Source organism: Cupriavidus sp. 05L310, from assembly GCF_056398185.1.
The window spans coordinates 1-57,215 of the sequence record NZ_JBFTOX010000024.1; the positions used below are offsets into that span (position 1 = coordinate 1).

The following is a 57,215-nucleotide window of genomic DNA, read 5'->3' on the forward strand; positions in this document are numbered from 1 at the left end:
GGGCACCAACAAGAACTACGAGTTCGGCGGCCGCTGGGGACTGGTGCGGATGCTGGAGCAGGCGCACATCGAGCCGGTCGATAGCGCGAACTACCAGTTGACGTGGCAGGCGAGGCCAGATGCGCCAGAAGAGCCAGGCGCCAAGAACCAGGCCGACGGGCATGGCCAGACCCTCGCCGAAGATCCCGACAGTCTGACCGCGCGCAGCGCCAAGGTGCCTGTTATGGCGGACTTGACCTATCCGGTGCGCTACCTGATGCGTACCGAGGTCGGCCCGGGACCACTGGAGATGCTGGCCCTGCGGGGCTTCGTGCTGCCATCGCGCATCTTCGTGGGCCGGGAGCCGCGGGTCGCGGCACGTGGCACTCCGGGCCCACGTCAGTAGGCAAGCGGTCAGGGTCTTTCACGAAGTTGTCGTAGTCTTCCCGGCTAACTTCCATCGTTGCCCCTTGATGTCCAGGGTTCCCGGCGCTCCGGCGCTCAGGCCCGCAGATACCCCTCCGCCAGCGCGACCCAACACGCCGCGCCAAGCGGAATCAACTGGTCGTTGAAGTCGTAGCCGTCGTTGTGGATCGAGCAGCCGACCCACTCGCCGGTGCCATTGCCCAGCGCGAAGTAGCAGCCCGGCATCTTCTCCAGCATCCATGCGAAATCCTCGCTGCCCATCTGCATCGATGGCGGCACCTGGATGACCTTGTCGCTGCCAAGCACGCTGGCCACGGCCTGCCGCGCGATGGCGGTGGCTTCCACGGTATTGCAGATCGCGGGCGCGAGGCGCTCGTAGGCGATGTCCACCGCCACGCCACAGGAGGCGGCCTGGTGCGTCACCACCTCGCGGATGCGGTTTTCCAGCAGGTCGCGTACCTCAGGCACGGTGGCCCGCACGCTCAGCTTCAGCGTAGCGGTCTCCGGGATGATGTTGTAGGTGCTGCCGGCTTCCATCTGGCCCACGCTGATCACGCCGGCATCGACCGGCGCCACGTTGCGCGCCACGATGCCCTGCAGCGCTACCACGGTAGCCGCCAGCGCCAGCGTGGGATCGGCGGCGCGGTGGGGCATGGCGCCATGGCCGCCTTTGCCGCGGAAGGTGATCGTGGCGCGGTCCGACGAGCCGCCCATCGGGCCGCTCTGTACCACCGCCATGCCCACCGGCAGGCCCGGCGCATTGTGGAAGGCGTAGATCGCATCGCAGGGGAAACGCTCGAACAGGCCGTCGTTCATCATGGCGAGCGCGCCGGTCATGCCTTCCTCGTCCGGCTGGAAGATCAGGTTGAGCGTGCCGTCGAAGTTGCGCGTGGCGGCCAGGTATTCGGCGGCCGCCAGCAGCGTGGCGGTATGGCCGTCGTGGCCGCAGGCGTGCATGCGGCCGGGCACCTGGCTGGCATAGGGCAGGCCGGTGCGCTCCTGCAGCGGCAGCGCGTCCATGTCGGCACGGATGCCGATGCTGCGCGTGCCGTTGCCCACCTTCAATTGCGCCACCAGCCCATGGCCGCCGACGGTGTGCACGTCGTAGCCCCACTCGCGCAGCAGGGCGGCGGCCATCCCGGCGGTGCGCGGCACGTCGGCGCCAAGCTCGGGATGCGCGTGGATGCGGTGCCGCAGTTCGGCGAAGCGCGCGGTGGATTCGTTCAGGGCGGACGGGACATTGCCTGGAGTCTGGGTCATGACAGTACGATCCTGGATGTGCTGTGGAATCGGGAAAGAGGGAAAGAGGGGAAGACGATCCTGGCGCGCGTCAGTCGCGGCCCGGGTGGCTGGGGAACAGCGCCAGCGCGCTCAGGCTGATGCAGGCGGAGGCAAACAGGTACCAGGCCGGCGCCATGTTGCTGCCGCTGGCGGCGATCAGCCAGGTGACGATCAGCGGGGCGAAGCCGCCGAACACGGTCACGCCAAGGCTGTACATTACCGACATACCGGTGGCGCGATGGTGGCGCGGCAGCGCCTCCATCATCAGTGCGGCGCCGGCGCCGCTGCTGACCGACATCAGCGCCACGGCGCCGCCGATCAGCGCCATGGTGAGCGGCAGCTCCGGCCCCGACGAGAGCAGCATGAAGTTGGGGTACACCAGCGCCAGCGATGCCAGCCCGCCGGCAAACAGCAGCGGCTTGCGGTGGGGCAGCCGGTCGGCCAGCAGGCCGGACAAGGGCGCCACCACCAGCATGGCGAGGCCGGCCATGCACGCCGCCAGGAACGCGGTGACGGGCGGCATGTGCAGCGTGTTCACCAGGTAGGTGGGCATGTAGAACACCATGATGTACATCGACGAAGTCGAGCCGGTCATCAGCAGCATGCCCAGCAGCAGCGTGCGGCCATGCTCGCGGAACACCGCGCCGATGCCGCCGTGCTGCCCGCCTTCATGCGTTTCCTGCAGATGGCGGCGGATATACATGCCCACGGGCGCGATCAGCAGGCCTAGCAGGAACGGCAGGCGCCAGCCCCAGTCATGCATGGCTTCCGGGCTGAGCAGGGCCGATACCGCAGCACCTGTCAGCGCGCCCAGCAGCGCGGCGCCGCCTTGGGTGGCGGCCTGCCAGCTAACCAGGAAGCAGCGGTTGCGCTTGCTTGCCGACTCCAGCAGCAACGCGGATGCCGCGCCGACCTCGCCGCCCGCCGACAAGCCTTGCAGCAAGCGGCCGAGCACAACCAGCACGGTCGCCGTCACGCCGATGCTGGCGTGGGTAGGCGTGAACGCGATCAGCGCCGTGCCTGCGGTCATCAGTGCAATGGTGAGCGTGAGCGCGGTCTTGCGGCCGCGCCGGTCGGCAAGGCCACCGATCAGCACCGCGCCGAGCGGACGCATCACGAAACCGGCGCCAAACGTGGCAAAGGACAGCAACAGCGAAGCCAGCGGGCTGCTCGACGGAAAGAACAACTTTCCGATGGTGGCGGCGAAGAAGCTGTAGACGGTGAAGTCGTAGATCTCCAGCCCGTTTCCGATCGCGGCGGCGACGATGGCGCGGCGCGAATGCGGGCGGGCCGCGGTAGGGGCGGCGGTGGATGCCGTGCCGGCGGGGCTGGATAGCGCGGTAGGCGCGTGGGTCATGCTTTCCTCCTCGGGTGGGATTGGCTCGGGACGGCTGCGGCGCGGCGCCGTCTCTACTGGTGTGCTGGCATGGTAAGAGCGAGGCGCCGGATAAGCACTTCGCTTTTTTTCATGGGTATGAGGATCGGGAATAGGCGGGAATAGGCGGGAACAAGCGGGCATGGGCGCCAGCCATCGGGAATGGCGGGCGATGCTCAAAGGGGGGGGCCGCGCAAGTCGGCGGGGGGCAGCTTACGCGCGTCTATGCAAAGGCGCAGGCGCAGGCCAGTTCAGGGGGCGGCCGCGCCGCCCGGGGCCGGGGAGTTGCCGGAAAGCGCTTCCAGCATGGCATCGTGCAGGCGAGCCGCGGCCCAGGTCAGCACATGCCGGTCGCGCGTGACCAGGGAGATGGCGCGCTCGGGCACCGGTTCTTCCACCTCGATGAAGTCCATATTGTCCGTGACGAACTTGCTGCCGCGCGATTCGCTGGAAAGCAGGATCAGGGCATCCGCCTTCCAGCACAGTTCCAGCGCCAGTCCCATGGAAGTGCACTCGATCACGCGCGCGGGGGGCGCCAGGCCATTGCCCGCGAACAATTGGTGAAAGGGCGAACTGGTGTCAGAGAGCGGGTCCAGCACCAGCCAGTCTGCCTGCTGCAGCAAGCGCACCGAGCGGGCCGCGCGCAGCGGGTGCCCGCGCCGCCCGGCAATGATGGTCGGCAGACGGCAGGCCTGGGTGCAATCCAGCCCGCGGTCTGCCGGCAGCAACTGGGAGGTCACGGCAAAGTCCATGGTGCCCTCGCGCAGGTGCTCCAGCAACTGCGTCGGCCGCATCTCCTGCACGCGCAGGCGCGCGTTGGGAAACTCGCGCCGGAAGGTGCTCAGGCAGGCCGCCATCGGCCGCATCACCGCCGTGACCGGCGTCACGCCAACCGTGATCTCGCTGACCACGCTGCCCATCATGTCTTCCAGGTCCTCGCGCGCGCGCCGCACGCTCTCGCTGATCAGCCGGGCATGCGTGACCAGCCGCTGGCCATGGGGGGTAAGGCGCACGCCCTTGCTCGAACGCACGAACAAGGTGGCGCCTACGCTGCTCTCCAGTTCCTTGATGGCCTTGCTCAGCGCGGGCTGCGTCAGGTGAAGGATGCGGGAGGCTTCCTGGATGCTGCCGGTGTCGGCGATGGCGGCCAGGGCGCGCAGCTGGTTAAGCTTCATGGGGAGCCTGCGGAGTCGTGGACGCACATGTTAAAGGCAAAGCGCCCGGCGCAGGTGCCCGGGCGCGGTAACGAGCGCCGCAGTTCGCGCTCAGTGTGCCGTTACGCCGGCCGGGCTTGCCGCTGCGGCAAGCGCGCGTGGGCCCTTGTGCGCCGGCAGCTCGCCGCTGAAGGCAAAGTCCACTTCCGGCACATAACCGCTGATGATGTCGGCAATGGCGCGGCCCGAGCCGCAGCCGTGCGTCCAGCCCAGCGTGCCGTGGCCGGTGTTGAGGTAGAGGCCGTCGATCCCGCTGGCACCGATATACGGCACGTTGCCCGGCGTGGCCGGGCGCAGGCCCGTCCAGAAGCGCGCCAGTTCAGGACGGCTCATGCCCGGGAACACGTCCAGCGTGCGTTTGACGATGGCGTCGCAGCGCACCGGGTTCAGGTCCATCGCATAGCCATTGAGCTCGGCGGTGCCCGCTACGCGCAGGCGGTCGCCAAAGCGCGAGAACACCAGCTTGTACTCGTCGTCGGTCAGGCTCACGCTGGGCGCGCGCGCGGGGTCGAGTACCGGCAGCGTCACCGAGTAGCCCTTGGCCGGATAGATATCCAGCTTCACCCCCAGCGGGCGCGCCAGCATCGGGCTGAAGCTGCCCAGCGCAAGCACATAGGCATCGGCGCTTTCGATCTGGTAGCCGCCGGTTTCATCGGCGATCTCCACGCCGCGCATCCTGCCGCCATCGGCATGCAGGCGCTGCACCCGCACGCCGTAGCGGAAGCGCACGCCAAGCGCCTCGCACTTGGCCGCCAGCTCGGTGGTGAAGCGGTGCACGTCGCCGGATTCGTCCTCGCTGGTATAGGTGGCGCCAGCCAGGCGCGGCGCGATATTGGACAGCGCCGGTTCCAGGCGTACGACTTCGTCGGGCCCGATCACGCGGCGCTCGCAGCCCAGTTCGCGCATGATGCGCGCCGGCTCGATGGCCGCGTCGAATTCCTTCTGGCTGGTGTAGAAATGCAGGATGCCGCGCGTCAGGTGGTCATACTCGATGCCGGTTTCCTCGCGCAGGGCCTGCAGGCTGGCGCGGCTGTATGTGCCCAGGTTGAGCAACTGGATCATATTGTGGGTGGAGCGCTTAGCCGTGCACTCGCGCAGGAACTTCACGCCCCACGACCATTGCGCCGGGTCGGCGCGCAGGCGGAACAGCAGGGGCGCATCCTCCCGGCCCAGCCAGCGCAGCATCTTCAGCGGCGCGGCCGGGTTGGCCCACGGCTCGGCATGGCTGACCGAGATCTGGCCGCCGTTGCCAAAACTGGTTTCCCGGGCGGCGCCCGCGTTGCGCTCCAGCACCACCACCTCATGCCCGGCCTTGGCCAGGTACCACGCAGAAGCGACGCCGATCACGCCGGCTCCCATCACGATGACTTTCATTCTTCAGGCTCCGGACAGCAAAAAGGGGCAGACAGGCCATCTGGCCTGTCTGCCCCCACTGTCCTTTTGCCTGAGAGATTCGCCGCACCCACCACGGGTGCCGGCTTGCCCCTTCGGCGGCCGCATGCCGCGCCACGCTTGGTGGTCCGGTCCGGCGCTCTCCAGTTTTATCGGTTTCCAGTCTTCTGCACCTGAGCGTTTCAGGGGTACGCCTTCGGTAGAGGGGGTAATCCGGTGGTAGCCAGACCGCCTCATTCTCCTGGAAGCCGCACCATAGCACGCGTGGCAGGGAGACTGCAAGGGCAGTATAGGGGCCCGGCAGCGGCGGCGCCAGCCCGCCGCGGGGCCGCGCGCTGTAGCAGCGTTCTGTAGCAGTCCGGCCGGCCCAATTTGGGAGCCGGCGCAGCGGTGACGGGCGTCCGGCGCTCGTCACCGCGCGTTGCCACACCCGGGCCAGCGAGGGTTTGGTGATGCGGTTCGTCGCAACGGCGGGGGCGCTCTCGAGTCAGTGTGCCGTCATGGCCAGCATGGGGTCCCGCCGGGTGCACCGCGACGAGGCGAGCGTGGGCTCGTCGCGCCGTCTGGCGGAGCGGCCTACCGGCACGGGTCGCGGCGTTCGTTCACGGTGCGTACACGGTCGATACGTGCCAGCGCTGCCGCCCATCTGTGTGCGCGGAAACACACTGCGCTTCCGGTTACACATTGTAACCTTTGGTAACACGTGATGTAATGTGTATTGTAAAACGCCATACACATTCCGTTATGAGTTCAGAGAAATCTGTCGGCATCAGCTTCCGCGTGACGCCTCACTTCAAAGCCCTCCTTGAGGCAGCCGCACAGCGGGAGAAGCGCAGCCTCACCAATATGCTCGAGGTGGTACTGGCCGACTACTGTCAGCGCCATGGCATCGGCGGGGAGTCTTCAACTCGCCAAGAAACGACGGCAGTGGGGAGGGGCGATGAGTGGACTGCAGACGTTTCTGGCGGGCATCAGCCCCACCTTGGGCCAGTTGGGCGGCTTACCCCTCGGCGTCTTTGTGCTGGTTGTCCTGCTGACCGGAGCGTTTCTGGTCGGCTACGGGATACGTGGCATACCCTTGTGGTGGCGCCTGCGCGCATCCGTCCGCCGCATCGAACTGTTGCGCAAGGCTGGCAGCAGCGTCCGTCCTGATGACCTTGCCGATATTTTTCGCTGGGCGCCTGTCAAGCATTTGTGGGCGGAGTACAGCCACACGCTTCATGAGTTGAAGAAGGCGTCGAACGGGGAGTTGAGCGTGGTGGAGGTGCGAGCCACGGTGCCGGCAGAAGCGTTCTTCACCCGGGAAGTGCTTGTGGACAGTCGCCTGTTCGACGATTTCACGCGCCATCTGCCGGGTGTTCTTACTGGGCTCGGCATCATCGGCACCTTTGCGGGCCTATTGGATGGGCTGGGGAAATTTGACCCCTCTTCCACTGCCGCCGCCGTGTCGGGGCTGAAGCCGTTGATGGCGGGGGTGCAGCACGCCTTTGTGGCGTCCGCTGCTGCAATCGGTTGCGCGATGGGCGTGACCTTCGCCAGCAGGCTTGTCCTGGCCTGCCTCTACCAGTTGGTCGAGCGTCTGAACCAGGCTATCGATGCGTTGTATGAGACGGGGGCGGGGGAAGAATATCTGTCTCGGCTGGTGCAATCGTCCGAGCGCAATGAGGCACATACCGCGCAGCTTAAGGATGCGTTGGTCGAAGACATGACCAAGTTGATGAACAACCTGGTCGACCGTCAAATTCAGGCTCAGCAGGAAGCTTCCCGACTGCTGGGCGACCGTATCGGAGAGACCATCTCCGGGTCTCTGGCTGCGCCGATTCAACGGATGACGGACGCGATGGAGCAGACCCACCGCGGCAACGGCGAAGCGGTCACGGGGATGTTGGAGACCATGCTGTCCGGGTTTATGGCGAAGCTGGAGGATACATTCGGCGGCCAGATGCGCGGCATCAATGAGCAAATGCAGCGGTCCATGGACGCAATGACTGCCGTCCAGTCATCGCTTCAAAGCCTTTTGTCGGATATTAAGACCACCAATGAACACGCCGCCAGCCAGATGAGTGGCACGCTGGAAGAGGCGATGAAGAAGGCGGCTGATAATCAGCAGGTTCTCACGGACCAGATGCGGCAGTTTGTCCAGGAGTTCCGGAGCCTGGTCAGCGATGAGCAGGAAAAGTCGAAGCGCGCGATGGATGACGCGGTCATGAAGGTGCTGGGGGAGGTTGCCGCCGGCATGGAGCGCATGGAGGGCTTCCGCAAGGCGGCCGCAGCCGAGGAGACGAGTCGCAATCAACAGCTGAGTGACCAGACCAACCAGCTCGTCGGGGGGCTCACAACGCAGGTGGATGGTCTGCTCAAGTCCGTCGCCGACCAGGTCACCAAGACGCAACACAATATTGATGCCCTGGGCAACGTATCCTTGCGCGCTATCGACGGCATGAATCAGGGCGCCTTGACCCTGAGTGCCGCAGCCCAGCGTTTTGAGTCTGCAGGAAGTGCGGTAAGTGGCGTGTTTGACCGGTCGACACGGGTGTCGGAGCAGCTGACGTCGGCAGCAAACACGCTGCAGGTGGCGGCAGTGGCGGTCCAGCGTGGATTTGACCAGTACGACTCCACGCGCAGGACCGTCGACGCGCAGGTGGCATCGCTGACCGGCCTAATCGAAGCGGCGAAGAAGGAGGCGGGCGTCTCTAAGGACCTGGTCGAGAGCATTAAGGCCAGCGTGGAAGCGTTGCGGCGAGCCGAGTCCGATAGCCGTACGCATCTGGATAGCGTCAATGATGCCCTTCTGAAGGCGTTCCATGAGTTTGGCATTCAGCTGGTCGGTTCCGTCAAGCAGACCATCGCAGAGACTGACCGTCACCTCTCGCAGGGGACGGGGCACTTGAATGGCGTCGTGCAGGAACTGGCGACCGCAGTTCATCGTATGAGGAAGACGTGAGATGCTCGGCCGGGTAATTCTCAAGCGTGGCGCCAAGGCGGAGGGCGAAAGTCCGTTCTGGATTTCGTTCTCCGACCTGATGACGGCACTCATGACGCTGTTTCTGGTGGTGATGGCGGTGACCCTTGTCGCCGTCACCAAGAACCTGACGGCTGAAGAGGAAGCGAAGATTCAGCGCGAGAAGGATATTCGCGGCGTGATGGCGCAAATCAAGCGAGACTCTGCCCAGAAGAATGTCAACGTCGACGAGTCGACCTACCGTATTGACTTGGGCGACGTCGTACGGTTCGAGAGTGGCGACTACTCCATCAAGCCGGACGCTGCACGCTTCTTGCGTGACTATATTCCAGTGCTATTGAACGCCAAGTCGACCCCGGAAGGGCAGCGATGGATGCGTCGGGTGGTCGTGGAAGGGTTCACGGACCAGGATGGCACGTACCTCTATAACCTTGGCCTGAGTCTCAATCGTAGCCGAAGCGTGGTATGTATGCTGTTTGCTCGCCCCGCGACGGGCGAACGCATTTTGACGGCGTCTCAGCTCCGGCAAGTCCAGGACCTCTTTCTGGTCGGCGGTTATTCCTTCAATTCCATTCGCCAGGACAAGGCGGCCAGCCGCCGCGTGGAGCTAAAGATTGAGTTCTGGGGGGTAGACGAAAAGGGGCCGCCGGCGAACGCGCTCACCAACACCAAGGAGTTCGGACAGTGCTAGCCACGGTGGCGCTAGAGCGCCTGAGGTTCGGGTTGGCCGATGCGCTGGCCTCGATGGACATCTCGGGAGGCAAATTCGGCTTCCCCGAGTATGTCAAACAACAAGCCGCCGAGTCGGAGAAGTTGTTTCAGGGATACAGCCAAGGGGAACGGAACCGAGAGGATGCCTATGCGGCCGCCCGAGCCCTCGTTCGCGGTCAAACGCTCAATGCGTGGCAGCGCGACCTCGCGGCGTCGGCCCTGGCGGAGCCGATTCGTGAGTTGTCGGGCGTCGTGGCGCTTGGCTGTAAGCACTTCCCTGCGCTCCTGGCCTCCTATGAGGTCGAGGCGCAAAACGGCGAGCTGTGGCGGCTTACCTGGCATGGCCTGCTGAGCTCATATTTTTCCTTTGACCCCAGCGCTAGCGTGTCGGATGCGGCGAAGGCCGGCTGGCAACAACTTCGCCTTTTCCTCGAACGGAGCTGGCCCGTCATTGACAGGGGGACGGGCAGCTCGCAGGTTCCCGATTGGGTGGCCGTGCTCCGGAGCGAGTCACAGGTATTGACCGACAAGCCGGCAGACAAATACGCACGTAGCTACCTGATGGGCGACACCGGGCCGGTCGAGAGAATTGCTGCCGACCTCGGCATCCCCCCTTCAAGCTGGTTTTGGCACGCCTTGGTATTGGGGGTCGTTCGCCAAGCCACCGCAACCACGGATGCGGAGTTCAGGCAGCGGATTCCGAGATTGCTGCAGCTGATTCACGATAAGCCGGTGTTTCGGGATGAAGCGGTCGAGTTGATTCTTGTTCGTTACCATGCGTGCAAGGGCGCTTCCCAAGACGAGCGTCTGCGCGACTTTGTGGTGCAACCCTCGGTCTGGAAGAATCCCAAACTGAAATCGGCAGGGATTGCCACGGCCTGGAATCGCGTGCCTGAGCCCGTCTGGCGGATGGTCTTGGGCTGGGTCAACGAGCGCAATCTCAAGGATTTCTTTGACATTCTGGCTGCGCGTAACAAGGCCGATGAAGGACGACTAGCCTTCTGGTCCAAATACATGAAGCAGATTGACTGGACGCGACTAGTCTTCAGTGCAGACACCATGGCGCTCAAGTCAAGTAATGCTGGAGTTCGCGACCTGATTGCACGGGAAGAGGGCTCCTACGCCAGGTTCACGGGCAAGCAGGATGTTGATGCGTTCATGATGCAGATTGGCTCATTTCTTATTATCGAGTTCAGCAAGAAGCCAAACGCGTGTTACGTGTATGAGGCCACGTCACTCCCGTTCGAGCCCTATAGTCACCACTATGATGGCGGGACAGAAGACTTGGCGGCAGGGTATCGCGAGGGGTGTGCGGCGCGAATTGTGCATACCCCGGGCTGGCAGCCCCGTGCGGACGACAAATTGAGAACCATTGGCATCCGGCCCGATGCGCCAGCAAGCCAACCGCATGCCACCGCTGCATCGTCGAGTCGAAGCGCAGGCGCTTCCTCCTCGCGAGGGACACAGACCGCTAGCACCACGGCAGGGAGTGGTCGCGGCGGACCAGATATGTTGCTAGTGCGTGGTCTCGTCAGCCGATTCCCGGGGGCACGGATTGATGACAGACGGAGTACAAATGGTGGGCGGCTGTGGGTGAATGACGACCTGCAGAATGCCCAGCTCGCTGCCGGACTCAAGGCGTTTGGCTTCCGGTGGGCGAATAAGAGCCAAGCCTGGTATTTTCCGGAGAGTTGATGGGACTGTTCGATTTCTTCAAGCGCACCTCAGGCTCGACACCTGATAGGCCGGTACTCAATACAACGTGGACCCAGGATGGCGTCAATGTTGTGTTCGCGAAGCCGCTTGACGAGCCAACCTTGGAGGCGTTGCTGGCTGCGGTTGACCGAGCGGGCCCCGGCGAGTCAGTTCTCGCGGCCTATTTGGCTCAGTTGATAGCCGAGGAGCAGTGCAGCCTCGACATCAATGGCGTGCAGATTGGGTGGGAGGCCGCCTATGGGCTGCTGCGCTCCGCGGAGCATCAAGGCGCGATTCAACTGTTAGGGCTGCCGCCAATTGGTCCGCTGCGACCCATTCTGGGTTGTACCGGGACACTCTCGGAGCCGGAATTCGAGATTGTGGTGACCGGATGGGCCGATGGGAGTCGCGGCGTGAAGCCCAACCGCGTCGAAGGCGCCGTCGTAGAAATTGGCGATGTACCACAGCTACTGTCAGCGGACGCGTGGGCTACGGTCGCCGAGGTCGATGCCTTTCGACGGCGACCGGGCGACAAACGGAATCAGCACGACAATGAGCTCGCGTGGGGTCGTATCCGGGGATGCGCGGACAAGGCCGGCGCGCTTTACGCGACACCTTACCTCGAAACCACTTACGTGCTGACGCCACAGACACTACGGCTCCCATTGGCCAAATCGGAAACGCCGTTTGGCCGTGTGCTGACGGTAGCGCCGACGTTCGATGGCGCCCCCGACGGGTGGCTGAATGCCTTCGATGGGTTCAATGGGGTGCAACCCCATTATGACCTGACCCGAGGTGCCGGACGGGTGCGCGTGGTTGTCGCGGACCCGGTACGCCAGGTGCTGGAGGTCATCAAACGCGAGATGCCGGGAAGACGCGTGGCCGGCGCCAAAGCAGAGAAATTCATACATAACCCTTGGGCTTACCTTGGTGAAAGTGCCCATGAAGTCCTGAACGAGGACGACTTCGAACTCGACCGGGCAGGGGCCGGTGCGCTGGCCGCGGTATTTGGCATTGTGGGCCGCATCGAGGACGCGCGTTTGAATTCCGTGGACCTCTGCGTGACGGAGCATTTTGCCGGGGGCGCGGCCCGTACCGAGCGGCAGTCATTTGCCACGCCAGATGAGCTCGACGCGTTTAACGCAGCACTGCGTGCAGCCCTCGAGCACGACCGCGAGCGTTTCGCCTGGGAGGAGTATGACCTCACCGTCGATGCGGAATCGACGCTTCAGTTGGAGCAAGGTCAACAGTTGGCGCACCTGTGGCGCACGCAGCCGGCCGAGCAGATATCGTTCGACGACGTCTACGAACTGGACGGGTACAGCAGCCGCATCGAGGGGATTGGGGAAGCCAAGCCCATTTACGTGCCAGTCTTCCAGGCGCCGTCGAACAAGCGTGAGGGGGAGGACGGTTGGACGCCTTCGGACCTGACCCCCATGGTCCGTGTGACGTTGCAAGGCCACGAGGGGGATGTCGTCATCCCGCTGAGCAAGCAATGGGTCGAAGGGTTTGACGTGCAGGTAGGCGAAGCCGAAAAGGATGGGCAGGCTTCGGTGCGCAATCCCGACCTCCCGACCGCTGTCGCGACCGCGCAGGCCAGAACGTTGGTCGAGAGTTTCAAGAGCATGCTTGGGGCTCAGGAGAGAGTCAAAGGAGAGGCTGCCACCGGCGCCAAAGAGACGCGCGGTGCGCGGCAGACCCTGCTGGTTAAGACCAATTTTCATGGTGTTGACTACGTTGAGGTGCGCAAGGCCTCCCTGGCACTTCCGGCGGACGCCGAGGCGCAACTCCCGCGCTCAATGCGACCCACAGTTGGATTGAAGCAACATCAAAGGAAAGGCGTGGCCTGGTTCCAGCACCTTGTGTCGAAGGCGCCTCACGAGTGCCGCGGGGCCCTTCTGGCGGATGATATGGGCTTGGGAAAGACGCTGCAGCTCCTGTCCCTGCTTGGCTGGTATTACGAACAGCGACCTCAGTCTGCGCCGTCGGTCATCTTTGCCCCCAAGAGCCTCCTGGAAAATTGGGCGAATGAGGCGGCAAAGTTCTTCACGCCGTCATTCCCCGAGGTGCTGGTGCTGTATGGGGAGGCACTAAAGGCAAGGCGGCAACCGCTAGGTCTCATCGATGTTCAGCTCCAACAACAGGGCATTGTTGAGTTGCTGAAGCCAAACTGGGCGGGGTCCGCAAAGGTTATTGTCACCACGTATGAGGTGCTGACCTCGTATGAGTTTTCGTTCGCGAAACAGCCGTTTGCAATGGTCATTTGCGACGAGGCGCAACGTATCAAGACGCCGGGGACCCGGGTCACCTTGGCCGCGAAGAAGCTGAAGGCTGATTTCCGCATCGCGTGTACCGGCACGCCGGTGGAGAACTCCCTCGCGGATTTGTGGTGCCTATTCGACTTCGTTCAGCCCGGCCTCCTGGGGGCGCTGGAGGAGTTCGGCAAGACCTATCGCCGCCCGATTGAGTGCAAGACGGAGGATGAGGCACAGGCTCTCGGGTATCTCCAATCCACGATTGCGCCGCAGACGCTCCGACGAACCAAGGCCGATATTGCGGACGAACTCCCGCGTAAGTTCTTTGCGAAGAAGGCGGCGACAGGAACGGAAGTGGAGTTCAAATCGACTCTTGAAGAGCACGAGCGTCTTGATATAGGCATGTCTGAGCATCAACGCATCCTCTACAAGGGGGGGCTGAAGAAGCTGCAGGATGCGACCCAGGAATCGGATGGACGCAAGCGAGCAAGGCTCTCCTTCGGTGCACTTCATCTCATGAAAGCCGTTTGCGCCGAACCCTATTGTCTGCCTGGGACGAAGTTCCTGATGGATAAGAGCGGTCGTGATGCGCACCTGGGGAACTCGCCCAAGCTGCGTTGGTTGCTCGAGCGGTTGGAAGGCGTCCGGCGGGCCGGCGAGAAGGCAATCGTCTTTACCGAGCTACGCGAAGTTCAAGCGGCCCTGTTCTATTTCCTGCGTGAATCCTTTGGCATCAAGCCCATCACCATTAATGGTGATTCACAGGGGAGACAGGCCTTGCTCAACAAGTTTGCGCAGACCGGGGGGTTCGACGTCATCATTCTTTCGACTTTGGCGGCGGGGGCCGGCCTGAATGTCACTGCCGCTAACCATGTATTCCACTTCACCCGGGCGTGGAATCCAGCGAAGGAGTCGCAGGCGACCGACCGCGCTTTCCGTATCGGGCAAGAGCGTGATGTCTTCGTGTATTGCCCGACGGTCGTGGCGGATGACTTTGACACATTCGAAGTTCGCCTTGACCAACTGCTGAAGCGGAAAGCGGGACTCGCGGGTTCCACGCTAGACCAGGGGGAACTGGTGACCATGTTGAACGGCACCGGCGGAGATGCGACCTTTAGCGAGCTCGTAAGCAGTGCCGGGGAAGGCGCCGCTGTGCCAAAGCGCTACCTCACCATGGACGATGTCGACCGGATGGACGGTTTCAGCTTTGAGGTCTTATGTTGTTTGCTCTGGGGGAAATCTGGATATCAGTCAGTAGTCACACCGAAGCGGCGTGGTGACGGTGGTATCGACGTCGTAGCCTTGCGAGGGCGTGAAGGGGTGCTCCTTCAATGCAAGAGTTCTATCAACGACCAGGTCGGATGGGATGCCATCAAAGAGGTAACAGCGGGCGCCGCCAAATACCAAGCGCAATATGCGGGCACAAAATTCCGCAAGATAGCCGTTACCAATCAGGCATTTACCAGCGGTGCGGTCAGCCAAGCCGAAGCCAACCACGTTGAACTGGTTACCCGGCAACGGCTGGCAGAGCTACTCGGTGCCAATCCGGTGACGAACTTTGAGTTCGACGAGTGTCTGATGGCATGGTCGCCGATTGTGGCGGAGGCAGCTTAATGCCGAGAAGCAGTGAGGCATGGAGAAGAACTTGGTAGACTGGGCAGGGACTCTTTACCCGTATTGTTGCGAGTACCGTCGGCAGAGGCTAGGCTCTGGGGGGAGAATTGGGGGCGCAGAGACGCCGCCCCCAGCTTTTCACCTATTTCGATTGAGATGCACCACCGGAGGGCAAGCCGCAGGCCCCGATTGATGCCTGCGGAACATAGGGGCGAGCATTCGTACGTTGTGCAAAGCGTCTCCTAGGTGGTGATGGCTTGTAGATGCGCTTCGTAGCGCCCGAATGAATCGTCCTGTCTCAAGTGCGCGTACACCGCTAGCACGGTCTCGAGCTTGTCATGCAGCAATTGAGCAACGGTGGGGTAATCATGAGGGTGCTTGCACAGGTAATCCGTGGCGACAAGGTGACGCACGGCGTGGGGGCCGAAGCCGGGGCAATGCGGAATCAGTCGGCGAGTTAGCTTCAAGACTTGCTGGTTAAGTCCTTCCCATTTTTCTGAGGTCTGACTACTCGGGAATACCCACGCAGCGAGAGGCTGTTTGTGCAGCAACCGGGGTCGGAATTCGTCCAGGTAATCGACAATGCGGTTGGCCATTGCGCGCGGCAACGGAGCATCGTAGTTCTTGTGTGCTGCACCCTTTTCATTTTTGAAATCTGCAGCGATGAACCGCAACCGCCATTGACCATCCTGTCGGCGATATAGGTTGCCGGACTGGTCATCCCGGTACTGCATCAGCATAAAATTGCGTGCTCGCAGCGGGTTGGCGAGGAGCATCGAAAGCAGTAGTGCGTCGCGCTTAAATACGCTCTCCTGGCGGCTGCCAGATGGAGCCGCGTCAGCGGCTTGGTCTAGGGCTTCGATGGCGCGTAGAACTGGCGCCAATGGCTCTTGCAGCATCATTAGACCGCGCAGCGGGTCCTGGGGGTCGCGAGATACTTGTGTGGCCGATTTTTTCCAAACACCGCACAGCTTAAAAGTCTGTTCGCACATTGTTTCCCACTGACGCCCCGCCTGAGCGACAGTGACCTTGCAAGCGAATGCCGGTTGCTGTGCCAGATAGCCGGTGCGTGGATGGGTCAGACAAGCGACAAGTGCTGCGAATTGGCTTTGGCCCCAATGGATGAGCCCGTCGGACCGTGACGTCATAAACTCTAAATACGCATCGACGGCTTCTGGTACTGCCAACCAGGCAAGTGACTGTGCCTCGGCGGATGCCAGGCCCCACCCACCCGTGGAGGTGGGTAGCGCGAGAAATCCGAAGAATGCGCGTAGTCGCCCCAGCGTCATCGCGGCCGCAGGAGACCCTTGTCCATGGTGATAGGCCAGTTGAGGTAAGCTGGCACCAATCTTGGTTGCTGGAAGTAGGCGCCATACGCCCCTGCCCGAGCGCTCGATTTTTGGGAACTTAGTAACTTTGTAGTCAAAGAGCGCCGTCCATTCCGACACAAAGTCCGAAGTCATCGTATCGAAGCGCGAGAGATAAGGATTTTTTGTATTGCGCCGTTGACGTTCGCGAAAGGCAATGCTTGGGGTAGTTGCAGTTGATTGACCCGCATCAGCTGTGCGCAGTTCGGCGACGGCGCCGCAAAGACGGTCCGGCTCCAGTCCCAACGCTTGCTCGAGTCGTCGCACGGATGGCAACGCTCGGATGTTCGGAACGGCCCCCTTTAGCCAGCGGTGAATCGCCGATACGGATGTGCCGCAACGCTTGGCGATACTCGTAGGCGATTCGTGTATAGCCGCGACCGCTAGGCGGAGCGTTTGATGAAAGCCGGATGGAGGCGTTTCGGCTGCCGTGGCTGCCGTGGCAGTCGAGGCCATGGTGTGTTCAGCCTCCAGCATGTTGAAACTGTCCCGCCAAGCGCGCAAATGACTTCTGCGGTCGGCTTTCGTATGAGCGCTTAGTTGCAGCGAATCCCCATATGACGTCAGGTGCGCATCGAACTGTGTGCGCAATTCTCGACCGATACGACTATCGGCTGATTTCCCTAAGGACGTCAGAAACGAGTGCAGGGTGGAGAGGTGATTGCGATAGGTCTGGGTGGTGGCGTCGGGACCTTCCGTGTCTGAGGGGGTGCGGGGGTGCAGGCGGCGACGGTGAAAAGTGATTAAATCAGCATACGTATAGGTCATCGTGGTACCGTTTGAGGCGCACGAGTATCGTCGAATCTTTCCTATACATACGTTATGACGCAGATGCTTGCGATAACGTGATAATCCTAACGTATTGATTTCTATGTGAAATTTCATGATATCGCCTACCTTTTGCTTGGGAAGCAGGTGCTCGACGATTCGTTATGTCTCCTGAGTTGACGACACCCGTGGCAAGTTGGGGTGTCATATCTAGCGCAGCTGTTTACAAATCAGCTGCTCTACGATTCGTTATGTGTCCTGAGATGGTTGACGACACCCGTAGCAAGTTGGGATGCCATATGTAGTGCAGCCGTTTATATGTCTGGTGCGAAGCATCCAGTTGCCCGTGGAGCGCGGGCGGAATTTCGCGACCTCCTCCCGGACTGTGTCGCAAGCCAGCGCCGTTGGCCGCTAGCGCCTGCACCTGCTTCCCTGAACCGAAAGGCTTCGTTGCTAGAAAGCAACGTTGGCTGTCTATTGGGAGCGAATCCGAGTCGGTGGACAGACAGTACTAGTCGTGGGGCTTGCTCTGCGCAGCTGGTACGGGTGCGAGAACGTCTACGACGTCGACTCCAAGCGCCACGGCAAATGACACAAGGTTGTCGAGTGACACATTGACCAATAGGCGCTCGACTTGGCTCACGTACGTGCGATGCAATCCCGCACGGTCGCCCAGGTCTTCCTGCGACATGCTTTTCTCTTTCCTTAACCGTTTTAGATTCTCTGACAGTCGCTTGCGGGCTGTCTGCTGTGCTTGGGTCAGTTCGGGCATACGCACCGGAGCATGGCCTAATGAAGCACATGAATCTACAGTGTATGAATCTACAGAGTTTACATCTACAGAGTTTAAATCTACACTGCGGTCCTTTATGAGCGACTCCGTCCCCCCAAGGGGTACCGAATCTTCTTGGCGGAGTGGAGTTTCAGCATTCGCCCATCCTATGGATTGGGGCGACTGAAGCTAAGAAGTTCAAACAGAACAAACAGGACAGAAAGTGAGAAGTGCAAGTGTTACCTATGCCCCTGCGACAACGCGAGCAGTGCTCGCCCGCTTTGGCGTTTCACTCGAGGCGAGCGTTAGTAAGGAGCGTATCAAGTTGTCGCCGCACGAGCTTCCAGGGGAGGTCGAGTGGCGGGTGGATTTACTACATTGGTACGTACAGAAGCTCGTGTTCGACTTGATTTGGCTCCCAATGGAAGAACAGCCCGCATATCTAGGGCGGTTGCAGGATGTGCTGGTTACTGATTGCCAACTTCATCATCTGGAGGCCCAGTTGGTGGCGGAACTCGCCGATTCCAGTCTGAAAAGCTTGGAGGGCCGGCTAAGGCAAAATGCACAGGGTCAACGGCGTCTCCTCGAGCGCATGCACACCTCATGGGACGTTCTCCAGGACCGATACACGAGTCTCGTATTGTCCTCCGTACGCAGATGACCCCGAAGCGCAGAGTCCTATTTCTAGACTTTGATGGCGTTCTGCATCCGGTGTCTTCGCTCACCGGATTCGCCATGCGCATGTCGCTGCGTGATGCAATCAAGCATGGGCGGCTCTTTCGGTGGACGTGGGTGCTTGAAGAGATTCTCGAAGAGACGGACGTGAGCATCGTCGTTTCTAGCTCCTGGCGCTTTCTTCTTTCGAGGACTCAAATATTTGAGTATCTCGGTCCGCTAGCACGAAGGTATTGCGGGGTGACCAATATCGAGATGTCCCGGTGGCAGGGAATTCAGTATGCTGTAAATCAGATTGGACTGAACGATGACGATTGGCTTGTCCTAGACGACCATGCAAGTCAATTTCCTTACCCGCTGCCCCGGCAGCTCGTACTCTGCAATCCGGAGAGCGGTGTGTGGGAGCCACGCGTGCGTGAGCGTGTACGCGCGTGGTCTGTCGGCAAACAGCCAGGAGTTGAGCAGAGTGATGACGAGTGAAAGGCAATTGAGAAGTGATGCGCAAGCGGATGTCGATGACGTGGCGTCATGGTCTCTGGTCTGGGGCGAGCGACCTCCACGTCTTCACGTGCTCTCCGATGTTCATCTTGAAACGGGGCCGTATCAGATTCCGCATGGACTTGAATTCGACATCTTGGTGGCAGCCGGGGACATCGGGCCTGTCGAACTGGCGGTCCCGTGGCTCGCTGGACTAGGAGTGCCGATTGTCTACGTGCTCGGCAACCACGAAGCGTGGGACCGCGATATCGGCTCGATTGTGGAAGCAGCGCGTAATCTGGCGCGCGGCACGGATGTACACGTGTTGGAGCAAGAATCCGTAGTCATCGGCGGTGTGCGTTTTCTCGGTGCGACCCTGTGGACAGATTTTGGTGAATGGCATCCCGCGTTGGTGCAGTCAGCGGCAACGCATATGCAAGACTATCGCTACATAAGCGCGACGGAGTGGTATCAGCAAAGTGGGAATGCGGACGCTGTTCGTGGTCTGCTCACCTCGGCCGAATTGCCAGGCCTTGAACCCAAAGGGTCCACTGAAGGAACTATTGCATTCTCACCGGCAATCGCTTACTGCATTCACAAGAAGACAGTTGCATGGTTGGAGGATGAGCTATCAGAGTCATTTTCGGGGCCAACTATTGTTGTCACCCACCACGCGCCTAGCCGACGATGCTTATCTAGTTTCGGGGTTGACGAAGGTGTATTGAATCCGAGCAATTGGTCCGATATGCGGCATCATCCGGACTTCGTTCGGGTGGGTGCGTACGCAAGCGCTCTCGAGCCCTTACTTGCAGAGCATAGGACGAAGATTGCGGCATGGGTACACGGTCATCTTCACATGCATGCCGACCTTCTGGTGGAAGGCGTGCGCGTAACGTCGAACGCTCGCGGTTATGCTCTCGGCGTAATCACAGAAAGGGACATTACCGAGGCTCGCTGGCTGGGTCTCCGACTGACGCGCAAGGATGTTGAGCAGAGCGAGTTGCGATACAGAAATAACCCGTTTTTGGGGGATGGGAAAGACTTTGACCCAAGCTTTGTGCTCGACCTGTCAACAGGTTTTCACGCCCCGCTTACGTCTGCGCTTGAGGAAGTCGTCGCCGAAGTGGAAGCGATTATCTCTGATTGCAAGAAGCTGCTTCCATATATCAATATCGAGCTTGATGTACCCCGTTACGCAGTCCGCCGAGCTTTTGCGGACAATATTCATCGAGCCGAAATAGTGCTGGATAAGGTCGCATCCGGCCCGGCTCTGGCGCTAGACAAACATGCTGGAAAGACTCTAAGCATTATTGAGACGCCGCCGCACCTACCAGCGCTTGCTTCATTCAACAACGGACATGTTGAGCCATCAGCAGAGAAAATGTATGCCAGAGTGCTAGCAAACTTGGAGAGCTGGCGTCTGTGGCTTATGGATATTCCAAGCGCAGCTTCAGTTGCGCAGAAGCGTTGGTGTCAAGTCGCGCTGTCGGCCCTGACCTGGTGTCAAGGACGCGGAACTGTAGCTGACTTGCTGCGTCCGAAATGGAGAGGGGCATTTGAACTCGCAGAGTGTCAGCATATAACACTGGTAACTGATGAGCCGGACGAGTCCGATATGTATCTCGCCTTAGACAAATACTTGGTAGATAGTGGCTACAGAGGTTTCGTGCCCATGATTGAAGCCAGGGACGCACTAAACGCTGCAGATAGAAATCGCCTTCTCACCGGTTCCGACTTGCGGGCAATCTGCGGCGACATTTGATGGGCGTTCATGGGGACAGAGTCGGCGATGCGGAGCTTGCCTGGAACTTCTAGGCTCCGTACAACAAGAATTCCCAGCGTAGCAAGGAGAACGACATGCCCACGGATGTTACGCAACTCCCGGCCGAGCTTGCCGCCCAGCTTGGGGTGAGCGCAGAGCTTGCTCAAAGCATCACTTGCGCCATCGGGGCGTTCTGCTCGCAGGGTCCTGCTACGGTCGATGCTGTCGTGAATTGTCCGGATGCGGTACTTGGTGGCCTTATCAAGACCGGCGTAGCTACGGCCAGGATGGAACCATCGCTAGCGCAAATTCCCTGATGTTTGAGGCGCGGAGGAATAGCCGGTTGCTGGCGCTGAAGCGGGACTTCAACGAAGCATTTCCGCTTTTATTTCCGGAGCTGCGTACGCGGATTGCGTGAACCCGACGGGGACATCTGTCCGATTGCGGCGCTTCAGACTACGGCGCCAAACAACGTGCCAACACCTGACGACACACCCATTGCCAAAGCACTCCAGAACACTACGCGGATAACGCCTGGGCCGACTTTCGCGCCGCCCGTTTTTGCGGCCAGACCGCCCAAGAAGGCAAGTGATGCCAAGGCAGAGATGACTATGGCTGGAATCAAGGCCGATTCGGGAGCTAGTGCGGCAACTGCAGCCGGCAGGGCGGCGCCCACCGAAAAGCTGCAGGCAGAAGCCAACGCTGCTTGCAACGGCTTGGCGGAGGTCACTTTCGAGATGCCTAGCTCATCGCGTGCATGGGTGCCAAGCGCGTCGTGGGCCATCAGCCTTTCGGCAACCTGCTTAGCAAGCGGATAATCCAGGCCACGACGCATATAGATTGCAATCAATTCTTGTTGCTCGCGCGGAAAATCGGCATCGAGTTCGGCCTGCTCTTCAATCAAAGCTGCCTCTTCAGTATCTGCCTGCGAAGAGACAGATACGTATTCCCCTGTCGCCATCGACATGGCCCCAGCCACCAACCCCGCTACGGCCGTGAGCACGATATTTCCATGGGCGGTGTGTGCTGATGCCACGCCGATAACGAGGCCTGCCGTCGATATGATGCCGTCATTGGCTCCGAGCACGGCAGCGCGCAACCAGCCGATGGTTTCGAGACGATGTTGTTCCTTATGTAGCCTAGCCATATGCCCTCAACATTAGACGTGTTGACGCGCCATCCCATGTCGGTAGCCGCCCAGAGCCGCCTGTTAGCCCGGTGGCGCTGTCAGGATAGTGTATTTCATTCGTCTAGGGCGGCACCGTCCATCAGCCATCTGCGCACTCATGGTATCGAACGTGCGCCGGTAGTCCCCTTTCTGGGGTCCTATAAGAGCGAGGCGGCGGTTTGGCCGTCAGATGCGAAGCTTCGTCACCGCTATCGATTGATAGTCGCGATATTTAACGACCTCAGGTACGATGGCTCCAATATCAACCCAAGGAGACAGCATGGCTACCTACAAGCAATTGCTGGCAGAGAAGGAAAAGCTGGAGACCCAGCTCGCCGAAGTTCGTCAAAGCGAGGTCGCTGGCGTCATTGAGAAAATCCAGGCTTTGATGGCAGAGTACGAGTTGACGGCCGACGACATTGCACAGAAACGTCGCCGTGGACGCCCTGCGGCTGGTAGCACGCCTAAGGCTCCGGCTAAGGAGAAGGCCTCGCTGCCGCCAAAGTATGTGGACCCCAAGACTGGCGCCACCTGGACTGGACGTGGTCGGGCACCGGCTTGGCTCGGGAAGAATCGCGACAAGTTTCTGATTCCAGAGGCGTGAGCGGGAGCGCGGGCATCCGTAGGCTAAGTAGAGATTTCTTGGTCTACGCTGGCACCGCATTGTCCCGCGCATTCCATTTGCCTGACGCAAGTGTTAGCCTAGAAGCCGACACTTTTGGGTGTTACATCTATGTGTTTCCCTGCCGTATTCAGCTCGCAATATGACACGAGGAGATGCCGGAGATGATGAGAGGTGTGGAGATTCGAGCGGCAGGAGAGGCAGACCGGTCCGCTATCGTGGATGTTCTCGAGTGTTGTAGCTTGCCTAACGACGCCGTCGACCAGGGGTCGCGCTTCTTTCATATCGCCGTATTAAGCGAACGGGTGGTGGGTTGTGCTTGTGCTGAGCAATACGGAGAGACAGTTGTCGTGCGGTCCGTCGGCGTGCTCCATGAATACCGAGGTCATCAAATTGCAACCCATCTTGTCGGCAGCGTGCTGACGCGTGCTCGCTCAGATGGCTGTACTAAGGCAGTGCTCATCACTGCTGGGCGGCTCGGTCTCCGTAATCACTGCGATTTTTCGCTTGCCGAGCTTGAATCGATGCCTGAGGAAGTAAGGCTGTCCAAGACGTTCATGCGACGATTCGACGGGTGCAGGAAACTGAAAATCGCCACCGACTAGCGTTGCGCAGGTCGGTGCTAATGTCTAGCTGGAAAACTGCGCGCTAAATTGCACGACGTCGACGAGCTGGCACGCAAAGCCAAGCCGGCTTCGAAGCCGATGGCGGCATTGCCTCTGAATGCCATGACCAAAGTCAGGCACTAGATGGCCTCGCATTCTGCGTGCGCATTGAAACTGGAATGGCCAGCAGGTACAGCTCGTGGCGCCGGCTGGCGTCTTCGCTCACTCCCAGACAAGCGTGGCTTCCTTGAGTAGGTGGCCACCCAAGATGTAATCACCATGCTCGATGGCACGTGCCTCCAGCTCCGTCAGGAGCGCGTCGGTCATCAAGGTTAGGTCGAAGAGGCAATAGAGGTGCCGCTGCCTGAAGGTATTCTTCGGTGCTCGCAGTCCCTGAGCCAGGGCTTCTGGAGTGCGCACGGCGATATGTTCAAGGGTCCTGAACTGAACGGCGACGCCGTACTTTTGCCCAACCCTTCCAAGTTCGAGGGCATCTTCCCAACCGGCCTCATAGTCCAGGTCAACCGTTCCAGTCACCTGTGACAATATCTGTTCAAGCGCATTGGCTCGATTGTGCGCAACATGGACGGTCACGGCGAAATCTCGTCTATGGGTCACGTTGCCAAGGAATATAGCGGGAAAGCCAAGTCACGACAACCAGAAGTGCAGACGCGAAGCACTCGGACGCTATGGCCTCTCCCTGTGGCGCTATGCTGAACTTGACTGCCTTGAGGCACGACAATTAGCGCCAAGAACTGGGCGCGCAAGTTGTCGATACGGAAGCTCCGCTCAAGCGGAGCCTACTCAGGCCCAAACTGTATCGACCTCCCGCAGTAGATGCCCAGCCAGGATGTAGTCTCCCAGCTTCATTGCCTTTGTCTCCAAGGTCGCCAAGTCCTTGGCTGTCAGTTCGGTCAATGCGAACTGGCAGTAGAGATTTCGTTGTCTGAAGGAGACCTTCGGTCGAATGAGGCCCGCGATAAGTGCAGTGTGGGACCTCACAGCAATGTTCTCGTGCCCGCGATACTCCACGCAGATGCCAGCCTTCTGGCCTAAACGCCCGAGTTCAATTGCATCCTGCCAACCTAACTCGTAATCCAGTTCGACTCGTGCTATCCCTTCTGCCGCCAAGAGCCTAACGGCTTCTCCTTTGGTTCCAGCTCGGGCTGTCGTCATTCCTGTCTCCACTTACATCGTCCGACGTACGGGTCACCGGTCTATTTCTGCATGCTATTGAATTCAACTCAATGCCGTCTGTCCACTTTGTACAATGGCAGGACGCTCGTCACGCGTGCGGCCTTGCTGGAATTCGTTTGCAAGCGCGGAGAGCGGCCCATCTGCCTAAAGTGTTATTTAATTCTGACGTAAAAAAAATCAAAGTCAATATGTACTGGCGACAATGTCATTGTGACCACCCGCGTAACCAACCGGCACTTGACTTCTGCCAGACCATTGAGGGCGAGGCCGCAAGCTTCCAGCTAAGGAAGTATCCGACCCAATTTGGGTTGAGAGGCCGAACGGAGCGTAGGTTGGCATTGAGGGGTCCCCGTCGATGCCAAACGGGGCTCCAGGAAGCCCGCCGCGACTCTTCAATATTGCTTACCGTTGCAATGAATCCCATCGCGCAGCCGTTGGTTGTTGTCAAATGCTACTGTTGGCAACACCCAGAGTGACAAAGCTGTGCCGGCTTACAAATCTGACTTGAAAGTTATTTTGACGCGGTGACGGCAACTTGCGGACTTCAACTTATCGCATCCCGTCCGGTCGGTCGGCGATAAAATTCGGGCATTCTACGGACGTGGGGGGCTCGGGTGACGGGGGTGTAACCCGCGGTGGACTACATGGTCGGTGCTGCGAAGTAGCGCGACGCGCCACCAATACGAAAAACTGACGTGCGGGCGACCAGATTGGTTACGCGACTGGCGGCGAAGAGCCGTGACGGCAGGGGGAAAGCTTTGAGCATTTCCGCGTCGAGGTCGGAGTAAGGCCTCAGCTTTGGGTAGTCCGGGGGCGTGCCACTCGCGGCGAGGAGTGAGGCCTCCCCTGCTTAGGAAGGACGGTGTTGCACCCAAGCAGGGAAGCGCTCATCAGTTTCGTCGGCGGAGATATCTCCAAGGTGCGTGCAGGCATCGGCAGGCAGGGCAATGTGATACTCCTTGCGCCATAGCACTATGACGGTGAACCTGACGACGCGAATACGCACCTCTCTGGGGACGGGATACTCGGAAACGTGCGATGGAAGCACCTCCATGCCAACATGCCGCCGGACCTCACAGGTGAGCATCCCTTTCTCCTCGCGTCGAACCAACTCTTCGCGCGCGAAGTGCAGATGCAAGTATAGGGCGCGCATGACAAGCGCGAATACCAGCAGAACCATGACTGTCAGCACGATGATTCTCCCCAATGAGAACGGATTCCCTTATTTGGGTCAGGCAATTTGCGTGCCATTTCGTTAGCGTTCCACCAGGCCGGTCGTAGTCATGTACTTGCAGCAAACGTTCAGGTCAGGGTCAGTTTGTCTCAGTCACTCATTGTGATTGATAAGACCGGTCCGGGGCATTGGGCTTTGTACGGGTTTTGACGGCCGGAGAAGGGCCTTTACTGCGACGTGTTCGTAGATTATTTGCGGAGCCGCGATTGGCGTATTGGTTGCAGTTGGCTGCTGGCTCGTGTGGATGCGCCGGAGCGGCAGAGTGTTGCCAGAAATAAAAAGGCCCCTCGTCACGGCGAAGGGCCTTTCTTCCATCTCGACTGCCTAGGTGCAACGGCGACTACATCTTGCGAATCTGCGAGGCTTGCAAGCCCTTGGGACCTTGCTTCGGCTCAAATGCCACCTTGGCGCCCTCATCCAGGGACCGATATCCCGTACCCTGGATTTCCGTGTGGTGCGCAAACAAATCCGAGCCACCGCCGTCGGGCGTAATGAACCCAAAGCCCTTTTCGTTGTTGAACCACTTCACAATGCCAGTCGCCATTTCATCCTCGAAGCAACGCGCATGCATACCGCATGCAGAAATAAAAACCCAATCTAGACATAATACTGCACCATGGGAATCTCGCCCTCGATTGCAGGAAAGTCGTCCGAGTCACCAGCATATCCGAGGAAACGCCTTGCAGCCAAGCCGGTCTAGGGTTTACCACTGTAGCGCGCCTTGGGGGCGCTCAAGCTGAAAATGGAGCGACTGCTCGCTACCGCATATCCTAATTTGAGAAAGGAGAAAGCGAACTGAATCAATTCCAGTTGGTCAGCGCCAGCACGTCAGCACCCCTGTCGAGCATCGCGGCCTGCTGAAGCAAGTCAGTAGGGTTTCGGGGCATGGCAAGAGTGCCGGCTAGGGTCAACTTTGCCTGAGCCGCTGCCCGCAGCCTTGCCGCTTCGTGGCGCAGGGCCTCGATGCCAGACGAAACAGTCCAGCGAGTCCTTCTCCCGCTGCGAGCGCCGGGTAGCGACGCGTCGTTCGTGGTCATCGGAGAAACGAGAGCTTGATGCATATTGACCTTCAAATTTTGCTATGCCCGGTTTCGCTTGGCGGTGTCTCGCGAACGGGCGTTCTTTTTTGTTGTGGCAGGCATGCCAGAGTGTTGCTGGCCGGCAGCGGCGATGAACTCGCCGATGACGCTGCAGTAACCGCTCGCGCATTTAACTGAACCCAGATGACAACTCAGTGTCAGGCAAGTGCCGAATAAGACTGATATCACCGGGGTGCGGGTTAACCTTAGCGCTGCGTTATGGGGACTTGCGGGCCGCCTACCATGCCATCGGTGGTGAAGACCGCAATGGCCAAGAGATAAGCCGGAAAAGTCTGGTTAATTCTCAGATTAATAACTCTTAATTCTTCATAGACTGGCGATGTAGTCCTGCTACCACCCGCGTCACCAGCTTCCGGCGACGCGGGTCTTTTTTTGGGGGACGAACGCGCACCCTATGTAGCTCTAACGAAGGTAATGATGAGGGCCGTGAGTGTAAGAGGAAGGCCATCCGAGTGAGAATCCGGGAAATCCCTCCTCGGCCCTGTCCCCCGTTTCGTTGAAGGCTCGTGGTCTCGCGCGCCGCGCGTAGAGCGATGCTCTCCCTGATTCCAAATCGCGCAGGGTGGCATTGTCTGCACAGGGCAGTGTTTCCGATAAGTTTTCAGCCGTGGAGGGGGTGATATCGTGTCATCGAAGGAGTTTGATTTTCTGGCCACATCCGCCTTTGGAGCAATGCCATGGACCCCTGCGCAGTAGCGGTGCACTGTGATGAGGCGAGCTTTACCGTGGACCTTTCAGACGGCCGGAGCCTTCGCGTTCCGCTAGCGTGGCTTCCTCAACTTGCGAAAGTCACTCCGGAACAACGTCAAGCTGTTCGCATTTCGGCGACTGGTCTGCATTGGGACGCCATCGACGAGGACGTCAGCGTCGTGGGGCTGCTCAAGACTCTCGCAAGGTTACCGTGGCAACGTAGGTAGCCCGCCTTGGCCACATACCGGCAAGCAACCACCCAACAGAAAAAGATGCCCTCAGCCGGGTAGACCAAGGGCCAAACGTCCACGAAGAAGTCGGGCAACCCTCGCAGGTCACCCGTGTTCAGTATCTACCACCCCGCACCTGCCCGCAACCTGGGTGCAGAAAGGCAGTAGCACCGCCCATCAGTGCTCGTCTCCTCATGCAGCTCCCTTATTGCCTCTTCTTCTGCAGGCGCGCAGGCGCGCATTGGGTTGGATTTTCCCGCCTGCATGGGCGCAACGGTCTCAGGTCGGCCAAAGATTGCCGCGCAGCAGTTCACTCCGGACTGGGGCGTGGTTGCCGCACTGAAGGTCTCCTTCTTGCGGCGGCGGGCATACAGCTTGCTTGTGCCAATGCAAGTACGCGAGAAATGCCTATGCTTGAAGCGTCCTTTCTATAGTCTCAGCCAATGGGTAGGACAATATGAAGCTGATAGTTCACCATTTCCATGCGCAGCCACCTCATCACGGTGCAAGGTACTACTTGGGGCTAGCCGCTCTTCTTCTTATGCCAGCCGCTATCTATGCACTCGTGGCGCTCTGGTCAAAGCCCTGACGGGCCTCCACTCTGGAAACCTCTTCGTTGGCAATGTGAACGTTCCCGCCATCGCATCGTATAGACGCGCGCCGGGAAATTTGTGTTGGTGCAGGCACGGAGCGCGTTCCGAACCGTGCTGCAGTACAAATGCAATGATGCAGGCGCGTGGCTCAAGGAAATCAACGAAGCCTAGTGCTATCAGTTGATGATGCGCGTCGAAACCAGTCTCACCCCGCACTTTTCCTAGCGCCATGTTGTCGGAGTGATAGAAGACGGCGAGAACGGCATTGGGACGGGGTTCGCCGGGGACACCGTGTTCCCGACGACCTTACTTTTCGTATCTGGGGCAATTTCTCCTGTGCCCGATAGCTACCGCAAATGCACTGGCTACGGGAATGGCAGGGCGATTGCTTGCGCGAGTGTGGCTATTCCTTGGCGCTCAGTGCTCAACCACGGACTGCCTCCGCGCAGTTGCGACAAGGCGTATGCTGTGCGACAGGCTATTTCGTCTTGAAAACGAGTTGGGTACTGTGGGGCCGCTGGCTAACCCCATCATCTCTCATCAGGAGGGCGTATGCGCATACTGGTCGTTGGAGCCACAGGGCTCCTTGGGAAAGAAATTGTGGGCTTACTTTCGGAAGAGCATGAGCTGATAGGGGCCAGTCGTAACCGTTCGGCGGTCTCAGTGGACATCTCCGACAAGCAGTCGATTCTGGCGATGTACAAACAAGTGGGCACGGTTGACGCGGTGGTCTGCGTAGGCGGCACCGTGAAATTTGCTCCCTTGGCAGCCCTAACCGACGATGACTTCGCATTCAGCCTAGCCAATAAGCTGATGGGGCAAGTCAATCTTGTCCGGTATGGGGTTCCATACATCTCCCAGGGCGGCTCGGTTACGCTCACCAGTGGCCTGCTCGCGCAGCATCCGATGCTCGGTGGCGCTGCAGTGAGCACCGTGAACGCCGGCATCGAGGCGTTCGGGCGGGCAGCAGCGCTCGAATTGCAAGGCAAGATTCGCGTGAATGTCGTCAGCCCGGGATGGGTGTCGGAGACGCTCGAAGCGATGGGACGCGACCCTGCAAAGGGTGTTCAGGCGGCGGTGGTCGCACAGGTTTACCAGAAATGTATTCTGGAAGACATTTCCGGGCAGGTGGTCTCGGTCACCCACTGAATCGCATCGTCGACGCGCCGCTCCAAGTTCCATGGCAAAGTGTGGTTGGTACGAAGTTGGCGGTAAGCCATCCAGCAACATTCGTCATCGTGTCCGTTCTCGCCGACCACGTTCCCTTCATTCGCGCGTTGGCCTTGAAACGAAGCCGCGGTACGGGCCCAGTGTATAGGTCCGCAGTACGCTTGTCGGGCGAGAGGGAGGAGGGCCATGACCATGCCAAATTTCTCGATAGCGCCGCTGGAGCAACGACTCGCCGCTGGCCAGGACTCCGTTCTGCTCAGAGTCACGCTTGCACTGGCGTACCAGCAACAAGGAGAGTTGGCCACTGCCGTTCCTCATCTTGTCAAAGCTACCGAGTTAGACCCGCACTATTCTGGCGCTTGGCGGGCCCTCGGGGTTCTCTACGTGGACCTCGGCCAAGATGCGAATGCGCGTGTAGCATTTCGGAAGGGAATCGAAGCCGCGAGAGACCATGGCGACAAACAAGCTGAAAAAGAAATGATTGTGCGTCTTCGACGTTTGGACCGGCAATCAAGCGCTGCTGGCGGTCAGTCAGGGGAGGCCAAGACGTAGTCGTGCACGAGAGAAGTATCGCCCGAGCAACACCTGCCCAATCTGCCGCCCGAGCTCGAGAGTCAACCTCACTTTGACTTCGGCTGCGCGAGAGCCCGATGGAATGCGGCCACCTCAGTTCAGGGCTGGGGCGTGCTTCCGAAAAAAATCTCCGAAAATAAAAATTCCTGCAAACCGTTTGCAAGGATTCTGGGCAATCACCCCGGTTACAACACCTATGTGAAATGGGTGGCGCTATTAGAAAGGCTCTCATTTTGTACTGCTGGACACGAGCGCCTATAGCTTACGAATCTTTGATGCTTGTGGGCCTTTTTGGCCTTGCGTGACTTCGAACTCTACTTTCGCGCCTTCCTCGAGCGTCTTGAACCCGGCACCTTGGATTTCCGAGTGATGCGCGAACAGGTCTTTGCCGGCATTGTCCGGCGTGATAATGCCGTAGCCCTTCTCGTTGTTAAACCACTTCACGATACCAGTTGCCCTCTCATCCTCGAAGCCAAAAGCATGCAAACTTGCATGCAAGGAAAGTTGTCAAAACGCTGAGCTCCGGCGCGGGATTCGCTGCCAGCAGCTTTTGTGTCCTTAGCATATCGTGTCGCCTCCCTAGCACCAAGCGGTCCGTCGCTCGGGTTTACCTTCGGCGATGGACAACCGGGCGAGGGTGGGATGCTGGTGGGAGTGATGTCCTTTGGGATAAGACTTGAGCATAGGAGGCTCGGGTCTGATGGAACCAATCGCGACGTGTGAGCGGAACCTCGCCTCATTTGTCGTGGACTCAGGACTTCACTTGGCCGTCGCATGCGGAATTAAAAATCGTTCATATCAGAATTAATTAATTCGACGTTGGCTGGCGCTCGGCGAAAGCCGAAGAATAGCGCAGGCGGAGATTATGGTTGAAGCAGTGCTACCCATACATTTGGCCGATGGCATGCCTCTAATTCTTGCGACATACTGCCTCAAGGTTTGCACGTGTGTCGGAAGGCAGGATAAAAAGAATGATAAAAGATATGCGGATTCGTGCGGCCAGGTCGGCAGATATGCAAGCCATCTCGCAGGTGTTCCATTCCTGCGGTTTGCCGAGCGGCGATATAGACACCACGGGGCGCTTTTGCAGTCTGGCCGTCCTAGGTGAGAACGTAATCGGCTGCGCCTGCGGCGAAATGTATGGCGAGACGGCCATCATCCAAGCCGTCGCGGTTTTAGGTGAGTACCGGGGTCACCGCGTTGCCACCCACCTTGTAAGGGCCATCTTGATGCGCGCCCGTGCCAATGGCTGCACCAAGGCTACAGTGCTCACGCCTGAGCATCCCACATTCTTTGCCCGTTTCGGGTTTACGCTTACCGCCTTGGACGACATGCCGCAGGAAATGCAGCTATCGAAGGAATTCCTTCGACGCTTTGGCGCGAGGACGCATTACATGTGCCGTCGACTCGATTGAAGCCCCATGGCGACTAACGAGCATCGTGATGCTGATAGCAGCGGCGCTGGTTCTTGCCTTGGTCTTCCGTGCGCTATATCTGCATATACAGGTGGCGCACGCAGAGTTGATTCGCCGTGACACGAAAGGTGTGCTCAGCTATGAGGTGCGGCGGCGCGTTTATATGGAGATACTTCCCTTGCATGTTTCGCGATACCCCGAGCCCAGGGAGGTGCGCACCCGTGTACTTCGGCTTACTGGTGTGGTGCCGTGGCGCAAAGCATTAAGCATCGCACTGCCCACCGAATCTTGCGCGCGCCTTGGGGATGTCTCTGCTAGGGAATTTGATGGCCGCTTCCCCCCGTGCTTGCAGCTGGGCCCATCTCGGGGATGGTAGCAGGGTATGAACGCACCCCCCCCCAGTTTCGTGGTCGCAACCTCGGTCATTCGGACTACCTCAATTGGGGTACGGCGCAATTGGGAGAGCCTACCCAGAGCGGTCACATCGGCGCCGCTCGCGCCTAAGCGCGCCCACAGGTACCTGGTTCCGCTCGCTGCGGGGATATGGCTAACGTGACACAAGTTTGGGAATCGTCCCACCAGGTGGCCGTTGAGTCAGGCTAAGGCCTGGGTCCGTCAATGCGAGGGGGTCACGGTGCCCGTGCCATTGGCCGACTTGCTGCACGCGCGGCTGCTCACCAGCTTGGCGAAAGGCCGTGAAAGTTTGGACGGGACCGCGATTGAACTTGCCACAGCGGTGGACGCAGCACTGGGCTGAAGCAGCTTCGATTAGGTGGCGCGAGACCCCGTTGGAATGTGGTCGTGCGGCAGCGGGGCTCGGCACTGGCAGGCCGGAAAGCGCTAACTCGGGCGGGAAATGGCTAAACTCGATACCTACGTTTGCTAAAAACTTCTTCCTCAGCAAGAGTCCTATAAAAATCAATATTTAGAACTCGTAAAGTTCTTAGGTAGGCTAGCGCCTTGCGCCAGAGTGTCGTTTAAGGAGGGAGCTGGCGCGCGGCGCACGCCGGTTGATGGGCCTTGCGATTTAGCCGTGGGCGCGGCATTGATATCTGGCGTCTCGCGCTCCCTGGTCTTACCTTGGTTCAATGCGGATAACTGTAGCGCCACTGTTGACCTTATCGAAGGTCGCATTGACCTTATCGCCTTCCTTCGGCTTGGAGAGGCTCGCTTTATCCTTCACCGGGAATGACATCGTCATGGCCGACATGCCAAGGTTCTCAATGGGGCCGTGTTTGAGGGTACCTTGCCATTTGCTGCGTCAACCTAGAGGCTCAGCAAGGGCCGTGCCTCCGAAGCCGTCAAGGGTCAACGGTCGGCCACTGTCTTGCGTCAGAACCTCTTTCAGAGTGGGACAAGCAGCGCAACTGTCGTTGCGGATTGTGCGCCGAGCCTATCCGCATTCGCGCGAGGCGGTGCCTCACGCGGAATCCCTGGGTAGAAAGCGGCATCCTGATGCCCTTGTATTTGCAGCGCGGTCTCTCTCTTTGCCCTGCCGTTTCGCCCATAGGCGCGAGTCTGTCCCTGTCTTGCGGGGCGGTTTCTTCTGTTAGTCGTCGTGCCCGTGCCGGCGGTGTTCACCGTGCTCACGGCGGCCCCGCCCGTGCCAGTGCCGCTCGCCTTGGTGGTCGTCATTATCGCGTTTCCGCCAGTAGGGGGCGGTGTAGACGGGCGCAGGAATCACGACCACAGGGCGAGAAACGTAGACTGGCCGCGGTGCTGCGTACACCGGCGGGGGCGCATAGACTGGCGCTGGTTCTGCGTAGACGACGCCAGGAACGCCGATTCCAATATCCACGTTTACATGCGCTTGCGCAATGGAACCGATTACGAGTAGTGCACCGCCAAGTGCTCCAATGATTGCGATTCGTTTCATTCTTTTCTCTGGATTAGATTAGGCGGGTGTAACTTTACTTGTCCCGGCCATCGGCGATGGTTGCCGACAAAATGCTATCAGGCGCCCGCTTCAAACGCAAAACAGGTTGTTTGGAATTTATACGACACAGCCGCTCCCAAACTCCGGGGCGGTGTAATCATGCGAAGCTGTTTCCAGGGCCGTGATTGAGGCTACAACTTGCTGTACATGCCTTCGGCCCTGCCAGGAAATTTTGACGATACTGTAGCGACCCTGCTAGCCGACCGACAACGCGGGTCCGCTGGCTTTCGAATGGAATACGTGGCTGGTATAGCTGTCTAGCGTATTCGCCGCGATTGCCAGAATGATGTCCAGAATATTTTTTTCACAGTAGCCAGCATGAAAAAATGTCTTGACCTCATGCTCGCTAGGGCGACCGCGATGGATGAACATGGCCCGTGTAAAGCTGACGAGGGCGCGAAGCCGGGCATCGGCCAGAGGCTTGCCGGCACGGATTGCCGCCACTATCTTTCCAAATGTCTCACTGGCGATGCAGGCGGCCTCGCCAGATGCCGCCCTATCGTAGTTGCGGCCACTAGCAACCGCGAGTACGAGAAAGACAACACGCTGTTCGAGCGGGCTCAGGGTTGAGTCCTGACTCAACGCCCGGCAGCAAATCTGGTACGTGGCAAACAATGCTGGCGCAGCGGCCATGGGGGCGTTCGTGGTCGGGATGGCGTCCGTCTCATCGATTGCCTCGCAACGGGTGTCACTATCATTGGCAGGCACGATTTCATGTTCGGCAACGCACAGCGAAAGGCCAGTACCATCAAGCATGTTCTTCATCGCTCAAGTTTAAGTTGGGTGATTGCTGTTTGGTCTGCTTGCGACGAGTCGGCAATGAACGCTCACACCGCAGACGCTCGGCACTCATCCTCGACCTATCGCTCATACGTGCTTTTCATGTTTCCCTCCATCACTCCGGTTCTTGATTGCTGCAGCGCTCCATAGGGCCCAACAAGTGTCATGACCTCGGACTAAGGTACTTGCTAACCGCTGACTGCAATACGCTTCATGACAATCTTAAGAAAGCGCTTGAACTCTACGTCACAAACTGCCGACCTGCGTATCGTTTTGTGAAATAGCAACAGACGAAATGCAGGGAGGGGGGTCTCTGCGTGCGCCTCTCGCGGATTGAACAAGAGCTGGTCTCATTTTCCTGGGCTCAGAACTTGGCGAGTGTCCAGGGTGGGAATTAAGAATCGTTTATATCAGAATTAAGGCGTTCAATATTAGCGGTCCAGGCGCGAGGCGAGGAATAGTGCAGCGGACGTTATGTTCGAAATGGCGCCACTAACACTCATCTGGTTAGCTAATAGCAGCCGTTGAACTCCTGCGACATATTGCTTGGATATCCGCCACGTCCTGCCGTGAGCCAATGCTCGAAGGCACGGAGAAAGCTGGCGATACATGCGGAAGCAGACGCTAGAGTTCGACCCTCATGGCTGCCGCAGTGCTGACACTGGTGTCGGAAAATTCACGAAAAGCCAGCAATTCTGGGGGTACGGCCACACGGTCGCCAAGTATCTTCGATACCGGCGCACCCAAGAAGGCCGGTCCGGCCTCGGCTGACATGAAATTGCACCGCTTCGCTATGTATTCCGCCAACGGACAGCGAGCACGACCGAAGCAATGCTTCCACATCACGAAAGTCTGCCTTGGTCGCACGGCGCGGCCTCATAGCATTACTTGTGAATCCAAAGAGTGATGACGAACGCCTTGGCGTTCCCGCTGTTAACCACGAGCATAGCGCGCACCCATCTTAGTCATCGTAGTCGTCATGCCAGCGTCGCCATTCGCGTCGGCGCTCGCGCCACTCGCGTTCGCGCCAGCGCTGCTCCCGCCACGCACGCTCCTGCCAGGCACGGGTCCGCCAGTCGTCGTAATAGTAGCCCGGGGCAACTACCACAGGCGGGGGCTCGACAACCACCGGCGCAGGCTCGTAGTAGACAGGGGGAGGGGCGACAACCGCTGGCAATGGGATGCCGATGCCGATACCTACGTCCACCCGCGCTTGAGCAACGTTCGAGGCAAGTCCGGTCACCCCGGCAAGTATCAAAAGTGCTGCGACCCTTCGCATGGTTTACTCCGTTTCCTCTTACAGAGACTCTAGGCCGGCTTGGTTCAATGGTGTATTAGCGGACTCGTACAACGGTTACTTTCTGTAACGCGATGTGGGGGCGCTTGCTGTCCAGCCGGATTGGGGCGGGCTACAACATAGCCGCGCATTTTCGGCGTGGGACCGGGGTCGGAGTACTTCCGAAAGGACGAAGGAACCCGCGCTGAGAGTGGAGGCACATTCGGCCACGCTTGCGAATCAGGTTTGCCTGTTTCAGAACTTACGGATTGTCACGAGTTGTGGGTCAACTCGGCTTGGGGCAATACCGTTTTTGCCTGTAAGCGCGGTGCATTGCCGAGCTATTAAAATTCCCTAGGAGTTCATCTCATGAAGAAGCTGTTCGTTGCTCTCGCCTCCGCAGCCCTCGTCGGTACTGTATTCGCGCAGACTGGTGTGCCGGCTTCCGCGACTCAGCCGCAAGGCGAGGCGACGAAAGACCAGGTAAAGGTCGTCAAGGAGAAGAGCGCCACGCAGGCGAAAGCCGATAAGAACAAGAAGAGTGTCAGCGCGCAGGGCGATGTGGCAAAGACTCAAGCCAGCGCCGGCAAGGAGAAGGCTGACGAAAAAGCTGATGCCAACAAGTCTGCCGCCAAGGACACCCACTACAAGCCGAGCAAGATGAAGGCCGCCAATACAGAGGCTGGTATGGCGAAGACTGAAGCAACGAGTGATTCCGACAAGGCGAAGGCCAAGGCGGATGTTGCGAAGCCGGGAACACAGACCGACGCTGCGAAGGCTGCAACCAGTGCCAATGTAGACAAGACGAAGAAGCAGTAAGCTGCTCCCATCGAGCGGACGGGGGGGGGGTACGTTGCCAAGGCAAAGGCCATCGCGACGAAGCTCGAGTGCAGGAGCTTTTTGGAGAGTGCCAGTTAGCTGGAATGCCGGCTTGGCCTCTCCGCATTTGTCAACACTAGTGGAAACGCCATGAAGCCCTTTCTCGCATTGCTGATTGCCGCATCTACGCTGCTCGGCGGTTGCGTCGTGGTTCCGTACGATGGCGGGTACCATGGTGGATACTATCGTCCGGAGTATTGGGGCCACAGGCACCAGGGATACCATGGCCACCATGGAGACGACGACTAACGCGGAATTTGACGCTTTCGTTGCAACCGAAACTCTAGCCATTCAGCCTCGCCATCCGATAGAACGGCATCGGCCTGCGCGTAGCGCCAAGCCAAAATCGACATTTGCCGCGCTGTCAGGTAAGGATGGCGCGACAGATGACGTTTCCGAGGCGGTCGACTAGCCCCGGCTGTGCGCGCAAAGCCAAGCCGAGAGCGTGGCCTGTATTGAGGATGTCTACAATTTCCGCGTGCTCCGCGCATCTAGCGTTCGCAATGAGCGGCTCGCCGATGGTGGCCGGAACGACAGTGTCCTTAGTAGCGCGGACGACCGTTAAGCGGCCAGGAAATGTCGCCATCTGTTCGAAGACAACCGGGCGCCGCCAGCTTTGCGGTGAGCGGAGTATCTTGGTGAAGGCTGGCGCGAAGGAAACCTCGAAAAGAGTAGTGATGTTCCAAGTCGGGACCCGTCACTTCCGAGTTCGTACTCGCGAGGGTGCTTCAGGGACATTCTCCGCGCGCTTCGCGCCCTTGCGCTCCTTCGTTATGAGGTTCGCGGCTTCCTCGACAGGCGCTTTGGCCTTGGCCGCTGGAGGCTTGGCTTTTCTGCCACCCTTAGCCAAGCTTGCTCGCAGCGCTTCCATCAGGTCAATAACTTGGCCGCTGGCCGACACCTCGACTTGTTCGGGCGACACAATCTGTTTGCCTGCAATCTTCGCGTCGATGGCCTGAAGGATGCGCTTCTTCTCTTCGTCCTCGTATTGCGTTGGCTCGTAGCTATCCTCTGCAGCCTGGTCGATAATTTGCAGCGCAAGATTCAACTCGGCGTCGGAAACCTCGACCTGTTCGATGTGCAGGTCTTTCATTGACCGGACTTCATCGGCGAACAGCAACTGCTGGAACACCAAGCCGTCCTCTGCCGGGCGAATCTGCACCCTATGCGTCTTCCCTTTTGACGCCCACTTTGCCAGCGCGCAGCGGCCGCTCTTCAGCATGGCGTCCTTCAGCAAGTTATAGGGCTTGCCGCCCCGCTTGTCGGGCGCGACGAAGTACGCCTTGTCATAGAACAGTGGGTCGACTGTCTTCTCCGGAATGAACGCCACGATTTCGACGACATGGCTTGCGCTTTCCTCCAACGCCTTTAGCTCTTCCGGCGAGAATAGGACATAGCGGTCCTTATCAAACTCATAGCCCTTCTGCAGGTCAGCACGCTCAACCACCTGACCGGTCTTCTCCGAAATGTACTGTTGCTTGGCACGGGAGCCGTCCTTGCACATGTAGTTGAACTTGACGGCGCTCTCACTCTCCGTGGCGGTGTATAGCTTGACCGGTATGGAAACCAAGCCGAAGGAAAGGGACAACGATGCGATGGAACGGGCCGGCATACTATCCTCCACGCCTCGACACTGTTGCACTGAGCAACTGAGGCAAGCGCACGCGCGCTAAGGTCAGCTTAGCCGCTTAAGTGCTGTCGTCAATGACTGCCGCGTCGACCAATAGCCACTCCATGGGTCCTCGGTTTGGAAGCTAAGGTACTCGCGCGCTGTCACGACAGTCCATTGCGCGCCACTTTTCAGCGACATAAGCTGCTCCCACGTCACTGGCATGGACACCCCCAAGCCAGGGCGGGCCCGGGCAGAGAAGGCTGCCACGGTCGTCTGGCCCATCCCGTTGCGCAGGTAATCGACGAAAACTTTCCCCTTACGATTGGCGGGCCCGGACGTAGCAGAAAACCTTTGGGGGATGGTTATGGCAATGTGTTGTACAAATGCCCGGGAGAATCCCTTCACGGTATCGTAGTCAAGCCTTGGCGACAGCGGCACCACTACGTGCAAGCCTTTCCCGCCGCTGGTTTTCAGCCAGGCTTTGAGCCCAAGTTCAGTCAGTAGCGTGTGGACAAGGAGTGCCGCTTCCTGCATGTGCGGCCACTTCAGGTCTTCGCCAGGGTCCAGGTCGAAGATGACCCTGTCAGGCTTGTTGAGACGCTTGGCCATAGAGTTCCAGGTGTGGAACTCCACAACATTCATCTGAGCAGCAGATACAAGCGCGTCCAGGTTGTCGACGGTGAGCAGAGCAGCGTGGCCCGGCCACAAGGCGGGGTCGTGTTCTTTGAGCCCCGGCATCTTGCTCTCAGGGTGTTTTTGAAAAAACAGTTCTTCGGTGATGCCATTGGGCGCGCGCAGCATCGATAGTGGGCGGTCCTTTAGGTGGGGCAGCATCCAGTCGGCTACGCTTTCGTAGTAGCGAACCAAGTCGAGCTTGGTGAGCCCCGTCGACGGGTCGATGACCCGTTCAGGGTGGGTCACCTTCACCAAGCTGGGTGCCGGCGCTGAAGCTGCGGTCTTGGCCGCTTCCCGGGTGATTTGGCTTGCCGGTTTGTCAGTACGCAAACCTTTGAACGAGGCTTGTCGCACGTGACCGTCAGGCGTCCACTCGGCGAAGGCAACCTCTGCCACCAGCAGCGGCTGGACCCAATGCTCGCTGCCCGCAGTGCGCTTTGACCAGCGCCCGGGCTTAACGGCTTTGGCGTCAAACGGCGCAGAAGGAACTTCAATTGCGGTCAAGCGGGTCCACAGGTCTCGGCCGGTCTTGGCATCCCAACCTGTGCCGACTTTGCCGGCATAGCGGAGCTTGCCATCCTCGTGGTAACCCACCAGTAGGCTACCGACTTCCTGGGGCGCTCCGCTTCGGTCTGTGAAACCGCAGATGACGAATTCTTGGCAGAGTGTGCATTTCGCCTTGAGCCACGTTTGCGTTCGTGTCGACACATACGGTGCGTCTTGCCGCTTGAACATCAAGCCCTCTAGCCCCAATTCGCATGCGGCCTTGAAAACCTGCGCCGGCGGCGCGTCGAAACGCTGGCTGGTTCGAATCCGCTCGGTGGGCTCGCCGATGAGCTGCTCCAGGAGCGCTTTCCGGGAGGTCAGGGGCACCTTTCGGAGGTCTTGGCCGTCCCAATATGGAATATCGAAAAGGAAGTAGACGATGTTTTCATTGCGAGCCCCGTCCATAGCGTTCTGCAAAGCATTGAAGTCAGGGAGTCCGTCCTTGATGACCACGAGCTCTCCATCGAGCCAAGCGCTTGTGATGCCCAATTTTTCTACTTCGGCAGCGAGACTCTTCAGTTTATTGGTCCAGTCATGGCCGCCTCTCGTGAACAAGCGGACTCGTCCCTTGTCGATGCGCGCCATCATGCGATAGCCGTCGAACTTCGTCTCGACTATCCAGTCATCGCCTTTCGGCAGCGAGGTTGCTAAGGTGGCTAGCTGTGGCCCTAGCTTCGCGGGCAGGTCGGCTTTGGCAGCAAGCGACAAGTCGATTGTTGATACCGCGGTGGGCGGATTCGCGAAAGACGTTTTCGGCTCGCGCTGCTCGACCAGTCCTAGCGGTCTGTCGATGACGCTGTCAGGCAGCGCCTTGACGACGTCATACTCGGCGAGCGGCTTTGCCCACTCATCGCGCTTCTTGAATAGCATCCACGAGTCTTGCTTGTCTTCAGGCTTGGAGATGCGCACCAGCTCCCACAGGCCGGCGAGCTTTTCCCCGTGGAGCTGGAAGATGAGTTTTCCGTCTTTCATTCCCACGTGTGGGTCGCCTGTCGGCTCCCAGGTTCCACGGTCCCACACGAGAACCACGCCTGCGCCATACTGTTTTGGCGGAATGGTGCCCTCAAAGTTTGCATAGTCGAGGGGATGGTCTTCGACGTGGATGGCCATCCGTTTTTGCTGCGGGTCGAAGCTTGGACCCTTGGGAACAGCCCAACTCAGTAAGACTCCATCGAGCTCAAGGCGAAAGTCATAGTGGAGACGGCCTGCCCAGTGCTTTTGGATGACGAAAGAGAGGCCTTTGACCGGCGTCGAGTGGCCGGAAACCTGAGAAGCAGGCTCGGGCGTGACATTGAAGTCACGCTTCTGCTCATACTGGGAGAGCGGAGGGCGGATACGGTCAGCGGCCATGGCCCAGTCTACGGCGAGTCCGAGCGGGCCGCCAACCCAGGCAAAGAATGTAATCAGTGCGATACCGACCCACCACCGCCAGAACGACGACCTTGTCGGCCATCCTCGGCATCGGCGCTACGGAGTTGAACTAGCCCTTCATCCGGCGGTCCGCACCGGCGCAGGCGGAATTGTTCGACGTGCTCAGGTCGCGACAATAGATATTGCAGCACAACGGAAGCCACGTGCACCGCCACGAGTATCGACCGGTAGACGGGCGAATTAAAGGCGTCTGCGACTTTCTGCACTGATTGATTGGTGCAGGAAGTCGAAAGGCCGTTGTTGTGAGTTGCAATTTTGGAAATAATGTAGGATGCTGGAGTTACTATAGAAACGGAGAAAGACAATGGCGACATACAAACAACTGCTGGCGGAAAAAGAAAAGATTGAGGCTCAGCTCATCGAAGTACGTGCAACAGAGGTCGCTGGTGTTATCGAGCAGATTCAAGCCCTGATGGCGCAGTATGAGTTGACTGCCGATGACATCGCTCCAAAGCGTCGCCGTGGCCGTCCCGCGGCAGGCGCGGCAGCTAAGGCTCCGGCAAAATCCAAATCATCCTTGCCGCCTAAGTATCAAGACCCCAAGACGGGTGCAACTTGGACTGGCCGTGGCCGTGCGCCGGCTTGGCTCGGTAAGAATCGCGTCAAATTTCTGATTCCAGAAGCGTGAGCCCCACGCGGCAGTACGAACTGCTGCCGAATGCCTTACGCCGTATTGACTGAGAGGTCTGGAGGCAAGAGAGCTCTTCGCTGGGACGAAGGGCTTTTTGCTTATACGACTTAGCCGTGCTGACTGGCGTCTCCGACATTTCGCGGCTTCCTGACCTTGGGCCGGCGTCGTTAGGCTTTGCAGCACCGCCTTTGTGAGCAACGGCATGTCCACTTTGGCCCGTAATGGGCCGGCAAAGAGAGAAGAAGGCGAGCCCACCAAGACGTATTCAGAACCTCTTGTGCTCACGCGGATGTCGTGCCTCATGTCAAGCCTGCAAAGCTCTACTACGTCAAGCCGTTTCATAGTCAAGCTCCAGTTCATCCGCGGCACGTCGCCCGACGATGTGAAGCGCTTCAATCTTGGTGCATGCGACTACGTGCTTTGTCATGGGAGAACCTGCGCGGACGCCACACACTCACACTGCTGTGAGGCGAAGCATGAGGCGTGCGTTGACTTCAATTCGGCCACAGCCCGTGCATACATCCAGTCCACCTCGTCTGAGGACCGTACAGTAAGAGCAAGACTTTTTAGTAGTCCGTCATGAAGCCCATAAAAGAGGCCATGCACGGCGACTGTCTGACCCCGTGCCCACGCGTCTTGTAGCACCGTCGTCAAGCAGAGGTTCCTGGCCTGTTCAAGAACGTTAAGCCGGCACGTGGCGTCGAATCTAACCTCTGGTGCTAGCGTCTGGAGCCACAAAGAGTGCTTCTCGACAACATCCCGAATGTGTCTCACCCAGTTGTCGGCAAGGCCAATGCGCATCCCATCGAGAGCGGCGCGTACACCGCCGCAGCCAGAATGCCCAACGACCGTGACATCCTGGACCTTGAGCATGTCGACCGCGTACTGCAATACTGAGAGACAGTTCAAATCCGAATGTGCGACGACATTCGCGATATTCCGATGCACGAACAGCTCTCCTGGCAGCAGGCCAACGAGCTCATTCGCGGGAACACGGCTGTCAGCGCAGCCAATCCAGAGCCACTGGGGCGCTTGCTGCCGCATGAGCGAATGAAAGAAGCCTGGGCGTCTATCTTCGACCTCGGCTGCCCATTGGCGATTGTTCTCTAGGAGGCTGTCCAGGTCCAGCTTCAGCCTTCCCTTGGCTGCGTGGTTCATCACTAAACCTTTCCAGTGTGGCATCGTCGCTGGGTAGCGGGGCGATACCGGAGATTGGTCACGGCTTTACTGTCGTCTAAACGTTGCGACCTGTAAATTCCGAAGGATGGAAGCCATTCATACGCTAGACGTATGGAACCGATAGCGGTCGCTGGCAATGAATCGTTACTTTGGGCAAAGACAGGGCGTTTGACGCGGTCGCCGAGAAGGGGGGATGTTGTGCATCAGGACTGATGCACGCGAGGGACCGCCGCGCGACGTGCGCACACACTGGGCGATGACGAGCCTGCGCAACTCATGCGCGCCATTTCCTTGCGAGACGCGGAAAGTTGGAGCGTCAGCTGGTGCAACTGCTGGCTGTCGCAAAGGCCATGAACATGGAACAGCTGGCGGAGCGAACAGCTGGCGTCCCACCCGACACCGCCCCTCGGACTTCTGTGTTTCAGAAATCCCATCGCTCACGCCATCCAAAGGATTCTTCCCACACCTTTTGAGTGTCCGGAAAAGCTCGTCCGGAAGTTTCCGTGACTTTGCTTTGTATGTACATTCCGAATTGCGTATTGAATGCATACGTAATTCGGATGTACTGGAGGCATCCACAAGCAGGACCCCAAGGTGGTGCCTGTGACGAGCATTGCACCTGTTGGCCCTTGAAGGAACGACGCCACATACTCGCTGAGCGCCGTATCCCCCCACCACGTGCCCGGTGGAAGAATGCATCAATCGAGTTTGATGCCGGCGTCCAGAACTACTTTCTTCCACTTTCCTGCCTGGGTGCGCATCAGACTTTCTAATGCTTCCTGGCTGCCTCCTGCAGGCTCAAGGTCCATTTCAACAAGACGACGCTTAATCTCGGGGTCGGCCAGAATCTCGTTGATAGCCTTGTTCAGCTTGGCTGTGACTTCCTTGGGCGTTCCTGCTGGTGCGACCAGCGCCTGCCAAAAAATCATTTCGAAACCTGGCAAGCCGTTCTCAGACACGGTCGGGAGTTCCGGATATGCTGCTGCCCGCTTTGATGTCGTAATGGCTAGCGCTTTGAGCTTGCCGCCCTTCACAAGCGGCATCGCTTCAGGCGCCAGCGCCATCATGATTTGCACCTGCCCCGCCATCAGGTCCTGTAGCGCCGGGGCACCTCCCTTGTACGGAACATGAACAATGTTCGTGTTAGTCGCCTTTTTGTACAGTTCCATGCCGAGATGGCTCGGCGTGCCATTCCCAGCCGATGCGTAACCGTCGGAAGAGGGGCGACTCTTCAGGTAGCGAGCTAGGTCAGACATTGAGCTGACGGGCACGCTGGGATTGACCACCACCACGCTTGGAATCGAGGTGACCTGGATGATTGGCGCGAAATCCTTTGCCGGGTCGTAGCTCAGTTTGCTGTACAGGCTTGGATTGACAGATAAGCCAGTCATCGTCGCGAAAAGCAACGTGTACCCATCCGGTACCGACTTTGCCACCGCGCCTGCGGCGATAGCTTCGCTAGCGCCAGGACGATTGTCGACCACAACTGCCTGGCCGAGTTTGGTCGCAAGCTTCTGGCCAATCAGGCGGGCCACGCCGTCTGTAGAGCCCCCAGGCGGATAGGGAACCAGTACGCGGATTGGTTTGTTGGGATAGTCGGCGGCACTGGCGAAGGCCGGTGCGATGAGAAGCGATATTGCGGCAACTAGGGCAGTGGTAAGGCGCTTCATGGCGTCGTCTTTTCAGGGGAGTGTAAGCTAAGGGTGCGAGGTAAAGGCGGACTACGCGCTGTGGAGTTCGAGAACGGCATCGCCGTACCCAACTGTCTTGCCATCATCCACAAGCTGGTTCCCAGTCCTCCCGTCTGCCGGGGCGATGATGGCACTCAAGACCGAGTCAATTGTCAGGTAGCCCACATGGTCTCCCTGCCTGACTGCATCGGAAAATGCATCAGCAGCGAGCGGATGCACCCGACTGAATGCGCCAGTTGCGCTCGAAAGAATATCCTTGTGCTTCGTAAGCGAGGGCTTGATGAGCACATTCGTCTTCACGGGCTCCTCAACTGGATGCGCAGCTTGTCCGGCCGCCTCGGCGAAGCGCAGAGTCAAGGTTTGAGTGCCATCGCTATACGACAACTCGGAAGCCCCGGCTCGCTCCAGACCGGCGACCAGCGAGGCAATCTCTTCAGTCTTCATGGCTGCCTTCCTTTGAAGCTGCGTCCCAATGCGATATCAGCCTCTCGAGATAGTGGATGTCGGCGCCCCCGTTGCCAAAGGTTGGCTCGTCCATCAATTTGCGGTGCAATGGGGCGGTTGTTTGAATCCCGTCAACGTGCATCTCGTCAAGGGCGGCCCTCATCCGCGCGATGGCTTCTTCACGAGTGGCTCCATGCACCAGGAGTTTCGCAATGAGCGAGTCGTAATGCGGCGGCACGACATACCCAGGGTAAACATGTGACTCAACGCGAACACCTGGCCCGCCCGGGACAATCCAGTCGAGGATTTTTCCTGGGCACGGCGTGAATTTCCACGGATGCTCAGCGTTGATACGGCACTCGATGGCATGACCGGAAAAAGAGACATCGCTCTGCGTGATACCAAGCTTTTCACCCAGCGCAACGCGCAGCTGCTCGGCGACGATGTCAATGCCGGTGACGAGCTCGGTCACTGGATGCTCCACCTGAAGGCGGGTGTTCATCTCAATAAAGAAGAACTCGCCGTTCTCGTATAAGAACTCGAACGTGCCGGCGCCGCGGTATCCAATTTGCAAGCACGCTTGAGTACAGAGCTCTCCAATTCGTGCTATATCGCTTCGGTCGATTCCTGGCGCTGGAGACTCCTCAATCAGCTTCTGGTGCCTTCGCTGGGTAGAGCAGTCGCGCTCTCCTAGCCAGATGGCATTTCCATGTGTGTCAGCAAGAATTTGTATCTCGACATGGCGAGGCGTCTTGAGGTACCGCTCAAGGTACACGGTGGGATTTCCAAATGCGCGGCCAGCCTCCTCGCGCGTCATGGCCACAGCATTCAGGAGCTCAGCCGGGCTATCAACCACGCGCATACCTCTACCGCCACCACCGCCCGCCGCCTTGACAATAAGCGGGTAGCCGACTCGCTCTGCGAGGTCAACAATGCGGTCTGGTTCTTCTGACAGTGGACCATCTGAGCCCGGAACGCAGGGAACACCAGCTTTTGCCATGGCCTGCTTGGCGCTCACCTTGTCACCCATTAGCCGGATGGATTCAGAGGTCGGTCCCACAAAAACAAGCCCGGCGCTCTCGACTGCAGCAGCAAACGAGCCATTCTCGGAGAGGAAGCCATATCCAGGATGCACGGCTCCCGCGCCTGTTGCCTTCGCGGCGAGAAGAATCTCTTGGTGATTCAGGTAGCTCTTCGACGATGGAGCAGGGCCGATGCATATCGCTTTGTCCGCCAATGCGACATGTCGAAGCGTGGCATCCGCCTCGGAGTGAGCCGCTACCGTCTTGAGTCCGAGTTTGCGACAAGCACGCTGAATTCTCAGTGCAATTTCACCACGGTTCGCTATGAGGACAGTATCAAACATGGGCTGCCTCCAGGTCCTCGATGACGAAAAGCGGTGTGTCGGCAGAGACCGCCGCGCCGTCGGCGACGAGAATCTCCGCAATCCGTCCTGCACGGTCGGATTCAATCGGGTTGAGCAGCTTCATTGCTTCCACGATTGCCAAGGTTTGGCCTTCCTCGACGGTGTCACCAACCGACACGAACGAGGGTTGGTTTGGGGCAGGAGAGCGATAGAAGGTGCCAATCATCCCCGCAATTACACTATTTCGAGTGGCCGTCGCGGTGGGGGCCTCGGCGACGGCGGCCTCTTCCGCCAACGCAGGCGCCCGCTCCGTCACAAGTTGTTCGGACGTCTCAGCGGTGGGGCTAGGGCGTGATGAGCGCCTCTTCAGCTTCACCTGTCGCTGCCCGTCGCCATATTCGATTTCGCTGAGCGCCGTTGAGCTTTCAAGGACGTCGAGCAGCGTTTGCACGAACTTCAGGTCCATGTGTTCCTCAGCTGAATGACTTAACCACGATGCCCGCGCCCTCGAGCGTGCTACGGACTTTCGCCGCCATCTGGATGGCACCGGGCGTGTCGCTATGGACGCAGATGGTGTCAATCTGGACGGGGAGAAGCTTCCCGGAAGTAGTTTCAATGGCGCCGGCCCGGACCATCCGCAGCATGCGGGCTGCCGCTTCGTCGCCGTCGTGTAGCACTGCGCCGGGCACGGAGCGATGTACCAGGTTCCCTTCCTCGGTATATGCACGGTCGGCGAAGACCTCGCGCCGCACAGCCAACCCCATCTCGGAAGCCACACGCTCCATAGCAGCGCCAGCGAAAGTCATGCAGGTAAGGCTCGGGTCGACCGCCTTGATTGCACGTGCAATGGCTTTTGCGACGGCTTCGTCAGCCTGCGTCAGGTTTCCGAGTGCACCGTGTGCCTTGACGTAGGTAATGGGGTGGTCAGCATATCGCGACAGCGCTTGCGCCGCGCCAATCTGATACGCAACCAGACGTTCAATTTCGCCGTGCGTGAAAGGAATGACGCGACGACCGAAGCCCCACAGGTCGGGGAAGCCAGGATGGGCACCCACGGCGACGCCACGAGCCTTTGCCAGCGCGAAAGTCTTCGCCATGATTTCCGGGTCGCCCGCGTGCAATCCACAAGCGACATTGGCCGAGGTGACAATCTCGAGGATGGCAGCATCATCGCCCATCCGGTAGGCGCCGAAACCCTCACCCATATCGGAATTGAGGTCTACTTCGATGGCTCTATTTTGTGTGCTCATGATTCTCGGTTCCTTGTTGAGGTTTGGGAGGCGGCTAGCTAGGCGCGCCCAGACATCATTGCCAGGGTGTCCCTGATGCGTAGTTCTTCGTCGCGTCTCGTTTGAAGTGCGGCTACGGCGGTATCAATGTCTGTGAGTTCGAATCGAATTCCGCAACCGATAGGAGCTTGCGATAGCTTCCACAAGTCGGCTTCAATCACAGTGGCAATCTTCGGGTAGCCGCCGCACGTATTGGCTTCTGCAAGCTGGACGATGGCTTGACCCGATGGGGGGACCTGAATGGTCCCCGCGACGATGCCATGAGAGAGCAGTTCGACGTGTTGCGATTGATTCAGCATCGGTCCGTTGAGTCGATATCCAACACGATTTGCGTCTGGTGTCACCTTGAACTCATCTCGCAGGAAGGCCGTCTGCGACTCGGGCGTGAACCGCTCGAATTCAGCTGCAGGGAGTACACGGACGGAGATGCAGTTTGTGCTCAGTTCATCCCAATATTCGAGCAAGCCCTTAGGAACCACGCCGAGCCCGACCTTCCAAGGACGGTCCGAAGCCGATTGCTCAGTGCCCACCTCCAGGCGGTCCCCGCGCATCAAGCCGCGACCCGAAGCACCACCAAAGGCGCCTTTCAGGTCAGTTGACTTCGAGCCCATGATTGGTTTGACGTTCATGCCGCCACCAATAGTCAAATAGGCTCGGGTCCCGCGCCGGGGGCGCTCGATGACGAGGGTCTGCCCCGCCGAAGCTGTTCGACCCCACCATAGCGCGAGGCGCTGTTCATCCAGGCTCGCCTTGGCGTCAGCGCCTGTCACGGCAAAACGTGTATCCTCGTGGAACTTGACGCGAAATGGGAACAGGTTGATTTCGATGCCCGCTTCCCCACGGTCATTTCCTACCAGCGCGTTACCGATTGATAGGGCGAAAGGGTCCATGGCGCCGCTGCGGCTGACGCCGTAACTCATGCATCCGTAGCGTCCCAGGTCCTGCACTACGTTTGGAGCGCCGTTCGAAAGAATCTCTATCACGCCGCAATCTCCTTGATGCCGAACCTGACCGTGTCCCCGGGCGCGAGTAAGCACGGACTGTCCTTGGTTGCGTCAAACATCTCTCGGTCGGCGATGCCGATGAGGTGCCAGCCTGACGGCGCTGTGCATGGCATGACGCCGGCCTGGCTGCCGCCCACAATCACTGAGCCCTTCTGGACCTTCATGCGTGGCGAGCTTCGACGCGGCACTGAAAGCTCTTCAGGAAGTCCCGTCATGTATGCGAATCCGGGCATTGAGCCAACGCACGCAACGGTGTAGACCGCTGAGCTATGCCGAAGGACATACTCGTCTATGGTGAGTGCCGCGCCTTCTGCGAGGTCCTTTAAGTCCTCGCCATACTCGCCGCCGTAGGTGACGGAGATGTCGAAATGCCTGCCGGAGCGGTGCGTTGGCGTTGCGGACTCCCATAGCTGGCGCATCAGCGCTTCCGCTTTACGTGGGTGAAGCTGGAGCGGGTCGAATGTCAGGAGGAGGTTATTGACGCCGAGTACCACCTCATGAGGCGTAGCCTTCCCTAAGCGCTGACGCAGCTTGCTGGCCAGTGAAAGCAGGAGTGACTGGATGTCTTTGTCGAAAGCGCCGGTGGACGCGTCGAGCAGGAGCGCGCCGGAGCCTGCGGCGTGAATGCGGGCAGCGATGGTGTTGTCGGGCTCTGCCAGTTCCAGTGTGAGCGTCATGCTTGAAAGATACCGATTGCGATTCAGGGTCCGGCCGCGCAGTGACGCAGCGGCCGGGACTGGTCAGTGTTCCAGCGGCTTGTGAGCCGTCTCCTTGGCTGCAAGGAGGCTGGCCAAAGTGACCAGCAGGCCGGCTCCGATGTAGAGCGAGAGGGTGGTGGACGACTGATATGTCTTGTAGAGGCTGGCGAAGACGAGGGGCGCAAATCCCCCGCCGATGATGCCGCCCAGCGTCGCTGCCAGCGATGCTCCCGCATACCGGACACGCGTCGGGAACTGTTCCGTCACAAAGGCAGCTTGTGGGCCGTACATCATGGCCTGGAACAACATGCCAACTACGACTGCGATACAGATGTTCGCCGGGTCGAGGGTGTTCATCAGCGGAAAATATGCAAACGCCCAGCCAATCGACAACACGGCGCCCGCCCCATACACAATTCTCCGGCCGAGCTTGTCGCTGAGCGCGCCGAAGAGTGGCACCGAAACTGCATGGAGAGCAGCGCCGAGCATGGTTGCGGTCAGTGCCAGAGAGCGAGGCAGATTGAGCACCGTCGTCACGTAAGTGAGCGTGAAAACCACGAGCAGGCCGTAGACAATGTCGGAGCCGATTCTCACGCCACCCGCAATCAGCAGACGCCGCCCGTAGCTGTGGAGGACTTCCTTCAGCGGCATTTTGGCTTTGCTATGGCCCCGCTCGAGCTGCTCGAACATCGGCGTCTCGTCCACGCCGCGGCGCAGCCACAGACCGAATGCAACGAGGAAAACACTTGAAAGGAAAGGAATCCGCCAACCCCAAGCGTGGAACGCTTCGGTGGGAAGGAAGTAGGTGAAGAAGGTAATGAAGCCCGCACCTAGCAACGTGCCACAGGCAGGGCCAACCTGGGCGAAAGATGCATTGCACCCACGTTGTTCCTGGCTGCCATGCTCCATCGAAAGCAGCACGGCGCCCGCCCATTCGCCGCCAATCGACACGCCCTGGAGGAAACGAAGCGCGACCAGCAGGATGGGACTCCAAGTGCCCCAGACTTCATAGGTGGGCAACATGCCCATGAGGCCGGTCGACGCACCCATCAGCACCAACGTGGCGACCAGGACGAAGCGTCGGCCGAGCTTGTCACCGAGGTGGCCGAAGACAATGCCGCCGAAAGGCCGTGACAGGTATCCGACGGCGTAGGTCGAGAAGGCCAGGATGGTTCCAGACAACGGGTCCACCGACGGAAAGAACACGCTGTTGAAGACGAGTGCCGCCATGAGGTTGTAGACCGTGAAGTCGTACCATTCCAGGGTCGTACCAATTGAACTCGCGGCAGCGAGGCGCCGCATCTTTTGACGCGGGGCCGCAACATGGGCTGACTCGCCTGTTGGCGAAAAAATCGTTGCGTTGTCCATTACTTCAACTCCTCGCGAGACAGCTTCCACGTCAGCTGATAGCGGGCTGCATCGGCTGGCGAACAGGGAAGGGCTTCGATGGCATGGCGCAAAGCAGCTTCGTTCGAAGCGGAGTTGCTGCTTTCGATGATGTAGAGCGGACGCATCTTGCGCGTCGCAAGGTCCTCAAGGGGGAGCGGGCGGCTGAGCTCGTCATTCGGGCTGATGAGGTATGAGCGGACGAAAGCACTGTCTTCCGCAAGGAGGGCCCCCACGTTTTTGCACTTCCCTTCCACGTCAGGAGTGGGGGCATTCAACGGGAGCACTGCGACCCAACCTCCACTGCCTTGACCGACGTCTGCGGAAACGTCGCCAATCCGGCGCGTTGGGAGGAGCATTTTCGGCAGTATTTTCATGGACCAGGGAGTCTGGTTCTTGAATGCATGGGAATATGCCGGTGAAGCAAATACTGAAATCGATTCCGCCCAATACAGGCCCAGATATTTCGGGCGACCAGTTACCGAAATATAACGAGCCGCCGAGATAACCCCTTCCATCCGGACTCGCTCTTCAATATGTTCTCTGTCATACCAGGCGTTAAAATCTATTTCATCATCGGGGCTAATATCCGATGCGACAAAAAGAATGCCAAATTTATTCTCTGCCATTTCCTCACCTCGCTCGTTTTGCTAATTTGAATGCTACTAAGACGGCGTAGTGAGGCACAAACGGGAATTTTTTCGACTACCTAATAGACTTTCTTTCGACCCTTAAGGGTTGATGCACCAGAGCGGTCGAAAAGAGGGCGTTTTTGGTGCATCGAGTGCCTTCTGGAGCTTTTGCGGGCGAGGGTAATCCCTATCTTTATCGAGCCATGGAAGACTTCGATTTATTCGGAGTATTGAGTGGTGGGGTAATCCCTAGGTGTTCAAGGTGCTCCAGGAACTAAGAAATGCTGCGTGCGGATGGGTGAGTCTGCATCAATGTGGGGAGAATGGTGCAGGCATTGAGCGCATAAATCGGTCTGCTTCCTGGCAAGCCAATTCGGCGACAAGTTTGATGGCGTCGGATACGCGGCTTTCCAAATAGCTGACAATCAGGCCCTGAGGCGGGAGCGGCATGTCAGTTTCGATAATCCGCAGCTCACCCCTGACAACCTCCTCGCGTACCGGCGGCAGTGGTATTAACGCGTTTCCAAAACCGCACCGCACCAGTCGAGCAAGCGCAGCTATCGAATTAACACAATGCACCTTTCCCATTGGCACACCGGCGCGCCGATACACGTCCTTGAGCACAAGGTAAGGCTGAGAGCCACGGCTCATTGTGACCACTGGTTGGGTAAGCAGCTCTCGGACGTCTACCTTACGCTCGCCTTTATTGCCAGGCCCAACCCATCCAATCCGCATTGGGAGGCAGGTCGTGCTAACTACACCATCTCCGGCCAGCTGGTCGGTCTGGAGAGCAATATCGACATCCCCGTCGCGAAGACTCTTGTTCAGTCGGTCGGTGGACTCAGAACTCAGCTGAACTTCAATTCCCGGATAGGATGATTGGAGATGCTCGATGAAGCTCACGAGCCAAGTGTGGACCACGGTATCAATTGCACCGATGCGAACGCTGCCGAGCACGTTCTGGTCTGACTGTCCGAGCTGCATGATGTACTTCTGCATCTCGATTACCCGCTCGCCAAGCGGAATCAGCCTCATGCCTACCGGGGTCAGGCGCAAGTCCCCAGCATCTCGGGAGAAAACTCGGGCGCCGATTTCTTCCTCCAGTGATGCAATACGATTGGAAATCGTAGCTTGGGTGATGTGGAGCTTTTCGGCAGCGGCGCGAAAGCTACCCAACTGCACGACAAGGATGAAGCTCTCAAGAAAGCGAGTGTTCATGTGAGTACAAAGCTCGGTTTCATGCCGCTGCAACTACATTCCGGCGCTACGGCAATGTCAGCGGCGCTCAGCACTTGTTACGAACGCATCGATGCGCCGCCACATCTCCACCGGATTAGAGTACATCGGAAAGTGGCCACAATCGCTGATTTCTGCGAGTTCGACGCCGGACTTGGCCAAAAGCGGCAAGTACGTCAGATAACTATTCTGTTCACCGTACATGAACATCCTCGGGAAAGGTAACGACAAGAACTTGCCCATGAGGTCGCCGTGGTCCGACAGGTGCACCATCGACGTGAAGATGCCGGACACCGCCTGCGCGCGGACCTTGTGACGGAGGCTTGCGGCGTAAAGCGGTGAAGAGTACTGAGAGGAGTGCCAGTTTCGGTCGATGAAGTCGTTGAAGAACGCTTGAGGGTCTTCGGTGGGGAAGTCCATAATCTGCCTGCTCAGGAAGCAGTCTTCCGGTGCGACGTTGCCCTCAATGTCAACGAAGCTCAATACTCGGTCCCGCAACTCATTCGCGAGCATCAACGCCGTGAGTCCACCCATGGAATGCCCGACCAAATGAAAGCGGTCGATGCCCGCATGAGCAACCATTGCTTTGGCCGTCTCGACCAGGAAGGGGACAGAGACCTTCCGAAGGTCGCCGCAGGAAGTCTCTCCACAACCCGGAGCGTCGTAGGCCAGGAACGGACGGCCAGCGAGTGCTCGGTTGACGGCGATGTCGGCGTAGTCCTCTTTCGTCGAGCCGAACCCGTGCAAGAACACGATAGGTACAAGCTCGCCCTGACGACTAATGGCAGCGACCTTAAGCGCCACGCCCTCGACCTCAAGCGATACAGTTTCTTTTCGAGTGTCTCTGTTCATTGTCATCATTGGATGTTGTTGTCTTGATTCTCAGAAGGTTCAGTCGACCGTTGCCCCAGACAGCTTTACAGCCTCTGACCACCTTCGAATATCTGAGCCAATCAAAGTACGGAACTGGGTGGGTTTCATCGTCAAGGGCTCCGCACCTTGGCCTTTCAGCTGTGCCACGACCCCGGGAGATGCCAGGACCGATTGGACTGCATTGTTCATCTTCTCTGTGATATCGCTGGGTAGGCCGGCTGGGGCAAGCATTCCGTACCAAGGCTGAGCATCAAAGCCCTTAACACCTGACTCTGCGAGTGTGGGGATATCCGGGAACAAGGGGGAGCGCTCGGCGCTGGTAATGGCGAGTACCTTGATATTGCCTGCCTTCACCTGAGGCATGATGGGAAGTGGGTTCTCGAAGGCCAGTGCAACTTGCCCTCCCACCAGGTCGTTCAGCAGGGGACCGGAACCCTTGTAGGGGATGTGCTGCAACCTAGTCTTGGCTTCCACGTTGAACATCTCACCAATAATGTGCTGCGGCGAACCGGAGCCAGCAGAACCGTACGAAAGCTGGCCGGTCTTGCCCTTGCTGATGATGTCCTGAATCGAGTTAAGGCCGGACTTGGCGTTCACCGCGACAACAAAGCTGGCCTTGGCCAGCGGAGAGACAGGAGTGAAGTCCGTCTCAGGCCTATAGGGCAGCTTGGGATACAGGGCGCCAGCGATAACAATCGGACCGCCGGAGCCGACCAGGAACGTATACCCGTCCGGCTTCGCCTTGGCAACCAGGTTCGTGCCGATGTTGCCACCCGCTCCGGGCTTGTTCTCAACGACAAAGGTTTGGCCGAGCTTGTCGTGAAGCTTTGCGGCAAGGATGCGCGCGAGCACATCCGAGGTGCCACCGGGGGCATAGGGAACGATGAGAGAAATGGGCTTGCTGGGCCAGCGGTCTTCAGCGTGTGCTGCTGAGACAGTGGCGCACACGGAAAGGGCCGCGACCAGAAGTTTTGCGATGTTTGAGAATTGCAGCATAACGGTCTCCTCCAATCGGTGCGACCGTTCGGCCGGCACGATTGTATTGTCGTGTCGCGACGTAGGGGCAGCGATGTTGCTGACCCTACTTCCAATCTCACTTAAGAGACAGGCAGAACCGATGAATGGCTTCGCAGGCCTTACGCAGCGAATCGTTGTCCAGCGCGTATGCGATGCGGATGTATGGGCCGAGCCCGAAGGCCGACCCGTGCACCACGGCGACATTGGCTTCTTCAAGCAGGGCGAGGGCAACATCCTCGTCCGTGCGGAGCAGCGTGTCGGCGGGCGTGGTTTTGCCTAGCAGACCTTCGCAAGATGCAAACGCGTAGAACGCACCGCCCGGTACAGCACAGCTCAGTCCCGGCGTATTGTTCAGCAGGTCCACCATCATGTCTCGCCGCGCCTGAAATACGGCCTTCGAGTCGCAGATGAAATCCTGAGGGCCTTGCAAAGCGGCGAGCGCAGCGTGCTGCGAGATTGAGGACGCACCAGAGGTTTGCTGGCCTTGCAGCTTCTCCATCGCCTCGAGCAACCATGCCGGCCCGGTACCGAAGCCGATGCGCCAGCCCGTCATGGCATACGCCTTGGATACGCCATTCATCGTCAGCGTCCGGTCTTGGAGGCGCGGCTCCACTTGGGCTATCGTATGGAACTTTTCACCGTCGAAGGTCAGGTGCTCGTAGATGTCGTCAGACAGCACCAGTACGTGGGGATGAGCCAGCAGCACTTCTGCCAGCCCGGCCAGTTCTGCTTGCGAGTAGACGGCGCCGGTCGGATTCGACGGGGAGTTGAGAATCAGCCAGCGCGTCTGAGGCGTGATAGCCTTGGTCAACGCGTCAGGCGTCAGTTTGAAGCCCACGTCGGCACCGCACTGTACCACCACCGGAGTGGCTCCACACAGCTGAACCATCTCGGGATAGCTCACCCAGTACGGAGCGGGAACGATGACCTCGTCACCGGTGTTCAACGTGGCGGCGAGGGCGTTGTAGATGACCTGCTTGCCGCCCGAACAGACGATGGTGTCTTGCCAACTGACATCGAGTCCGTTCTCGCGATTGAACTTCTCGGCGATTGCTTCCCGCAAGGCGCGCAGTCCGGCGACCTGAGTGTAGCGAGTATAGCCGCTACGAATGGCGCCGATAGCCGCCTCACAAATGTGACCCGGCGTGTCGAAATCGGGCTCTCCGGCACTCAGGGAGATGATTTTCGCACCGGCCGCACGCTTGGCGGCGACGCGGTCCATCATGCGGTATGTGGCCGACGGCTGGGCGTTGGCAAGATTCACGTTTAAGCGCTGTTGCTCGGCTCCCATCACGCCTTCCTCTGCAAGGTGTGGTAGCCAAGAGCTTCACGGGCTTCACCCAGCGTCTTGCCGTTGGCAATGTGCTCGCGAATCTGCGATTCGACGACCTCAATCTTGCGTGCAAGTTCAGCGACTTCCTTTGCACGCTCACGCGGGATAACGACAACGCCATTGGCGTCTGCCACGACGATGTCGCGAGCACAAACGCGGGCGGTTCCCACAGACACGGGCGTGTTCACGGATTCAACCTGCACGCGGTCCTTGCCGGTACGCATGAATCGACCACGCGTAAAGAGCGGATAGCCGTCGCCGAGCGCCTTGGTCACGTCGCGGCAAACGCCGTCAATCACGGTTCCGGCGATGCCGCGGGCGCCTGCGTACTGCGTCATGATGTCGCCCCACACCGTGCAATCGGTGCGGCCGTCGTTGTCGATGACGACGATGTCGCCGGGTTGCACGTCGTCGATGAAGTCACCGACAGTACCTGGAGGCGTGCTAGCCGACACGTACTTGACAGTGAAGGCGGGGCCGACCACAGGCTTGCGGTAGTTGTCCAGAGGGGAAATATCCAGGCATTGACCGGGAAGTCCGAGGCGGTCCATCGCGTCAGATACGCCAGGGGTGTCGAGGCCCTCGAAAAGGGCTACCAGTTCCTTGTCAGTCATTTTGCTTCCTTGCTGTTGATGGCTTCGAATTCCTTGTCGTGCATGACTTCCTCGACAGAGCGTCCAGAACGCACGGCCTGCACCATGCCGTCCTGACGACGCGCAATGCGCTCGCCCAAGTCGAGCACTTCTTCGATTCGGCTCGCGGGGACGAAGACGGTGCCGCAACGGTCCGCGATGACATAGTCGTCCTCGCTGACCACCACACCCGCGAACTTGACGGGCTTGCCGGAGTCGACCTGCACCACGCGGTTGCGCGCGCTAATCATCGTGACGCCGCGGCCGAATACGGGGTATCCGATGGATTCGCTACCTTCAATGTCGCGACTAACACCGTCAATGACGGAGCCCCGCACCTTCGCTGCCGCCGCGTTGGCCAGGATGTCACCCCAGCAAGAGATGCCATCGATGCCGCCGGCGATTACCAGAATGCGGTCATCAGTCTGAATCTGGGCGACTACCGGCGTGATGAGATGCACGGTAGGTTTGGCATCAGTTTTGGGGCCAAGTTGTATCGTGCTCGCGCGACCCACAATCTTGGGGCAGTCCCAAAGCGGGCGAATGCCAAAGGTCGCACCGGGGAGATTGAGGAAGTCGAGGGCATCCGAAACCGTATTGGTGTCGAGCGATGCCAGGCGGTCCAGCAGTGAAGGAGTACTCATGATGAGAGAGTGTGTGGGGTTGCCATGTTCATACTGTCGGCGCTAGAGTTACAAATGTAAATTCCGAATCCAGTAACCTTTCGATACGCCAAACCTATCAATCGTCATGATTAACTTCAGGCTTGTTCGGCATCTCTATCTGTTCCTCGCGGTGGCTGAAGAAGGGAATTTCGGGCGTGCCGCGAAGCGGCTTGGAATGTCCCAGCCGCCGCTGACGGAGCAGATTCAGGTGTTGGAACAGGCGCTTAAAGTGAAGCTCTTCGAGCGCGGCAGGAAGGGCGCGACTCTGACTCCAGTTGGGGTGGCAATTCTCCCGGCAGTTCGCAAGTTCGTGGAGCAGCTGAACCGACTCGAACTCGCAGTGCAGGAGGCAATTACCGGCAGCACGGGTGTGCTAACGATTGGCGCAATCTCGTCGGCGCTGGTCGATACGTTGCCCGGCTTGATTGATGAATTGGGGAAGAGATTTCCTCAGTTGACCGTCTCGGTTAGGGAGATTGACAGCGTCGACGCGGTACCTGCGTTGGAGAGGGGCGACATCGACTTGGCCTTCGCGCGACTCGAAGGCGACATGGGGGCAACAATTGGCGCCATTCCACTGAAACAAGACCGGCTAGCCGTTGCTCTACCGAAGACCCACAGGCTCGCGGACATGCCCAGGGTTCGTCTCGCTAGCCTCGCTGAGGAGCCATTCGTCATCTTT

50 protein-coding genes, 1 pseudogene and 1 riboswitch (1 of these 52 running past the window's edge) are annotated in these 57,215 nt (G+C 59.1%); of the genes and pseudogenes, 17 read left to right on the forward strand and 34 right to left on the reverse strand.

Translation table 11 applies throughout. The features are described 5' to 3' along the window. Positions 1-385: pseudogene (locus AC1DS6_RS18320) on the forward strand (ImcF-related family protein); the annotation flags it as partial. 95 nt (positions 386-480) lie between these two features. Here the strand turns inward: AC1DS6_RS18320 and AC1DS6_RS18325 are convergent. The 4 genes from AC1DS6_RS18325 to AC1DS6_RS18340 all read right to left on the reverse strand — a co-directional run bounded on the left by AC1DS6_RS18325 (position 481) and on the right by AC1DS6_RS18340 (position 5,649). Next, positions 481-1,665 carry a M20 aminoacylase family protein gene (locus AC1DS6_RS18325; RefSeq protein WP_441629754.1) on the reverse strand — a complete coding sequence of 395 codons (1,185 nt, stop codon included), beginning with the start codon at positions 1,663-1,665 and terminating at the stop codon, positions 481-483. A gap of 70 nt (positions 1,666-1,735) precedes the next feature. Then, positions 1,736-3,043 carry an MFS transporter gene (locus AC1DS6_RS18330; RefSeq protein WP_441629755.1) on the reverse strand — a complete coding sequence of 436 codons (1,308 nt, stop codon included), beginning with the start codon at positions 3,041-3,043 and terminating at the stop codon, positions 1,736-1,738. Between the two features lie 269 nt (positions 3,044-3,312). Beyond that, on the reverse strand, positions 3,313-4,236 hold the full coding sequence (locus tag AC1DS6_RS18335; RefSeq protein WP_477102885.1) for a LysR substrate-binding domain-containing protein: 924 nt from the start codon (positions 4,234-4,236) through the stop codon (positions 3,313-3,315). 90 nt (positions 4,237-4,326) lie between these two features. Next, on the reverse strand, positions 4,327-5,649 hold the full coding sequence (locus tag AC1DS6_RS18340; RefSeq protein WP_477102886.1) for a D-amino acid dehydrogenase: 1,323 nt from the start codon (positions 5,647-5,649) through the stop codon (positions 4,327-4,329). Positions 5,650-5,697: 48 nt separating this feature from the next. Then, positions 5,698-5,824: riboswitch (glycine riboswitch) on the reverse strand. Positions 5,825-6,607: 783 nt separating this feature from the next. Here AC1DS6_RS18340 and zorA point away from each other — a divergent pair. From zorA to AC1DS6_RS18360, 4 genes are read left to right on the forward strand one after another with little or no spacing between them, the layout of a single operon-like run. Further along, positions 6,608-8,611, forward strand: coding sequence for an anti-phage ZorAB system protein ZorA (gene zorA, locus AC1DS6_RS18345; protein WP_441629758.1), 2,004 nt, complete (start codon positions 6,608-6,610; stop codon positions 8,609-8,611). Between the two features lies 1 nt (position 8,612). Beyond that, positions 8,613-9,320, forward strand: a complete 708-nt coding sequence (locus AC1DS6_RS18350) for an OmpA/MotB family protein (RefSeq protein WP_441629759.1) — start codon at positions 8,613-8,615, stop codon at positions 9,318-9,320. After that, positions 9,314-11,035: an EH signature domain-containing protein gene (locus AC1DS6_RS18355; protein WP_441629760.1), complete on the forward strand. Its 1,722-nt coding sequence runs from the start codon at positions 9,314-9,316 to the stop codon at positions 11,033-11,035. Before AC1DS6_RS18350 ends, AC1DS6_RS18355 begins: the two co-directional genes overlap by 7 nt. Beyond that, positions 11,035-14,904, forward strand: a complete 3,870-nt coding sequence (locus tag AC1DS6_RS18360; protein WP_441629761.1) for an SNF2-related protein — start codon at positions 11,035-11,037, stop codon at positions 14,902-14,904. Before AC1DS6_RS18355 ends, AC1DS6_RS18360 begins: the two co-directional genes overlap by 1 nt. A gap of 242 nt (positions 14,905-15,146) precedes the next feature. On the opposite strand, the gene AC1DS6_RS18365 is transcribed toward AC1DS6_RS18360, so the two are convergent. Continuing rightward, positions 15,147-17,156 (reverse strand): hypothetical protein, encoded by a 2,010-nt coding sequence (locus AC1DS6_RS18365; protein WP_441629762.1) that lies wholly within the window; start codon positions 17,154-17,156, stop codon positions 15,147-15,149. 394 nt (positions 17,157-17,550) lie between these two features. Continuing rightward, on the reverse strand, positions 17,551-17,811 hold the full coding sequence (locus AC1DS6_RS18370) for a helix-turn-helix domain-containing protein (RefSeq protein WP_441629763.1): 261 nt from the start codon (positions 17,809-17,811) through the stop codon (positions 17,551-17,553). A gap of 657 nt (positions 17,812-18,468) precedes the next feature. Here AC1DS6_RS18370 and AC1DS6_RS18375 point away from each other — a divergent pair. Next, positions 18,469-18,966 (forward strand): HAD domain-containing protein, encoded by a 498-nt coding sequence (locus tag AC1DS6_RS18375; RefSeq protein WP_441629764.1) that lies wholly within the window; start codon positions 18,469-18,471, stop codon positions 18,964-18,966. After that, positions 18,953-20,725: a metallophosphoesterase family protein gene (locus tag AC1DS6_RS18380; RefSeq protein WP_441629765.1), complete on the forward strand. Its 1,773-nt coding sequence runs from the start codon at positions 18,953-18,955 to the stop codon at positions 20,723-20,725. The genes AC1DS6_RS18375 and AC1DS6_RS18380 overlap by 14 nt, the downstream gene beginning before the upstream one ends. A 451-nt stretch (positions 20,726-21,176) precedes the next feature. Here AC1DS6_RS18380 and AC1DS6_RS18385 read toward each other — a convergent pair whose 3' ends face one another. After that, on the reverse strand, positions 21,177-21,872 hold the full coding sequence (locus AC1DS6_RS18385; RefSeq protein WP_477102887.1) for a VIT1/CCC1 transporter family protein: 696 nt from the start codon (positions 21,870-21,872) through the stop codon (positions 21,177-21,179). 301 nt (positions 21,873-22,173) lie between these two features. Here AC1DS6_RS18385 and AC1DS6_RS18390 point away from each other — a divergent pair, with 301 nt between their 5' ends. Next, positions 22,174-22,497 (forward strand): H-NS histone family protein, encoded by a 324-nt coding sequence (locus tag AC1DS6_RS18390; RefSeq protein WP_441629767.1) that lies wholly within the window; start codon positions 22,174-22,176, stop codon positions 22,495-22,497. Between the two features lie 182 nt (positions 22,498-22,679). Beyond that, the gene (locus AC1DS6_RS18395; RefSeq protein WP_477102888.1) at positions 22,680-23,120 is read left to right on the forward strand and encodes a GNAT family N-acetyltransferase; all 441 of its coding nucleotides are present in this window, start codon (positions 22,680-22,682) and stop codon (positions 23,118-23,120) included. 222 nt (positions 23,121-23,342) lie between these two features. On the opposite strand, the gene AC1DS6_RS18400 is transcribed toward AC1DS6_RS18395, so the two are convergent. From AC1DS6_RS18400 to AC1DS6_RS18415, 4 genes are all read right to left on the reverse strand, one after another. Continuing rightward, positions 23,343-23,714 (reverse strand): PHA-granule associated protein 4, encoded by a 372-nt coding sequence (locus AC1DS6_RS18400; protein WP_441629771.1) that lies wholly within the window; start codon positions 23,712-23,714, stop codon positions 23,343-23,345. A 210-nt stretch (positions 23,715-23,924) separates the two neighbouring features. Further along, on the reverse strand, positions 23,925-24,296 hold the full coding sequence (locus AC1DS6_RS18405) for a PHA-granule associated protein 4 (RefSeq protein ID WP_441629773.1): 372 nt from the start codon (positions 24,294-24,296) through the stop codon (positions 23,925-23,927). Positions 24,297-25,167: 871 nt separating this feature from the next. Next, positions 25,168-25,509, reverse strand: coding sequence for a hypothetical protein (locus AC1DS6_RS18410; RefSeq protein ID WP_441629775.1), 342 nt, complete (start codon positions 25,507-25,509; stop codon positions 25,168-25,170). A 382-nt stretch (positions 25,510-25,891) separates the two neighbouring features. Further along, a complete protein-coding gene (locus AC1DS6_RS18415) occupies positions 25,892-26,095 on the reverse strand; it encodes a cold-shock protein (RefSeq protein WP_441629777.1) in 204 nt (67 codons plus the stop codon). Between the two features lie 511 nt (positions 26,096-26,606). Here AC1DS6_RS18415 and AC1DS6_RS18420 point away from each other — a divergent pair. From AC1DS6_RS18420 to AC1DS6_RS18435, 4 genes are all read left to right on the forward strand, one after another. Next, positions 26,607-26,768 (forward strand): hypothetical protein, encoded by a 162-nt coding sequence (locus AC1DS6_RS18420; protein WP_441629779.1) that lies wholly within the window; start codon positions 26,607-26,609, stop codon positions 26,766-26,768. A 560-nt stretch (positions 26,769-27,328) separates the two neighbouring features. Further along, entirely contained in the window at positions 27,329-27,568 is a 240-nt protein-coding gene (locus AC1DS6_RS18425) for a DUF2442 domain-containing protein (RefSeq protein WP_441629781.1), read from the forward strand. Between the two features lie 1,148 nt (positions 27,569-28,716). Continuing rightward, positions 28,717-29,313, forward strand: coding sequence for a short chain dehydrogenase (locus AC1DS6_RS18430; protein WP_441629783.1), 597 nt, complete (start codon positions 28,717-28,719; stop codon positions 29,311-29,313). A 207-nt stretch (positions 29,314-29,520) separates the two neighbouring features. Then, the gene (locus AC1DS6_RS18435; RefSeq protein WP_441632275.1) at positions 29,521-29,886 is read left to right on the forward strand and encodes a tetratricopeptide repeat protein; all 366 of its coding nucleotides are present in this window, start codon (positions 29,521-29,523) and stop codon (positions 29,884-29,886) included. A gap of 276 nt (positions 29,887-30,162) precedes the next feature. On the opposite strand, the gene AC1DS6_RS18440 is transcribed toward AC1DS6_RS18435, so the two are convergent. Further along, positions 30,163-30,405, reverse strand: a complete 243-nt coding sequence (locus tag AC1DS6_RS18440) for a cold-shock protein (protein ID WP_477102889.1) — start codon at positions 30,403-30,405, stop codon at positions 30,163-30,165. A 473-nt stretch (positions 30,406-30,878) separates the two neighbouring features. On the opposite strand from AC1DS6_RS18440, the gene AC1DS6_RS18445 reads away from it, so the two are divergent. Beyond that, positions 30,879-31,322: a GNAT family N-acetyltransferase gene (locus tag AC1DS6_RS18445; RefSeq protein ID WP_441632279.1), complete on the forward strand. Its 444-nt coding sequence runs from the start codon at positions 30,879-30,881 to the stop codon at positions 31,320-31,322. Positions 31,323-32,397: 1,075 nt separating this feature from the next. On the opposite strand, the gene AC1DS6_RS18450 is transcribed toward AC1DS6_RS18445, so the two are convergent. The 4 genes from AC1DS6_RS18450 to AC1DS6_RS18465 form a co-directional block, all read right to left on the reverse strand. After that, positions 32,398-32,532 (reverse strand): copper-binding protein, encoded by a 135-nt coding sequence (locus AC1DS6_RS18450; protein ID WP_441632281.1) that lies wholly within the window; start codon positions 32,530-32,532, stop codon positions 32,398-32,400. A 339-nt stretch (positions 32,533-32,871) separates the two neighbouring features. Continuing rightward, positions 32,872-33,198: a hypothetical protein gene (locus AC1DS6_RS18455; protein ID WP_441632283.1), complete on the reverse strand. Its 327-nt coding sequence runs from the start codon at positions 33,196-33,198 to the stop codon at positions 32,872-32,874. Between the two features lie 255 nt (positions 33,199-33,453). After that, entirely contained in the window at positions 33,454-34,023 is a 570-nt protein-coding gene (locus tag AC1DS6_RS18460; protein WP_441632285.1) for a carboxymuconolactone decarboxylase family protein, read from the reverse strand. Between the two features lie 976 nt (positions 34,024-34,999). Next, positions 35,000-35,317, reverse strand: a complete 318-nt coding sequence (locus AC1DS6_RS18465; RefSeq protein ID WP_441632287.1) for a hypothetical protein — start codon at positions 35,315-35,317, stop codon at positions 35,000-35,002. A gap of 366 nt (positions 35,318-35,683) precedes the next feature. Between AC1DS6_RS18465 and AC1DS6_RS18470 the strand changes: the two genes are divergently transcribed. Next, on the forward strand, positions 35,684-36,133 hold the full coding sequence (locus AC1DS6_RS18470; RefSeq protein ID WP_441632288.1) for a hypothetical protein: 450 nt from the start codon (positions 35,684-35,686) through the stop codon (positions 36,131-36,133). Positions 36,134-36,890: 757 nt separating this feature from the next. Here the strand turns inward: AC1DS6_RS18470 and ku are convergent. Further along, complete coding sequence (gene ku, locus AC1DS6_RS18475) at positions 36,891-37,805, reverse strand: non-homologous end joining protein Ku (protein ID WP_477102890.1); 915 nt, start codon at positions 37,803-37,805, stop codon at positions 36,891-36,893. Between the two features lie 63 nt (positions 37,806-37,868). Then, positions 37,869-40,376, reverse strand: coding sequence for a DNA ligase D (gene ligD / locus AC1DS6_RS18480; RefSeq protein ID WP_477102891.1), 2,508 nt, complete (start codon positions 40,374-40,376; stop codon positions 37,869-37,871). Positions 40,377-40,761: 385 nt separating this feature from the next. Here ligD and AC1DS6_RS18485 point away from each other — a divergent pair, with 385 nt between their 5' ends. Continuing rightward, positions 40,762-41,085, forward strand: a complete 324-nt coding sequence (locus AC1DS6_RS18485; RefSeq protein WP_441632292.1) for an H-NS histone family protein — start codon at positions 40,762-40,764, stop codon at positions 41,083-41,085. 426 nt (positions 41,086-41,511) lie between these two features. Here the strand turns inward: AC1DS6_RS18485 and can are convergent, their stop codons facing one another. From can to AC1DS6_RS18565, 16 genes are all read right to left on the reverse strand, one after another. Further along, the gene (gene can / locus AC1DS6_RS18490) at positions 41,512-42,270 is read right to left on the reverse strand and encodes a carbonate dehydratase (RefSeq protein ID WP_441632294.1); all 759 of its coding nucleotides are present in this window, start codon (positions 42,268-42,270) and stop codon (positions 41,512-41,514) included. Positions 42,271-42,965: 695 nt separating this feature from the next. Beyond that, a complete protein-coding gene (locus tag AC1DS6_RS18495) occupies positions 42,966-43,937 on the reverse strand; it encodes a Bug family tripartite tricarboxylate transporter substrate binding protein (protein ID WP_441632296.1) in 972 nt (323 codons plus the stop codon). A 51-nt stretch (positions 43,938-43,988) separates the two neighbouring features. After that, positions 43,989-44,402: a hypothetical protein gene (locus tag AC1DS6_RS18500; protein ID WP_441632298.1), complete on the reverse strand. Its 414-nt coding sequence runs from the start codon at positions 44,400-44,402 to the stop codon at positions 43,989-43,991. Next, complete coding sequence (gene accC, locus AC1DS6_RS18505) at positions 44,392-45,768, reverse strand: acetyl-CoA carboxylase biotin carboxylase subunit (RefSeq protein WP_441632300.1); 1,377 nt, start codon at positions 45,766-45,768, stop codon at positions 44,392-44,394. The genes AC1DS6_RS18500 and accC overlap by 11 nt, the downstream gene beginning before the upstream one ends. Further along, positions 45,761-46,234 carry an acetyl-CoA carboxylase biotin carboxyl carrier protein gene (gene accB / locus AC1DS6_RS18510; RefSeq protein ID WP_441632302.1) on the reverse strand — a complete coding sequence of 158 codons (474 nt, stop codon included), beginning with the start codon at positions 46,232-46,234 and terminating at the stop codon, positions 45,761-45,763. The genes accC and accB overlap by 8 nt, the downstream gene beginning before the upstream one ends. Positions 46,235-46,241: 7 nt before the next feature. Then, positions 46,242-47,018 (reverse strand): LamB/YcsF family protein, encoded by a 777-nt coding sequence (locus tag AC1DS6_RS18515; RefSeq protein ID WP_441632304.1) that lies wholly within the window; start codon positions 47,016-47,018, stop codon positions 46,242-46,244. A 38-nt stretch (positions 47,019-47,056) separates the two neighbouring features. After that, on the reverse strand, positions 47,057-48,040 hold the full coding sequence (locus tag AC1DS6_RS18520) for a 5-oxoprolinase subunit C family protein (RefSeq protein WP_441632306.1): 984 nt from the start codon (positions 48,038-48,040) through the stop codon (positions 47,057-47,059). Continuing rightward, positions 48,037-48,738, reverse strand: a complete 702-nt coding sequence (gene pxpB / locus AC1DS6_RS18525) for a 5-oxoprolinase subunit PxpB (RefSeq protein ID WP_441632308.1) — start codon at positions 48,736-48,738, stop codon at positions 48,037-48,039. Before pxpB ends, AC1DS6_RS18520 begins: the two co-directional genes overlap by 4 nt. Positions 48,739-48,801: 63 nt before the next feature. Further along, positions 48,802-50,127 carry an MFS transporter gene (locus AC1DS6_RS18530; protein ID WP_441632310.1) on the reverse strand — a complete coding sequence of 442 codons (1,326 nt, stop codon included), beginning with the start codon at positions 50,125-50,127 and terminating at the stop codon, positions 48,802-48,804. Further along, positions 50,127-50,774, reverse strand: a complete 648-nt coding sequence (locus tag AC1DS6_RS18535) for a hypothetical protein (protein WP_441632311.1) — start codon at positions 50,772-50,774, stop codon at positions 50,127-50,129. The genes AC1DS6_RS18530 and AC1DS6_RS18535 overlap by 1 nt, the downstream gene beginning before the upstream one ends. A 312-nt stretch (positions 50,775-51,086) precedes the next feature. Beyond that, on the reverse strand, positions 51,087-51,995 hold the full coding sequence (locus tag AC1DS6_RS18540) for a LysR family transcriptional regulator (protein ID WP_441632313.1): 909 nt from the start codon (positions 51,993-51,995) through the stop codon (positions 51,087-51,089). Positions 51,996-52,052: 57 nt separating this feature from the next. Beyond that, a complete protein-coding gene (locus AC1DS6_RS18545) occupies positions 52,053-52,871 on the reverse strand; it encodes an alpha/beta fold hydrolase (RefSeq protein WP_441632354.1) in 819 nt (272 codons plus the stop codon). A 33-nt stretch (positions 52,872-52,904) separates the two neighbouring features. Beyond that, positions 52,905-53,882: a Bug family tripartite tricarboxylate transporter substrate binding protein gene (locus AC1DS6_RS18550; RefSeq protein WP_477102892.1), complete on the reverse strand. Its 978-nt coding sequence runs from the start codon at positions 53,880-53,882 to the stop codon at positions 52,905-52,907. Between the two features lie 97 nt (positions 53,883-53,979). Continuing rightward, the gene (locus AC1DS6_RS18555; protein ID WP_477102893.1) at positions 53,980-55,194 is read right to left on the reverse strand and encodes a pyridoxal phosphate-dependent aminotransferase; all 1,215 of its coding nucleotides are present in this window, start codon (positions 55,192-55,194) and stop codon (positions 53,980-53,982) included. Then, positions 55,194-55,850 carry an RraA family protein gene (locus AC1DS6_RS18560; protein ID WP_441632319.1) on the reverse strand — a complete coding sequence of 219 codons (657 nt, stop codon included), beginning with the start codon at positions 55,848-55,850 and terminating at the stop codon, positions 55,194-55,196. Before AC1DS6_RS18560 ends, AC1DS6_RS18555 begins: the two co-directional genes overlap by 1 nt. Then, on the reverse strand, positions 55,847-56,512 hold the full coding sequence (locus AC1DS6_RS18565) for an RraA family protein (RefSeq protein ID WP_477102894.1): 666 nt from the start codon (positions 56,510-56,512) through the stop codon (positions 55,847-55,849). The genes AC1DS6_RS18560 and AC1DS6_RS18565 overlap by 4 nt, the downstream gene beginning before the upstream one ends. Before the next feature lie 106 nt (positions 56,513-56,618). Between AC1DS6_RS18565 and AC1DS6_RS18570 the strand changes: the two genes are divergently transcribed. Beyond that, positions 56,619-57,215 carry the 5' portion of a LysR family transcriptional regulator gene (locus AC1DS6_RS18570; protein WP_441632323.1) on the forward strand. The gene runs 336 nt beyond the window's last position, so 597 of the gene's 933 nt are visible here — the first part of the coding sequence; the start codon lies at positions 56,619-56,621; the stop codon falls past the right edge of the window.

What these genes read in the sequence shown, in the direction of transcription:
- AC1DS6_RS18395 (WP_477102888.1), top strand. Translation starts at nt 22,680, where the DNA reads ATGATGAGAGGTGTGGAGATTCGAGCGGCAGGAGAGGCAGACCGGTCC.
- AC1DS6_RS18350 (WP_441629759.1), top strand. Translation starts at nt 8,613, where the DNA reads ATGCTCGGCCGGGTAATTCTCAAGCGTGGCGCCAAGGCGGAGGGCGAA.
- accB (WP_441632302.1), bottom strand. Translation starts at nt 46,234, where the DNA reads ATGGACCTGAAGTTCGTGCAAACGCTGCTCGACGTCCTTGAAAGCTCA.
- ku (WP_477102890.1), bottom strand. Translation starts at nt 37,805, where the DNA reads ATGCCGGCCCGTTCCATCGCATCGTTGTCCCTTTCCTTCGGCTTGGTT.
- AC1DS6_RS18330 (WP_441629755.1), bottom strand. Translation starts at nt 3,043, where the DNA reads ATGACCCACGCGCCTACCGCGCTATCCAGCCCCGCCGGCACGGCATCC.
- AC1DS6_RS18465 (WP_441632287.1), bottom strand. Translation starts at nt 35,317, where the DNA reads ATGCGAAGGGTCGCAGCACTTTTGATACTTGCCGGGGTGACCGGACTT.
- AC1DS6_RS18435 (WP_441632275.1), top strand. Translation starts at nt 29,521, where the DNA reads ATGACCATGCCAAATTTCTCGATAGCGCCGCTGGAGCAACGACTCGCC.
- AC1DS6_RS18550 (WP_477102892.1), bottom strand. Translation starts at nt 53,882, where the DNA reads ATGCTGCAATTCTCAAACATCGCAAAACTTCTGGTCGCGGCCCTTTCC.
- AC1DS6_RS18565 (WP_477102894.1), bottom strand. Translation starts at nt 56,512, where the DNA reads ATGAGTACTCCTTCACTGCTGGACCGCCTGGCATCGCTCGACACCAAT.
- AC1DS6_RS18450 (WP_441632281.1), bottom strand. Translation starts at nt 32,532, where the DNA reads ATGTCGGCCATGACGATGTCATTCCCGGTGAAGGATAAAGCGAGCCTC.
- AC1DS6_RS18340 (WP_477102886.1), bottom strand. Translation starts at nt 5,649, where the DNA reads ATGAAAGTCATCGTGATGGGAGCCGGCGTGATCGGCGTCGCTTCTGCG.
- AC1DS6_RS18560 (WP_441632319.1), bottom strand. Translation starts at nt 55,850, where the DNA reads ATGACTGACAAGGAACTGGTAGCCCTTTTCGAGGGCCTCGACACCCCT.
- AC1DS6_RS18495 (WP_441632296.1), bottom strand. Translation starts at nt 43,937, where the DNA reads ATGAAGCGCCTTACCACTGCCCTAGTTGCCGCAATATCGCTTCTCATC.
- AC1DS6_RS18390 (WP_441629767.1), top strand. Translation starts at nt 22,174, where the DNA reads ATGGCTACCTACAAGCAATTGCTGGCAGAGAAGGAAAAGCTGGAGACC.
- pxpB (WP_441632308.1), bottom strand. Translation starts at nt 48,738, where the DNA reads ATGACGCTCACACTGGAACTGGCAGAGCCCGACAACACCATCGCTGCC.
- AC1DS6_RS18530 (WP_441632310.1), bottom strand. Translation starts at nt 50,127, where the DNA reads ATGGACAACGCAACGATTTTTTCGCCAACAGGCGAGTCAGCCCATGTT.
- AC1DS6_RS18545 (WP_441632354.1), bottom strand. Translation starts at nt 52,871, where the DNA reads ATGACAATGAACAGAGACACTCGAAAAGAAACTGTATCGCTTGAGGTC.
- zorA (WP_441629758.1), top strand. Translation starts at nt 6,608, where the DNA reads ATGAGTGGACTGCAGACGTTTCTGGCGGGCATCAGCCCCACCTTGGGC.
- AC1DS6_RS18405 (WP_441629773.1), bottom strand. Translation starts at nt 24,296, where the DNA reads ATGACGACAGCCCGAGCTGGAACCAAAGGAGAAGCCGTTAGGCTCTTG.
- can (WP_441632294.1), bottom strand. Translation starts at nt 42,270, where the DNA reads ATGCCACACTGGAAAGGTTTAGTGATGAACCACGCAGCCAAGGGAAGG.
- AC1DS6_RS18500 (WP_441632298.1), bottom strand. Translation starts at nt 44,402, where the DNA reads ATGAAGACTGAAGAGATTGCCTCGCTGGTCGCCGGTCTGGAGCGAGCC.
- AC1DS6_RS18430 (WP_441629783.1), top strand. Translation starts at nt 28,717, where the DNA reads ATGCGCATACTGGTCGTTGGAGCCACAGGGCTCCTTGGGAAAGAAATT.
- AC1DS6_RS18555 (WP_477102893.1), bottom strand. Translation starts at nt 55,194, where the DNA reads ATGGGAGCCGAGCAACAGCGCTTAAACGTGAATCTTGCCAACGCCCAG.
- AC1DS6_RS18370 (WP_441629763.1), bottom strand. Translation starts at nt 17,811, where the DNA reads ATGCCCGAACTGACCCAAGCACAGCAGACAGCCCGCAAGCGACTGTCA.
- AC1DS6_RS18535 (WP_441632311.1), bottom strand. Translation starts at nt 50,774, where the DNA reads ATGGCAGAGAATAAATTTGGCATTCTTTTTGTCGCATCGGATATTAGC.
- AC1DS6_RS18515 (WP_441632304.1), bottom strand. Translation starts at nt 47,018, where the DNA reads ATGAGCACACAAAATAGAGCCATCGAAGTAGACCTCAATTCCGATATG.
- AC1DS6_RS18360 (WP_441629761.1), top strand. Translation starts at nt 11,035, where the DNA reads ATGGGACTGTTCGATTTCTTCAAGCGCACCTCAGGCTCGACACCTGAT.
- AC1DS6_RS18375 (WP_441629764.1), top strand. Translation starts at nt 18,469, where the DNA reads ATGACCCCGAAGCGCAGAGTCCTATTTCTAGACTTTGATGGCGTTCTG.
- AC1DS6_RS18420 (WP_441629779.1), top strand. Translation starts at nt 26,607, where the DNA reads ATGCATATTGACCTTCAAATTTTGCTATGCCCGGTTTCGCTTGGCGGT.
- AC1DS6_RS18365 (WP_441629762.1), bottom strand. Translation starts at nt 17,156, where the DNA reads ATGAAATTTCACATAGAAATCAATACGTTAGGATTATCACGTTATCGC.
- AC1DS6_RS18425 (WP_441629781.1), top strand. Translation starts at nt 27,329, where the DNA reads ATGGACCCCTGCGCAGTAGCGGTGCACTGTGATGAGGCGAGCTTTACC.
- AC1DS6_RS18455 (WP_441632283.1), bottom strand. Translation starts at nt 33,198, where the DNA reads ATGAAACGAATCGCAATCATTGGAGCACTTGGCGGTGCACTACTCGTA.
- AC1DS6_RS18460 (WP_441632285.1), bottom strand. Translation starts at nt 34,023, where the DNA reads ATGAAGAACATGCTTGATGGTACTGGCCTTTCGCTGTGCGTTGCCGAA.
- AC1DS6_RS18470 (WP_441632288.1), top strand. Translation starts at nt 35,684, where the DNA reads ATGAAGAAGCTGTTCGTTGCTCTCGCCTCCGCAGCCCTCGTCGGTACT.
- AC1DS6_RS18385 (WP_477102887.1), bottom strand. Translation starts at nt 21,872, where the DNA reads ATGGCTAGGCTACATAAGGAACAACATCGTCTCGAAACCATCGGCTGG.
- accC (WP_441632300.1), bottom strand. Translation starts at nt 45,768, where the DNA reads ATGTTTGATACTGTCCTCATAGCGAACCGTGGTGAAATTGCACTGAGA.
- AC1DS6_RS18415 (WP_441629777.1), bottom strand. Translation starts at nt 26,095, where the DNA reads ATGGCGACTGGCATTGTGAAGTGGTTCAACAACGAAAAGGGCTTTGGG.
- AC1DS6_RS18540 (WP_441632313.1), bottom strand. Translation starts at nt 51,995, where the DNA reads ATGAACACTCGCTTTCTTGAGAGCTTCATCCTTGTCGTGCAGTTGGGT.
- ligD (WP_477102891.1), bottom strand. Translation starts at nt 40,376, where the DNA reads ATGGCCGCTGACCGTATCCGCCCTCCGCTCTCCCAGTATGAGCAGAAG.
- AC1DS6_RS18485 (WP_441632292.1), top strand. Translation starts at nt 40,762, where the DNA reads ATGGCGACATACAAACAACTGCTGGCGGAAAAAGAAAAGATTGAGGCT.
- AC1DS6_RS18335 (WP_477102885.1), bottom strand. Translation starts at nt 4,236, where the DNA reads ATGAAGCTTAACCAGCTGCGCGCCCTGGCCGCCATCGCCGACACCGGC.
- AC1DS6_RS18445 (WP_441632279.1), top strand. Translation starts at nt 30,879, where the DNA reads ATGATAAAAGATATGCGGATTCGTGCGGCCAGGTCGGCAGATATGCAA.
- AC1DS6_RS18325 (WP_441629754.1), bottom strand. Translation starts at nt 1,665, where the DNA reads ATGACCCAGACTCCAGGCAATGTCCCGTCCGCCCTGAACGAATCCACC.